This is a genomic window from Streptomyces sp. NPDC111628 (assembly GCF_055635195.1).
In genome coordinates, this window is the sequence record NZ_JBVKBZ010000002.1 from 346,029 (window position 1) to 403,699 (window position 57,671).

General features: G+C 73.9%; 44 protein-coding genes and 1 pseudogene (2 of these 45 cut by a window edge). 19 read left to right on the forward strand and 26 right to left on the reverse strand.

The genetic code is table 11. From position 1 onward, the window contains the following. The 5 genes from ACZ7MF_RS09420 to ACZ7MF_RS09440 form a co-directional block, all read left to right on the forward strand. On the forward strand, positions 1 to 584 hold the 3' portion of the coding sequence (locus ACZ7MF_RS09420; protein ID WP_471475522.1) for a zinc-dependent alcohol dehydrogenase. The gene continues 409 nt to the left of window position 1, outside the view; 584 of the gene's 993 nt are visible here — the last part of the coding sequence; the start codon falls outside the window, past its left edge; the stop codon is at positions 582 to 584. A gap of 114 nt (positions 585 to 698) precedes the next feature. Next, a complete protein-coding gene (locus tag ACZ7MF_RS09425; RefSeq protein WP_356861895.1) occupies positions 699 to 1,097 on the forward strand; it encodes a 6-pyruvoyl trahydropterin synthase family protein in 399 nt (132 codons plus the stop codon). Next, entirely contained in the window at positions 1,094 to 2,311 is a 1,218-nt protein-coding gene (locus tag ACZ7MF_RS09430; RefSeq protein WP_471475524.1) for a glycosyltransferase family 4 protein, read from the forward strand. The genes ACZ7MF_RS09425 and ACZ7MF_RS09430 overlap by 4 nt, the downstream gene beginning before the upstream one ends. Then, the gene (locus tag ACZ7MF_RS09435; protein WP_471475525.1) at positions 2,308 to 3,444 is read left to right on the forward strand and encodes a hypothetical protein; all 1,137 of its coding nucleotides are present in this window, start codon (positions 2,308 to 2,310) and stop codon (positions 3,442 to 3,444) included. Before ACZ7MF_RS09430 ends, ACZ7MF_RS09435 begins: the two co-directional genes overlap by 4 nt. Next, positions 3,441 to 4,670: a lysylphosphatidylglycerol synthase transmembrane domain-containing protein gene (locus ACZ7MF_RS09440; RefSeq protein WP_471475526.1), complete on the forward strand. Its 1,230-nt coding sequence runs from the start codon at positions 3,441 to 3,443 to the stop codon at positions 4,668 to 4,670. Before ACZ7MF_RS09435 ends, ACZ7MF_RS09440 begins: the two co-directional genes overlap by 4 nt. Here ACZ7MF_RS09440 and ACZ7MF_RS09445 read toward each other — a convergent pair. After that, positions 4,553 to 5,278, reverse strand: a pseudogene (locus tag ACZ7MF_RS09445) (creatininase family protein); the annotation flags it as partial. The gene ACZ7MF_RS09440 and the pseudogene ACZ7MF_RS09445 overlap by 118 nt on opposite strands. 53 nt (positions 5,279 to 5,331) lie before the next feature. On the opposite strand from ACZ7MF_RS09445, the gene ribA reads away from it, so the two are divergent. Further along, on the forward strand, positions 5,332 to 5,994 hold the full coding sequence (gene ribA / locus ACZ7MF_RS09450) for a GTP cyclohydrolase II (protein ID WP_471475527.1): 663 nt from the start codon (positions 5,332 to 5,334) through the stop codon (positions 5,992 to 5,994). Between the two features lie 30 nt (positions 5,995 to 6,024). On the opposite strand, the gene ACZ7MF_RS09455 is transcribed toward ribA, so the two are convergent. The 8 genes from ACZ7MF_RS09455 to tkt all read right to left on the reverse strand — a co-directional run bounded on the left by ACZ7MF_RS09455 (position 6,025) and on the right by tkt (position 17,427). Further along, complete coding sequence (locus ACZ7MF_RS09455; protein WP_471477205.1) at positions 6,025 to 7,254, reverse strand: serine hydrolase domain-containing protein; 1,230 nt, start codon at positions 7,252 to 7,254, stop codon at positions 6,025 to 6,027. Positions 7,255 to 7,345: 91 nt separating this feature from the next. After that, positions 7,346 to 8,851: a membrane-associated oxidoreductase gene (locus ACZ7MF_RS09460; protein ID WP_471475529.1), complete on the reverse strand. Its 1,506-nt coding sequence runs from the start codon at positions 8,849 to 8,851 to the stop codon at positions 7,346 to 7,348. Positions 8,852 to 8,922: 71 nt separating this feature from the next. Then, the gene (gene gnd, locus ACZ7MF_RS09465; protein WP_471475530.1) at positions 8,923 to 9,804 is read right to left on the reverse strand and encodes a phosphogluconate dehydrogenase (NAD(+)-dependent, decarboxylating); all 882 of its coding nucleotides are present in this window, start codon (positions 9,802 to 9,804) and stop codon (positions 8,923 to 8,925) included. A 1-nt stretch (position 9,805) separates the two neighbouring features. Next, positions 9,806 to 11,455: a glucose-6-phosphate isomerase gene (gene pgi / locus ACZ7MF_RS09470; RefSeq protein WP_471475532.1), complete on the reverse strand. Its 1,650-nt coding sequence runs from the start codon at positions 11,453 to 11,455 to the stop codon at positions 9,806 to 9,808. Continuing rightward, complete coding sequence (gene opcA / locus ACZ7MF_RS09475; protein WP_471475533.1) at positions 11,448 to 12,383, reverse strand: glucose-6-phosphate dehydrogenase assembly protein OpcA; 936 nt, start codon at positions 12,381 to 12,383, stop codon at positions 11,448 to 11,450. Before opcA ends, pgi begins: the two co-directional genes overlap by 8 nt. Continuing rightward, on the reverse strand, positions 12,380 to 14,158 hold the full coding sequence (zwf, locus tag ACZ7MF_RS09480) for a glucose-6-phosphate dehydrogenase (protein ID WP_471475534.1): 1,779 nt from the start codon (positions 14,156 to 14,158) through the stop codon (positions 12,380 to 12,382). Before zwf ends, opcA begins: the two co-directional genes overlap by 4 nt. Beyond that, on the reverse strand, positions 14,155 to 15,300 hold the full coding sequence (gene tal, locus ACZ7MF_RS09485; RefSeq protein ID WP_471475536.1) for a transaldolase: 1,146 nt from the start codon (positions 15,298 to 15,300) through the stop codon (positions 14,155 to 14,157). Before tal ends, zwf begins: the two co-directional genes overlap by 4 nt. Positions 15,301 to 15,330: 30 nt before the next feature. Beyond that, entirely contained in the window at positions 15,331 to 17,427 is a 2,097-nt protein-coding gene (gene tkt, locus ACZ7MF_RS09490; protein ID WP_471475538.1) for a transketolase, read from the reverse strand. Between the two features lie 157 nt (positions 17,428 to 17,584). Between tkt and ACZ7MF_RS09495 the strand changes: the two genes are divergently transcribed. Continuing rightward, positions 17,585 to 18,493, forward strand: coding sequence for a helix-turn-helix transcriptional regulator (locus ACZ7MF_RS09495; RefSeq protein ID WP_471475540.1), 909 nt, complete (start codon positions 17,585 to 17,587; stop codon positions 18,491 to 18,493). 75 nt (positions 18,494 to 18,568) lie between these two features. On the opposite strand, the gene ACZ7MF_RS09500 is transcribed toward ACZ7MF_RS09495, so the two are convergent. The 5 genes from ACZ7MF_RS09500 to ACZ7MF_RS09520 form a co-directional block, all read right to left on the reverse strand. Continuing rightward, positions 18,569 to 19,969, reverse strand: a complete 1,401-nt coding sequence (locus tag ACZ7MF_RS09500; RefSeq protein WP_471475542.1) for a glycoside hydrolase family 16 protein — start codon at positions 19,967 to 19,969, stop codon at positions 18,569 to 18,571. Between the two features lie 304 nt (positions 19,970 to 20,273). Next, positions 20,274 to 22,388 (reverse strand): MMPL family transporter, encoded by a 2,115-nt coding sequence (locus ACZ7MF_RS09505; protein WP_471475544.1) that lies wholly within the window; start codon positions 22,386 to 22,388, stop codon positions 20,274 to 20,276. Positions 22,389 to 22,534: 146 nt separating this feature from the next. Further along, positions 22,535 to 23,203 (reverse strand): response regulator, encoded by a 669-nt coding sequence (locus tag ACZ7MF_RS09510; RefSeq protein ID WP_011031090.1) that lies wholly within the window; start codon positions 23,201 to 23,203, stop codon positions 22,535 to 22,537. Continuing rightward, positions 23,200 to 24,420, reverse strand: coding sequence for a sensor histidine kinase (locus ACZ7MF_RS09515; protein WP_471475546.1), 1,221 nt, complete (start codon positions 24,418 to 24,420; stop codon positions 23,200 to 23,202). Before ACZ7MF_RS09515 ends, ACZ7MF_RS09510 begins: the two co-directional genes overlap by 4 nt. 31 nt (positions 24,421 to 24,451) lie before the next feature. Continuing rightward, entirely contained in the window at positions 24,452 to 25,246 is a 795-nt protein-coding gene (locus tag ACZ7MF_RS09520; protein ID WP_471475548.1) for an IclR family transcriptional regulator, read from the reverse strand. Between the two features lie 126 nt (positions 25,247 to 25,372). Between ACZ7MF_RS09520 and ACZ7MF_RS09525 the strand changes: the two genes are divergently transcribed. Continuing rightward, the gene (locus ACZ7MF_RS09525) at positions 25,373 to 26,710 is read left to right on the forward strand and encodes a 6-phospho-beta-glucosidase (RefSeq protein ID WP_471475549.1); all 1,338 of its coding nucleotides are present in this window, start codon (positions 25,373 to 25,375) and stop codon (positions 26,708 to 26,710) included. On the opposite strand, the gene ACZ7MF_RS09530 is transcribed toward ACZ7MF_RS09525, so the two are convergent. Then, on the reverse strand, positions 26,703 to 27,857 hold the full coding sequence (locus ACZ7MF_RS09530) for an ATP-grasp domain-containing protein (RefSeq protein ID WP_471475550.1): 1,155 nt from the start codon (positions 27,855 to 27,857) through the stop codon (positions 26,703 to 26,705). The two genes, ACZ7MF_RS09525 and ACZ7MF_RS09530, sit on opposite strands and share 8 nt — an antisense overlap. A 282-nt stretch (positions 27,858 to 28,139) precedes the next feature. Between ACZ7MF_RS09530 and ACZ7MF_RS09535 the strand changes: the two genes are divergently transcribed. Both ACZ7MF_RS09535 and ACZ7MF_RS09540 read left to right on the forward strand, forming a co-directional pair. Next, positions 28,140 to 29,027, forward strand: a complete 888-nt coding sequence (locus ACZ7MF_RS09535) for a metallophosphoesterase family protein (protein WP_356861931.1) — start codon at positions 28,140 to 28,142, stop codon at positions 29,025 to 29,027. Beyond that, positions 29,024 to 29,704 carry a 4'-phosphopantetheinyl transferase family protein gene (locus ACZ7MF_RS09540; protein WP_471475552.1) on the forward strand — a complete coding sequence of 227 codons (681 nt, stop codon included), beginning with the start codon at positions 29,024 to 29,026 and terminating at the stop codon, positions 29,702 to 29,704. The genes ACZ7MF_RS09535 and ACZ7MF_RS09540 overlap by 4 nt, the downstream gene beginning before the upstream one ends. Before the next feature lie 27 nt (positions 29,705 to 29,731). Here ACZ7MF_RS09540 and ACZ7MF_RS09545 read toward each other — a convergent pair whose 3' ends face one another. Both ACZ7MF_RS09545 and ACZ7MF_RS09550 read right to left on the reverse strand, forming a co-directional pair. After that, a complete protein-coding gene (locus ACZ7MF_RS09545) occupies positions 29,732 to 29,968 on the reverse strand; it encodes a hypothetical protein (protein ID WP_356861935.1) in 237 nt (78 codons plus the stop codon). Between the two features lie 95 nt (positions 29,969 to 30,063). Then, positions 30,064 to 30,720, reverse strand: a complete 657-nt coding sequence (locus ACZ7MF_RS09550; RefSeq protein ID WP_471475553.1) for a helix-turn-helix domain-containing protein — start codon at positions 30,718 to 30,720, stop codon at positions 30,064 to 30,066. Between the two features lie 232 nt (positions 30,721 to 30,952). Between ACZ7MF_RS09550 and ACZ7MF_RS09555 the strand changes: the two genes are divergently transcribed. Next, positions 30,953 to 31,612: an MmyB family transcriptional regulator gene (locus ACZ7MF_RS09555; RefSeq protein ID WP_471475555.1), complete on the forward strand. Its 660-nt coding sequence runs from the start codon at positions 30,953 to 30,955 to the stop codon at positions 31,610 to 31,612. A 7-nt stretch (positions 31,613 to 31,619) separates the two neighbouring features. Here ACZ7MF_RS09555 and ACZ7MF_RS09560 read toward each other — a convergent pair whose 3' ends face one another. The 7 genes from ACZ7MF_RS09560 to ACZ7MF_RS09590 form a co-directional block, all read right to left on the reverse strand. Then, positions 31,620 to 32,411: an ABC transporter ATP-binding protein gene (locus ACZ7MF_RS09560; RefSeq protein ID WP_471475556.1), complete on the reverse strand. Its 792-nt coding sequence runs from the start codon at positions 32,409 to 32,411 to the stop codon at positions 31,620 to 31,622. A 69-nt stretch (positions 32,412 to 32,480) separates the two neighbouring features. Then, entirely contained in the window at positions 32,481 to 33,260 is a 780-nt protein-coding gene (locus ACZ7MF_RS09565) for an ABC transporter permease (RefSeq protein ID WP_356861941.1), read from the reverse strand. Beyond that, a complete protein-coding gene (locus tag ACZ7MF_RS09570) occupies positions 33,257 to 34,030 on the reverse strand; it encodes an ABC transporter permease (RefSeq protein WP_471475557.1) in 774 nt (257 codons plus the stop codon). The genes ACZ7MF_RS09565 and ACZ7MF_RS09570 overlap by 4 nt, the downstream gene beginning before the upstream one ends. After that, positions 34,027 to 34,998: an ABC transporter substrate-binding protein gene (locus tag ACZ7MF_RS09575; RefSeq protein WP_471475559.1), complete on the reverse strand. Its 972-nt coding sequence runs from the start codon at positions 34,996 to 34,998 to the stop codon at positions 34,027 to 34,029. Before ACZ7MF_RS09575 ends, ACZ7MF_RS09570 begins: the two co-directional genes overlap by 4 nt. A gap of 144 nt (positions 34,999 to 35,142) precedes the next feature. Next, positions 35,143 to 36,096, reverse strand: a complete 954-nt coding sequence (locus ACZ7MF_RS09580) for a PDR/VanB family oxidoreductase (protein ID WP_471475560.1) — start codon at positions 36,094 to 36,096, stop codon at positions 35,143 to 35,145. After that, positions 36,093 to 36,263, reverse strand: a complete 171-nt coding sequence (locus tag ACZ7MF_RS09585) for a hypothetical protein (RefSeq protein WP_356861949.1) — start codon at positions 36,261 to 36,263, stop codon at positions 36,093 to 36,095. The genes ACZ7MF_RS09580 and ACZ7MF_RS09585 overlap by 4 nt, the downstream gene beginning before the upstream one ends. Next, complete coding sequence (locus ACZ7MF_RS09590; protein ID WP_471475561.1) at positions 36,260 to 37,333, reverse strand: aromatic ring-hydroxylating dioxygenase subunit alpha; 1,074 nt, start codon at positions 37,331 to 37,333, stop codon at positions 36,260 to 36,262. The genes ACZ7MF_RS09585 and ACZ7MF_RS09590 overlap by 4 nt, the downstream gene beginning before the upstream one ends. A 224-nt stretch (positions 37,334 to 37,557) precedes the next feature. On the opposite strand from ACZ7MF_RS09590, the gene lanKC reads away from it, so the two are divergent. The 4 genes from lanKC to ACZ7MF_RS09610 are packed head-to-tail and all read left to right on the forward strand — an operon-like array spanning position 37,558 to position 44,027. Continuing rightward, a complete protein-coding gene (lanKC, locus tag ACZ7MF_RS09595; protein ID WP_471475563.1) occupies positions 37,558 to 40,215 on the forward strand; it encodes a class III lanthionine synthetase LanKC in 2,658 nt (885 codons plus the stop codon). A 37-nt stretch (positions 40,216 to 40,252) separates the two neighbouring features. After that, the gene (gene ramS / locus ACZ7MF_RS09600; protein ID WP_003972313.1) at positions 40,253 to 40,381 is read left to right on the forward strand and encodes a mycelium formation morphogenetic lantipeptide SapB; all 129 of its coding nucleotides are present in this window, start codon (positions 40,253 to 40,255) and stop codon (positions 40,379 to 40,381) included. 35 nt (positions 40,382 to 40,416) lie between these two features. Then, a complete protein-coding gene (locus tag ACZ7MF_RS09605) occupies positions 40,417 to 42,237 on the forward strand; it encodes an ABC transporter ATP-binding protein (RefSeq protein ID WP_471475564.1) in 1,821 nt (606 codons plus the stop codon). Then, a complete protein-coding gene (locus ACZ7MF_RS09610) occupies positions 42,234 to 44,027 on the forward strand; it encodes an ATP-binding cassette domain-containing protein (RefSeq protein WP_471475565.1) in 1,794 nt (597 codons plus the stop codon). Before ACZ7MF_RS09605 ends, ACZ7MF_RS09610 begins: the two co-directional genes overlap by 4 nt. A 4-nt stretch (positions 44,028 to 44,031) precedes the next feature. On the opposite strand, the gene ramR is transcribed toward ACZ7MF_RS09610, so the two are convergent. Beyond that, positions 44,032 to 44,640: a two-component system response regulator RamR gene (gene ramR, locus ACZ7MF_RS09615; RefSeq protein WP_471475567.1), complete on the reverse strand. Its 609-nt coding sequence runs from the start codon at positions 44,638 to 44,640 to the stop codon at positions 44,032 to 44,034. Between the two features lie 528 nt (positions 44,641 to 45,168). Here ramR and ACZ7MF_RS09620 point away from each other — a divergent pair. From ACZ7MF_RS09620 to ACZ7MF_RS09635, 4 genes are all read left to right on the forward strand, one after another. Further along, positions 45,169 to 46,047, forward strand: a complete 879-nt coding sequence (locus tag ACZ7MF_RS09620) for a DUF4132 domain-containing protein (RefSeq protein WP_471475568.1) — start codon at positions 45,169 to 45,171, stop codon at positions 46,045 to 46,047. 46 nt (positions 46,048 to 46,093) lie between these two features. Further along, entirely contained in the window at positions 46,094 to 51,139 is a 5,046-nt protein-coding gene (locus ACZ7MF_RS09625; RefSeq protein WP_471475570.1) for a DNA-binding protein, read from the forward strand. Between the two features lie 83 nt (positions 51,140 to 51,222). After that, positions 51,223 to 54,741, forward strand: coding sequence for a DUF5682 family protein (locus ACZ7MF_RS09630; RefSeq protein ID WP_471475571.1), 3,519 nt, complete (start codon positions 51,223 to 51,225; stop codon positions 54,739 to 54,741). Continuing rightward, positions 54,738 to 56,537, forward strand: coding sequence for a hypothetical protein (locus ACZ7MF_RS09635; protein WP_471475573.1), 1,800 nt, complete (start codon positions 54,738 to 54,740; stop codon positions 56,535 to 56,537). Before ACZ7MF_RS09630 ends, ACZ7MF_RS09635 begins: the two co-directional genes overlap by 4 nt. A 40-nt stretch (positions 56,538 to 56,577) precedes the next feature. Here the strand turns inward: ACZ7MF_RS09635 and ACZ7MF_RS09640 are convergent, their stop codons facing one another. Then, on the reverse strand, positions 56,578 to 57,671 hold the 3' portion of the coding sequence (locus ACZ7MF_RS09640; protein WP_471475574.1) for an MFS transporter. 208 nt of this gene lie beyond the right edge of the window; 1,094 of the gene's 1,302 nt are visible here — the last part of the coding sequence; the start codon falls outside the window, past its right edge — the gene reads right to left on this strand; the stop codon is at positions 56,578 to 56,580.

Sequence of the window (57,671 nt, forward strand, 5' to 3'; positions counted from 1 at the left end):
CCCTGTGGGACGCGGCGCCGCTGATCGGCGACCGGGTCAGCGTGGTCGGCGGCGGTATGGTCGGCTGCTCGGTCGCCGCCCTGCTGGCCCGGTTCCCGGGCGTACGCGTGGAGTTGGTCGACGCCGACCCGGCCCGTGCGGAAGTCGCCGAGGCGCTCGGTGCCGGTTTCGCGTCCCCGCAGGACGCCGCCGGTGGCCGCGACCTCGTCGTGCACGCCAGCGCGACGGAAGCCGGGCTCGCCCGGTCGCTGGAACTGCTGCGGCCCGAGGGCACCGTCGTCGAACTGAGCTGGTACGGCGACCGGCGCGTCTCCCTGCCGCTGGGCGAGGCCTTCCACTCCCGGCGTCTGACCCTGCGCGGCAGCCAGGTCGGCACCGTCTCCCCGGCCCGCGCCGCCACCCGCACCTACACCGACCGGCTCGCCCTCGCCCTCGAACTGCTCGCCGACCCGGCGCTCGACGCGCTCGTCACCGGTGAATCCGCCTTCGCCGAACTGCCGGAGCTGATGCCGCGGCTGGCCTCGGGAGAGACACCCGCACTGTGCCACCGGGTCCGCTACGACGGGGCGGACACCGGCGCCTGACCTTGAGGAAAGACGTACGGCCCACTGAACAGGGGAAGGCATCCAGCCGTAATAGACGGCACCCGCGCAGCGATCGGCGGGGGACCAGACGCACCACACCTGGAGGGTCGTCCGTTGTTCAGCATCACCGTCCGCGATCACATCATGATCGCCCACAGCTTCCGCGGCGACGTCTTCGGGCCCGCGCAACGCCTGCACGGAGCGACGTTCCTGGTGGACGCCACCTTCCGGCGCGAGCAGCTGGACGAGGACAACATCGTCGTCGACATCGGCCTGGCCACCCAGGAGCTCGGTGCCGTCGTGGGCGCACTGAACTACCGCAACCTCGACAACGAACCCGACTTCGCCGGCGTCAACACCTCCACCGAGTTCCTGGCCAAGGTCATCGCCGACCGGCTCGCCGAGCGCGTGCACAAGGGCGCGCTCGGCGAGGGCGCCAAGGGGCTGGCCGGGCTCACGGTCACCCTGCACGAGTCGCACGTCGCCTGGGCGAGTTACGAGCGCGCGCTGTGACCGGCACGACCGCCGCCGGGCGGACCCGGCTCGCCTACGTCCCCGCCCAGACGTCCGCGACCCAGCAGTCCGGGCCGCCCCTGGCCACCGGCCCGAGGAACGGCGGGATCGTCCCCATGTCCCTGCGATCCGTGCACTTCGTCATGCCGGGCGGCGTCGACGACCCGGCCGCCCCGAGTGGCGGCAACGCCTACGACCGGCGGGTCCGGCTCGACCTGCCCGGCTTCGGCTGGCGGGTACGGGGGCTGCCCGTGCCCGGCGACTGGCCCCGGCCGGACGACGCGGCCCGCGCGGAACTCGCCCGCGTCCTGCGGCGGTTGCCGGACGGCGCGGTCGTCCTCCTCGACGGCCTGGTGGCCTGCGGGGTGCCGGAGGTCGTCGTCCCGGAGGCCGAACGGCTGCGCATGGCCGTCCTCGTCCACCTCCCGCTCGGCGACGAGACCGGCCTCGACCCCGCCGTGGCGGCCGACCTGGACGCCCGCGAGCGGACGGTGCTGCGTGCCGTCCCGGCCGTCGTCGCCACCAGCGACTGGGCGGTGCGCCGCCTCGTCTCCCACCACGGCCTCGACCCGGGCCGGGTCCACGTCGCCGCTCCCGGCGCCGACATCGCGCCCCTCGCGCCCGGCACCGACGGCGTCTCCCGGCTGGTCTGCGTCGCCGCGGTCACCCCGCGCAAGGGCCAGCACCGGCTGGTGGAGGCACTGGCGGCCGTGGCCGACCTGCCGTGGAGCTGCGTGTGCGTCGGCGGGATCGCACAGGAACCGGAGTACGTCGGCCGGCTGCGGTCGCTGATCGCGCGGCACGGCCTGGAGGACCGGCTGGTGCTCGCCGGGCCCCGGGCCGGCGCCGACCTGGACGCCACCTACGCCGCCGCCGACCTGATGGTCCTCACCTCGTACGCCGAGACGTACGGCATGGCGGTGACCGAGGCCCTCGCGCGCGGCATCCCCGTACTGGCCACGGACGTCGGCGGCCTGCCGGAGGCGGTCGGACGCGCACCCGACGGAGGCGTGCCCGGCATCCTCGTCCCGCCGGAGGACCCCGTCGCCCTCGCCGCGGAGTTGCGGGGCTGGTTCGGCGAGCCGGACGTACGACGGCGGCTCAAGGCCGCCGCCCGTGGCCGCCGCGCCGCCCTGAACGGCTGGGCGAGCACGGCCCAGAGCCTGGCCGGCGTACTGCACCGGCTGCCGGGCGAACCGAGGAGGGCCGCATGAGCACGAGCAAGCCCGCCGCACCGATCGGCGGCACCGTCCCGGTACCGATCGGCGGCACCGTTCCGGCCCGGCCGGGCCCGCCGGACGCCGGACACCCCGTGGAGCGGCCGGTCTCCGGCCTCGGGGACGGTTCCGGCGAGGACTGGACGGTTCCGTCCGTCGACCGGTCCGAAGGCGGCCCCGCCCGCCCCGCGACGCAGCGGCCCTCCGCCGGGCCGGTCGCCGACGGCCACGGGCGGTCCGCCGCCGAGCGTGCCACCGTCCGGCTGCGCGGGGCGCCGGTGCGCGAGCACCCCGAGGAGCCCCCGCGCTACGCCCCCGAGTGGCTGCGGCTGCGCGAGCCCGCCGATGCCGCCGCGCGGGCGCACGACCTGCTCGACCCGTTGCGGATCAGGCTCGCCAACCTGCCCGGGCGGGCCAACGGGATGGTGGTGCACGACCTGGGCTGCGGCACCGGGTCGATGGGACGCTGGCTGGCCCCGCTGCTCGACGGCGCCCAGCACTGGGTGCTGCACGACCGGGACCCCTACCTCCTGCACTTCGCCGCCGTCGCCGCCCCGCGCACCGCCGCCGACGGCAGCCGCGTCACCGTCGAGACGCGGCGCGGGGACCTCGCCCGCCTCACCCCGGACGCCCTGTCCGGCGCCGCGCTGGTGACGGCGTCCGCGCTGCTCGACGTCCTCACCACCGAGGAGGTCGGCAAGCTCGCCGCCGCCTGTACCGCGGCAGGCTGCCCGGCGCTGCTGACCCTCTCCGTCGCCGGACGCGTCGACCTCACCCCTGCCCACTCGCTGGACGCCGAGATCACCGAGGCCTTCAACGACCACCAGCGGCGCACCGGCATGCTCGGTCCGGACGCGGTCACCGCCGCCGCCGAGGCCTTCGCCGGGCACGGCGCCACCGTACGGGAGCACCCCAGTGACTGGCGGCTGGGACCCGACGAGGCCCAGCTCACCGCCCAGTGGCTGCGGGGCTGGGTCGGTGCGGCCGTCGAACAGCGCCCGGAGCTGCGGGCGCGGGCGGACCGGTACCTGGAGGAACGCCTCGCGGCCTGCGCGGCCGGGGAGTTGCGTGTCGTCGTCCACCACACCGACCTGCTGGCGCTGTGCCGGCCGACGGGCGGGGCCCCGTGAGCGCACCGACACTGCCGACGGTATCGACCGTACCGGCGCGGAAACTGCCGACGGCCCTGCGCCCGTACGCCCCCACCGGCATTGCGGTTCCCCGCCGCCGCGCCCTGCGCGCCCACCTCGGCACGCTCGCCGGCACCGCCGTCCTCGCCGTGCTCCTGTGGCGGCTGGGGACCGGCGCGTTCGTGGACGGGCTGCGCCGGATCGACGGGCCCACCGTGCTGGCGGCCCTCGGGATCGGGCTGGTCACCACGGTGTTCAGTGCCTGGCGTTGGGCCCTGGTCGCCCGGGGGCTGCGCATCCGGCTGCCGCTCGCGGCGGCCGTCGCCGACTACTACCGCGCCCTGTTCCTCAACGCAGCCCTGCCCGGCGGCGTCCTCGGCGACGTGCACCGCGCGGTGCGGCACGGGCGGAGCACCGGAGACCTGGGGCGGGGCGTGCGGGCCGTCATGCTCGAACGGGTCGCCGGGCAGCTCGCGTTGATCGGCGTCGGGGTCGGGGTACTGCTCACGATGCCCTCCCCGGTGCTCGACGAGGTGCGGCAGCTCGCACCCCTCGTGGCGCTGGCCCTGGCCGGCGCGCTCGCCGTCGTCCTCGCCCTGCGCATGAACCGGGCCCCCGCACGCCGGGGCCGGGCCGTGCGGACGGCGCTCGGTGAGGCACGGGACGGGCTGCTGTCCCGGCGGAACCTGCCCGGCATCGCCCTCTCCTCCGTCGTCGTGCTCGCCGGACACCTCACGATGTTCGTGCTCGCCGCCCGGGTCGCCGGCAGCGCGGCCTCCGTCGCCGCGCTCACGCCGCTGGCCGTGCTGGCGCTGCTCGCCATGGGGCTGCCCCTGAACGTGGGCGGCTGGGGACCCCGGGAGGGCGTCACCGCGTGGGCGTTCGGCGCGGCGGGGCTCGGCGCGGGCACCGGACTGGGCGTCGCGGTGGTGTACGGCGTGCTCAGCCTCGTGGCGAGCCTGCCCGGCGCCGTCGTCCTCGTCGTACGTCGGCACGCCGTGCGCTATCCGCGCTCGCCGTCGGAGTCGTCGGAGCCGTCGGAGTCCACGGAGCCGCCACGATCGCCGGAGCCGTCGGCGCCGTCGGACGCGGTCACCGTCCTCGCCGTCTCGGCCGTCAGCAGTGCGAAATATTCCCCGAAGGAATCCGCCAGGCTTGCCAGCAGTTCCTTCCCCTTTTCCGCCGAGCCCAGTGAAGGACGCCCGATGACACCGGAATCGGTGTAGGCGGACATACCGAGGGAGAGCAGATGACGCCGGTCGTCCGCGACGAAATCGGCGGCCTCGTAACCGGGCCTGACCAATTCGGGATGCTTGTGCAGAAGAATGGAGGTCTCGATTTCCCCCGCGTGCATGTCGGTGAGCAGCGAGGTGACCACCCCCGCCCGCCGACGCGCCGTCTCCCAGTCCTCCGCGGCCGGGAACAGCGCCATCCGCTCACCGCGTGCCGAGGACTCCTGGACGACGTTGCCCAGTACGTAGTTGCCGCCGTGCCCGTTGACCACGACCAGGGCCGTGACGCCCGAGCGGCGAAGGGAGTCCGCTATGTCGCGCACCACCGCGTGCAGGGTCACGGCGGAGATGCTGACGGTCCCCGGCCAGCCCGCGTGCTCGTGCGAGCAGCCGATCGTCACCGGCGGCAGCAGGTGCACCGGATACGCCTCGGCCACCGCCCGGGCGACGGCGCACGCGACGAGCGTGTCGGTCGCCAGCGGCAGATACGGGCCGTGCTGCTCGAAACTCCCGACCGGCAGCACCGCGACCTGTCGCGGAAGTCCCGAGCCCCGTTCGCGCACGTCTTCGCTCGTGTCCGCCGGCACCAGTGAAACATCCATTCCCGCACGGCCTTTCATCTCGGTTGAGCAAACTGTTGAGGAACGCGAGAATCATGACAGAAAAAGTCGGTGTACTCGGCAAGAAGGCAGCACAGCGCACGGACGTGGAGCGGGTCGTGGTGACACCGCTTCCCACCGTGTACGGGGAATTCCGGGCGTTCGGCTATTTCGACCACGAACGCGGCGACGAGCAAGTGGCCCTCGTGCACGGCGACCTCGGCGCCGAAGACGTGCTCACCCGGCTCCACTCGGAGTGCCTGACCGGCGACGCCTTCGGCTCCCAGCACTGCGAGTGCGGCGCCCAACTCGCCTCCGCGCTCCGCCAGGTGGCGGACGCGGGCAGCGGCGTGGTGGTCTACCTGCGCGGGCACGAGGGGCGCGGCATCGGCCTGCTCGCCAAACTGCGCGCGATGGCGTTGCAGGCCGAGGGCCTGGACACGGTCGAGGCGAACCTCGCCCTCGGCCTGCCCGTGGACGCCCGGGACTACGGCGTCGCCGCCCGGATCCTCGACGACCTCGGGGTGCGGTCGGTGCGGCTGATGTCCAACAACCCGCGCAAGCGCGAGGCGTTGGTGCGGCACGGCATCCAGGTCGCCGAGCAGGTGCCGTTGCTGATACCGCCGTGCGCGTCGAACATCACCTACCTGCGTACCAAGCGGGAGCGGCTGGACCACCACCTGCCGCACCTGGACGCGATGGCGCACGTCTCGTCCTGACCGCGGGGCGCCGGATTCCGCCGGGCCGGATCAGTCCGTGAGGGCCTCGTGCACGAGCCGCTTCAGGTCCGGGTAGACCGTGTGCGAGGACCTCGGCCGCACCTGGGTCATGAACTGCACCGTCAGATCACGGCCCGGGTCGACCCAGAAGGTGGTCGTCGCCACTCCGCTCCAGCCGTACGTGCCGAGCCCGGAGGGCGACCGCGTGCGGCCCGGGTCGGTCACCACGGAGACGCCGAGACCGAAACCGACGCCGTCGTTGCCGGGTTCGTCGTGCGCCGGGCGGCTGCCGAAGGACCGCAGGTCGGCGCCGCCCGGGAGATGGTTGCGGGTCATCAGGTCCACCGTCGCCGGGGCGAGCAGCCGTACCCCGTCGAGTTCGCCGCGACGCCGCAGCAGTTCCGCGAACCGGTGCACGTCGTGGGCGGACGAGGCCAGGCCGCCGCTGCCCGACAGGAACCGCGGCCGGCCCCGCAGCGGCAGCCCGGGGACCGGCGCGATGCCGCCGTCCTCCGTCTCGCCGTACAGCTCGGCCAAGCGGCCCGCCTGGGCGTCGGTGACGTGGAAGCCGGTGTCCGCCATACCCAGCGGTCCGAAGATCCGCTCGGCGCAGAACACGTCGAGGGGCTGCCCGGACACCACTTCCACCAGCCGCCCCAGTACGTTGCTGGCCACCGAGTAGTTCCACTCGGTGCCCGGTTCGAACTGCAGAGGCAGGCTCGCGTACACGTCGACCGTCTCGGCCAGATCGGCACCCGGCCGTACCGAGGACTCCACACCGGCCGCCCGGTACAGCGCGTCGACGGGGTGGGTGCGGTAGAAGCCGAAGGTCAGCCCCGCGGTGTGGGTCATCAGGTGCCGGACCCGCACCGGACCGGCGGCCGGGCGGGTGACGACGTCCTCCCCGGTTCCCCCGACGTACACCCGCGGTTCGGCGAAGGCCGGCAGGTACCTCTCGACGGGGTCGTCCAGCGCCAGCCGGCCCTCCTCCACCAGGGTCAGCACGGCCACGGACGTGACCGGCTTGGTCATGGAGTAGATCCGCCACAGCGTGTCGGCCGTCACCGGGAGTCCGGCCGCGACGTCCCGCAGTCCGTGCACGGTCAGATGGGCGACGCGGCCGCCGCGCGCGACGGCCACCAGGAACCCGGGCAGCCGGCCCTCGTCGACCTGCCGGGCGAAGTGCAGGTCGAGCCGGGCCAGCGCCCCGGGGTCCAGCCCGGCCGCTCCCGCGTCGGCCTCCTGACGCAGGGGTGGCATCGCCATCGCCCTCCTTGATCGTTCGTTCGGGACGCGTCCGGCATACCCCGTACACGCCTGCTCGGAACTCCTGGCCCCCTCACGGAGATCCTCACTGGCGGCTGACGGTGCGGGTCAGGCCGGTGATCACCGTCGTGGCCAGGATCCAGCCGGTGATGATCAGGACGTAGGAGAGCGTCTGGTACCCGCCCTCGGGCGAGAACGCGTTCTCCTGGCCGAAGGAGATCACCGGCAGCAGCAGGTCCAGCGTGTAGAAGACCGGGTTGAAGCCGGGGGCCTCCTCCGGCTTGAGCGGCGGCGGGTGGTGCAGCCCGTAGGCGACCGAACCGACCGCCAGCAGGGAGAGCAGCCAGCCGCCCGCGCGCAGCGGACGGAAGCCGTACCCGACCGCGATGTCCTGGAGGTGTCCCCACAGACGGCCGTACCAGGGCAGGGTGCGCCGGCGCCGCCGCTGCTTGGCGAGCTGTACGAGGCGGGCCGCGTCGTCGTCACCGATCCGCCGGTAGGCCGCGGTGAGCTGCTCGTAGGTGAAGGGGAGGTAGCTGTCGCCCTTCTCCAGCATCGGCAGCCGACGCTCGGCGGGCTCGTGCGGGATGAGCGAGGTGTACGTGAGGTCGTTGAGCTGGACCCAGGCCGGTACCACCTCCGGTTGCAGGAACAGCACGTCCACCTGGGCGCGGCGCAGATTGAGCGCCCCCTCCACCGGCGGGCCCTCCCGCAGCCAGAGTTCGCCGATCACGCAGCTGCTGGCGCGCAGCGCGGTCTCCCCGGCGTTGGCCAGCCGGGCGTCCGACAGGTCAAGCCGGCCGGGTATCCGGGCGCCGCGCAGCTCCAGCCGGCCCCGGACGTCCGCGCGCCGCATCAGCACGTCTGCCTCGGCGGCGAGCGTCTCGGCCTGGACGGCGGTGCCGCCCGGCCGGTCCAGCACCGCGTCGTTGAGGTTGACGGTGCCGGCCACCCGCGCGCCGTTGAGCCGGACTTCGCCGACCGCGCGCAGCCCCGGCGCCCACAGGTCGGCGCCCAGCACCGCCTGGTTCAGCTGGAGCACCGGCCCGTCGGTGTCCGGCGCGTCGATGCGGGTGCTCTCCAGGTACAGGCTGCCGGTGACCTCCGCACCCGCCAGCCGCACCATCCCGCCGAACCGGGCCCGGGTCAGCCGCAGTACGCCCTCCACCCGGACCGCGTGCGAGATCAGGCCGGGCAGCACGGACTCGCTCAGGTTCAGCTCGCGCAGCCTGGCCCCGTAGAACCTCGGTGCCTCGTCGAAGTGGCAGTGCCGCAGCCGCACGGGGTGGTCGACCGTCGCGTACTGCAGGTCCAACTGGCCGGTGACGCGGGCTCCGGCCAGGCTGAGCGCCGCGACCCGGCCCTCCTCGCGGGGGCCGTCCAGGAGGAGGGACCGCAGCACGCTCGCGCGCACGGTCCGTTCGGGCCCCCAGGTGCCGCCGTGGGCCGGGTCGTCGGAGTCCGCGGGGGAAGGGGCCGCGCTGGAAGGGTCCGCGGCGGAAGGGCCCGCGGCACGGAAGTCCACGTCGGTGCCCGAGGCGAACGCCCGCCAAAGACGCGACTCGGCCGGTGTCAGGTCGTTGATCTCCATCAGGGAGGGACTCTGACCCGAACCGGCCGATCACGTCAACGCGCTTTCCGGACCGCCCACTTCCCGGGCGGTTACTTCTTGGCCGACTCCACGGCGTGCCCGCCGAACTGGTTGCGCAGCGCGGCGACCATCTTCATCTGCGGCGAGTCCTCCTGGCGGGACGCGAACCGCGCGAAGAGGGAGGCCGTGATCGCGGGCAGCGGCACGGCGTTGTCGATCGCCGCCTCCACGGTCCAGCGGCCCTCGCCGGAGTCGTCGGCGTAGCCGCGCAGCTTCTCCAGGTGGTGGTCGTCGTCGAGGGCGTTGACGGCCAGGTCCAGGAGCCAGGACCGGATGACGGTGCCCTGCTGCCAGGAGCGGAAGACCTCGCGGACGTTGTCCACGGAGTCGACCTTCTCCAGCAGCTCCCAGCCCTCGGCGTAGGCCTGCATCATGGCGTACTCGATGCCGTTGTGGACCATCTTGGAGAAGTGCCCGGCGCCGACCTTGCCCGCGTGGACGTAGCCGTAGGGGCCGTCCGGCTTGAGGGCGTCGAAGATCGGCTTGAGGTCGTCGACGGTCTCCTTGTCGCCGCCCACCATCAGGGCGTAGCCGTTCTCCAGCCCCCACACGCCGCCCGACACCCCGGCGTCGACGAAGTTGATGCCGCGCTTGCCCAGGTCCTCGGCGTGCCGCTCGTCGTCCGTCCAGCGGGAGTTGCCGCCGTCGATGACGGTGTCACCGGGCTTGAGCAGCGTCGCCAGCTGGTCGACGACGTGCTGGGTGGCGCCGCCGGCCGGGACCATCACCCAGACCGCGCGCGGCCGCTCCAGCCGGTCCACCAGCTCGACCAGGCTGTCGACGTCGGCCCGATCGGGATTGGTGTCGTATCCGACGACGGTGTGGCCGGCGTTGCGCAGACGCTCGCGCATGTTGCCGCCCATCTTGCCGAGACCAACGAGACCGATCTCCATGTCAGTGCACTTCCTTCAGTTCACGGTAGGCGGCCACCAGCGCGGCCGTGGACGGATCGAGGCCGGGCACGTTCGCGCCCTCGGTCAGCGCGGGCTCGATCCGCTTGGCGAGCACCTTGCCGAGTTCGACACCCCACTGGTCGAAGGAGTCGATGTTCCAGATCGCACCCTGGACGAAGACCTTGTGCTCGTACAGCGCGACGAGCTGGCCGAGGACGGAGGGGGTCAGCTCGGCGGCCAGGACGGTCGTGGTGGGGTGGTTGCCGCGGAAGGTCTTGTGCGGGACCAGTTCCTCGGGCACGCCCTCCGCGCGTACCTCGTCCGGGGTCTTGCCGAAGGCGAGGGCCTGGGTCTGCGCGAAGAAGTTGGCCATCAGCAGGTCGTGCTGGGCCTTGAGTTCGTCGCTCAGCTCGGCCACGGGCCGCGCGAAGCCGATGAAGTCCGCCGGGATCAGCTTCGTACCCTGGTGGATCAGCTGGTAGTAGGCGTGCTGCCCGTTGGTGCCCGGCGTGCCCCACACCACCGGCCCGGTCTGCCACTGAACCGGATTCCCGTCCCGGTCCACGGACTTGCCGTTGGACTCCATGTCGAGCTGCTGGAGGTACGCGGTGAACTTCGACAGGTAGTGCGAGTACGGCAGCACCGCGTGCGACTGCGCGCCCAGGAAGTCGCCGTACCAGACGCCCAGCAGGCCGAGGAGCAGCGGCGCGTTGGCCGGGGCCTCGGCGTTGCGGAAGTGCTCGTCGACGATGCGGAAGCCGTCGAGCATCTCCCGGAAGCGGTCCGCGCCGACGGCGATCATCAGGGACAGCCCGATGGCCGAGTCGAAGGAGTACCGGCCGCCGACCCAGTCCCAGAACTCGAACATGTTGGCCGTGTCGATGCCGAATCCGGAGACCTTCTCGGCGTTGGTCGACAGGGCCACGAAGTGCTTCGCCACCGCGGCCTCGTCACCGAGCGCGGCCAGCAGCCACGAGCGCGCCGAGGTGGCGTTGGTGATCGTCTCGATGGTGGTGAAGGTCTTGGAGGCGATGATGAACAGCGTCTCGGCCGGGTCCAGGTCCCGGACCGCCTCGTGCAGGTCCGCGCCGTCCACGTTGGACACGAAGCGCAGGGTCAGCGAGCGGTCGGTGAAGGCCCGCAGCGCCTCGTAGGCCATCGCCGGACCGAGGTCGGAGCCGCCGATGCCGATGTTGACGACGTTCTTGATGCGCTTGCCGGTGTGCCCGGTCCACTCGCCGGAGCGGACCCGGTCGGCGAAGCCGGCCATCTTGTCGAGCACGGCGTGGACCTTGGGGACGACGTTCTCGCCGTCGACCTCGACCACCGCGTCCCGCGGGGCGCGCAGCGCCGTGTGCAGCACCGCCCGGTCCTCGGTGATGTTGATGCGCTCACCGCGGAACATCGCGTCGCGCAGCCCGGACACGCCGGTCGCGGCGGCCAGCTCCTGGAGCAGCGCCAGCGTCTCGTCGGTGACGAGGTTCTTCGAGTAGTCGATGCGCAGGTCGCCGACGCGCACGACGTACCGCTCCGCCCGCCCGGGGTCCTGGGCGAACAGCTCGCGCAGGTCCGGGTGGGGCAGCGTGCCCTTGGCGTGGTCCGCGAGCGCGGTCCACTCGGGCCGCTGGTTGAGCTTCGGGGTGTCAGACATGGACAGAGGTCTCCTTGCCGGCCTCGCCGCGCAGGGCGACGGCGTACATCTCGTCGGCGTCGAGGCGCCTGAGCTCCTCGGCGATGAGTTCGGAGGTGGGGCGCACCTTCAGGGCCACCGAGCGCGAGGGCTGACCGGGCAGGGTCATCGTGGCGAGCGGGCCCTCCGGCCGGTCGACGACGATCTCGCCGTTCGCCGTGCCCAGGCGGACGGCCGTGACGACCGGGCCGTCGGTGACCACGCGGTCCACGCGGACGCCGAGGCGGGCCTCCATCCAGCGGGCCAGCAGCTCGGCGGCCGGGTTGTCGGCCTCGGCCTCCACGACCGCGGACGTCACCGGTACCCGGGCCTGGTCCAGGGCCGCGGCGAGCATCGAGCGCCACAGCGTCAGCCGGGTCCAGGCCAGGTCGGTGTCGCCGGGGGCGTAGGCGCGGACCCGGCGCTCCAGGACCTCCATCGGCCGCTCGACCGTGTAGAGGTCGGTGATCCGGCGCTGGGCCAGCGCGCCCAGCGGGTCCTTCGCCGGGTTGTCCGGCGCCTCCACCGGCCACCACACGACGACCGGGGCGTCCGGCAGCAGCAGCGGCAGGACCACCGAGTCGGCGTGCTCGGACACCTCGCCGTACATGCGCAGGACGACGGTCTCGCCGGTGCCGGCCTCGGAGCCGACCCGGACCTCGGCGTCGAGGTGCGAGCGGGTGCGGTCGCGCAGGTTGCGGGGGTGGCGCTTGATGACGACCAGGGTGCGCGAGGGGTGCTCGTGCGAGGCCTCCTCGGCGGCCTTGATCGCGTCGTAGGCGTTCTCCTCGTCCGTGACGATGACCAGCGTGAGCACCATGCCCACGGCCGGGGTGCCGATGGCCCGGCGGCCCTGCACCAGCGCCTTGTTGATCTTGCTTGCCGTGGTGTCGGTCAGGTCGATCCTCATGGCCTGCGCCAGCTCCGTCCGTCTCGTGCGAGCATCTCGTCCGCTTCCCGCGGTCCCCAGCCGCCCGACGCGTACTGCGCGGGCTTGTCGTGCGAGGCCCAGTACTCCTCGATCGGGTCGAGGATCCGCCAGGACTCTTCCACCTCCTGGTGGCGCGGGAACAGGTTGGCGTCCCCCAGAAGGACGTCCAGGATCAGCCGTTCGTACGCCTCGGGGCTGGACTCGGTGAAGGACTCGCCGTAGGCGAAGTCCATCGACACGTCCCGGATCTCCATCGACGTGCCCGGCACCTTGGAACCGAAGCGCACCGTCATGCCCTCGTCGGGCTGGACGCGGATCACGATGGCGTTCTCGCCCAGCTCCTCCGTCGCGGTGGAGTCGAAGGGGGAGTGCGGGGCCCGCTGGAAGACGACCGCGATCTCCGTGACCCGGCGGCCAAGGCGCTTGCCGGTGCGCAGGTAGAAGGGCACCCCGGCCCAGCGGCGGTTGTCGATGCCCAGCTTGATCGCCGCGTAGGTGTCGGTGGTGGAGGCCGGGTCGATGCCCTCCTCCTCCAGGTAGCCGGGCACCTGCGCGCCGCCCTGCCAGCCGCCCGCGTACTGCCCGCGCACCGTGTGCTCGCCCAGGTCGTCCGGCAGCCGCACGGCCCGCAGCACCTTCAGCTTCTCGGTGAGCAGCGACCGCGCGTCGAAGGCGGCCGGCTCCTCCATGGCGGTCAGCGCCATCAGCTGGAGCAGGTGGTTCTGGATGACGTCACGGGCGGCGCCGATGCCGTCGTAGTAGCCGGCCCGTCCGCCGATGCCGATGTCCTCGGCCATCGTGATCTGCACGTGGTCCACGTAGGACCGGTTCCAGATCGGTTCGTACATCTGGTTGGCGAAGCGCAGTGCCAGGATGTTCTGGACCGTCTCCTTGCCCAGGTAGTGGTCGATGCGGAAGACCTGCTCCGGGTCGAAGACCTCGTGCACCAGCGCGTTCAGGTCGCGGGCGCTGTCCAGGTCGTGGCCGAACGGCTTCTCGATGACCGCGCGGCGCCAGGAACCCTCCGGTGCGTCGGTCAGCCCGTGCTTCTTGAGCTGCTGGACGACCTTCGGGAAGAACTTCGGCGGCACGGAGAGGTAGAAGGCGTAGTTGCCGCTGGTGCCGCGGGACGCGTCCAGCTCCTCGACGGCCTTGCGCAGCTGTTCGAACGCGTTGTCGTCGTCGAAGTCGCCGGGGATGAAGCGCATGCCCTCGGAGAGCTGCTGCCAGACCTCCTCGCGGAACGGCGTGCGCGCGTGCTCCCTGACCGCGTCGTGCACGACCTCGGCGAAGTCCTGGTCCTCCCAGTCCCGGCGGGCGAAGCCGACCAGCGAGAAGCCGGGCGGCAGCAGGCCGCGGTTGGCCAGGTCGTACACGGCGGGCATCAGCTTCTTGCGGGACAGGTCGCCGGTGACGCCGAAGATGACCAGCCCGGACGGGCCCGCGATGCGGGGCAGACGGCGGTCCTGGGGATCGCGCAGCGGGTTGCTCCAGTCGAGCGGTGCCACCGGCTCCACGGCCCGGTCGGCCAAACCCTTGCCCTTCGCCGCCTTGGCGGCGCGGGCCGTCCCGGTCTTCTTCGCGCGCCGGGAGGACCCGGACGCGCCGGCGGTCTTCGCCGTCCCGGCGGCGCGGGCCTCCTCGGCCTCCTCGGCGAGCGGCGGTCCTGCCGCCTCCTGCGCCGTCCGGGCCTCCTTGGCTTCCTTCGTCGCCTTGGTCTCCCGGACCGTCGTAGCGGGAAGCTCCTCGCTCATTCCCCGTCAACTCCCTTGCTGTCGAGGGACTTCGTCACGGCGGCGAGCAGGTCCTGCCAGGCCGCCTCGAACTTCGCCACGCCCTCCTGCTCCAACTGCTCCACCACCTCGTCGTACGACACGCCGAGCCGCTCCACGGCCGCGAGGTCGGCCCGGGCCTGGGCGTACCCGCCGGTGACCGTGTCGCCCCGTACGTCGCCGTGATCGGCGGCGGCGTCCAGGGTGGCCTCCGGCATCGTGTTCACGGTGCCGGGGGCGACCAGCTCCTCCACGTACAGGGTGTCCCGGAATGCCGGGTCCTTCACACCGGTGGACGCCCACAGGGGGCGCTGCGGGTTGGCCCGGGCCCCCGTGAGGGCGGTGAAGCGGTCGCCCGCGAAGACGTTCTCGTACGCCTCGTAGGCCAGTCGCGCGTTGGCCAGTGCCGCCCGCCCGCGCAGGCCGAGCGCCTCGTCGGTGCCCAGCAGCGTCAGGCGCTTGTCGATCTCGCTGTCGACGCGGGAGACGAAGAACGACGCGACCGAGTGGATGCCGGCCAGGTCGATCCCGGCCGCCTGCGCCTTCTCCAGGCCGGCGAGGTAGGCGTCCATGACCTCGCGGTAGCGCTCCAGGGAGAAGATCAGCGTGACGTTCACGCTGATGCCCGCGCCGATGACCTCGGTGATCGCCGGGAGACCGGCCTTGGTCGCCGGGATCTTGATCATCACGTTGGGGCGGTCGACCAGCCAGGCCAGCTGCCGCGCCTCGGCGACGGTGGCCCGGGTGTCGTGGGCGAGCCGGGGGTCGACCTCGATGGAGACCCGGCCGTCGCGCCCGCCGGTGGCGTCGTACACCCCGCGCAGCACGTCGGCGGCGGCGCGGACGTCGGCGGTGGTCATCATGCGGACCGCCTCGTCGACGGTGACGCCGCGGGTCGCCAGGTCGGCGAGCTGCTCCTCGTAGCCTTCGCCGGAGCCTATGGCGGCCTGGAAGATGGACGGGTTGGTGGTGACTCCGACGACGTTCTTCGTTTTGATCAGCTCGGCGAGGTTGCCGGACTCGATCCGCCGCCGCGACAGGTCGTCGAGCCAGACGGACACGCCCTGGTCGGCCAGGCGCTGCAGCGCTCCCGCGGTGGCGGTTGCTTCGGTCACAGTGATCATCTTCTCTTTCCGCTTGTCTGTGCGTTCGGCTCAGCCGCGGGCGGCGGCCAGGGATTCCCGGGCGGCGGCGGCCACGTGCCCGGCGGTGAAGCCGAACTCGGTGAACAGGGTCTTCGCGTCGGCGGAGGCGCCGAAGTGCTCCAGGGAGACGATGCGGCCCGCGTCCCCGACGTACCGGTGCCAGGTCAGGCCGATCCCGGCCTCCACGGCCACCCGGGCCCGCACGGCCGGCGGCAGCACGCTCTCGCGGTACGCGCGGGGCTGCTCCTCGAACCACTCCACGGACGGCATCGACACCACCCGCGTGGCGGTGCCCTCGGCCTCCAGCGCCTCCCGCGCAGCCATCGCGAGCTGCACCTCGGAGCCGGTGGCGATCAGGACGACGTCCGGGGCGCCGGTGGAGGCGTCGGCGAGGACGTACCCGCCACGCGCCGCGTCCGGGTTCGGGGCGTAGGTCGGTACGCCCTGGCGGGTGAGGGCGAGGCCGTGCGGCGCCGGGTGGGTGGCGTGGCGCCGGAGGATCTCGGCCCACACGGTCGCGGTCTCGTTGGCGTCGGCGGGGCGGACGACGTTGAGGCCGGGGATCGCGCGCAGCGAGGCCAGGTGCTCGACCGGCTGGTGGGTGGGGCCGTCCTCGCCGAGGCCGATGGAGTCGTGCGTCCACACGTACGTCACCGGCAGCTGCATCAGCGCGGACATGCGCACCGCGTTGCGCATGTAGTCGGAGAAGACCAGGAAGGTGCCGCCGTAGATGCGGGTGTTGCCGTGCAGGGCGATGCCGTTCATCTCCGCGGCCATGGAGAACTCGCGGATGCCGAAGTGCACGGTGCGGCCGTACGGGTCGGCGCCGGGGAGCGGGTTGCCGACCGGGAGGAAGGACGACGTCTTGTCGATGGTGGTGTTGTTCGAGCCGGCCAGGTCGGCGGAGCCGCCCCACAGTTCGGGCAGCACCGGGCCGAGCGCCTGGAGGACCTTGCCGGAGGCGGCCCGGGTGGCGACCGCCTTGCCGGTCTCGAACACCGGCAGGGAGTCCTCCCAGCCCTCGGGCAGCCGGCCCGCGACCACGCGGTCGAAGAGCGCCGCGCGCTCGGGAGCGGCGTCGCGCCAGGCGGCGATCCGCTTGTCCCAGGCGGCGTGCGCCTCGGCGCCCCGGTCCAGGGCCCGGCGGGTGTGGGCGAGGACCTCGCCGGCGACCTCGAAGGACTGCTCCGGGTCGAGGCCGAGGACGCGCTTGGTGGCGGCGACCTCGTCCGCGCCGAGGGCGGAGCCGTGGGAGGCCTCGGTGTTCCGGGCGTTCGGGGCGGGCCAGGCGATGATGGTGCGCATCGCGATGATGGACGGGCGCCCCGTCTCGGCCTTCGCCGCCGTCAGCGCCGTGTGCAGCGCGTGCACGTCCACGTCGCCGCTCCCGGCGGGCTCGACGCGCTGCGTGTGCCAGCCGTACGCCTCGTAGCGCTTCAGCACGTCCTCGGAGAACGCGGTCACGGTGTCGCCCTCGATCGAGATGTGGTTGTCGTCGTAGAGGAAGACCAGATTGCCGAGCCTTTGGTGACCGGCGAGCGACGACGCCTCGGCGGAGACGCCCTCCTGGAGGTCGCCGTCGCTGACGATCGCCCAGACGGTGTGGTCGAAGGGCGACTCGCCCTCCGGGGCCCCGGGGTCGAACAGGCCGCGCTCGTAGCGGGCGGCCATCGCCATGCCCACCGCGTTGGCCACACCCTGGCCCAGCGGTCCCGTGGTGGTCTCCACGCCCGCCGTGTGCCCGTACTCGGGGTGGCCCGGCGTCCTGGAGCCGTGTGTGCGGAAGGCCTTGAGATCGTCCAGCTCCACCTCGTACCCGGCGAGGAAGAGCTGGGTGTAGAGGGTCAGCGAGGTGTGGCCGGGGGAGAGGACGAAGCGGTCACGGCCGGTCCACTCGGGATCGGCGGGGTCGTGCCGCATCACCTTCTGAAAGATCGTGTACGCGGCCGGGGCGAGGGCCATCGCCGTGCCCGGGTGACCGTTGCCCACCTTCTGCACGGCGTCGGCCGCCAGGATCCGGGCGGTGTCGACGGCACGCCGGTCGAGTTCGGTCCATTCGAAGCGGTCCGCGCCGTCCACTGTCTGCTTGCTCGACTGCGTGCTCATCTTCAAGAAATCCTCGATCGGAGCGAAGTAGCTGGTCTGACGCGTTCAAACTTAAAAGTCTGACTTTTGGGAGTGAAGGTCGTGGTGTGCCAGCCTGTGGTGAAACTGGGACACGCCCCGGCCGCGGGGCACACGGGCGGGATGGTATGAGACGGACATGGCGGACGAAAGAAGCCAAGGCGGCGGCGACGGGATCAGAACGTTCCCCTTCCCGGTCGATCTCAGCCTCCTCGGAGTGGGCATGCAGGTCGGTCCCATGGGCGCCGGCCGCACCTGGCACGCGCAGGCCCCGCTGCACCGCGTGCACCGCATCGACTTCCACATCGTCATGCTCTTCACCGGCGGACCGGTCCGTCACATGATCGACTTCGCCGAGTACGAGGCGTCGGCCGGCGATCTGCTGTGGATCCGTCCCGGCCAGGTCCACCGCTTCGCGCCCGAGGGCGAGTACCGCGGAACGGTGCTCACCATGCAGCCCGGCTTCCTGCCCCGCGCCACCGTGGAGGCCACCGGCCTCTACCGCTACGACCTGCCGCCCCTGCTCCACCCCGACGAGGCGCGGCTCGCCGGACTGACGGCGGCGCTCGACCAGTTGCGGCGCGAGTACGAGGACGCGACCACGCTTCCGCTGAGCCTGCACACCGCCGTACTGCGCCACACGCTCTCCGCGTTCCTGCTGCGCCTCGCCCATCTCGCGGCCGGTTCCGCGAGGGCGGCGCGGCAGGGGCGGGCGGAGGCGCCGGGGGACACCACCTTCGTCCTCTTCCGGGACGCGGTCGAGCGCGGCTTCGCCACCAACCACAGCGTCAGCGCCTACGCCGACGCGCTCGGTTACTCCCGCCGCACGCTGGTGCGCGCGGTGCGCGCCGCCACCGGTGAGACGCCCAAGGGTTTCATCGACAAACGCGTCGTCCTGGAGGCCAAGCGGCTGCTCGCCCACACCGGGATGCCGATCGGGCGGGTCGGCGCGGCGGTCGGTTTCCCGGACGCGGCGAACTTCTCCAAGTTCTTCCAGCAGCACACCGACCAGACGCCGGCGGCCTTCCGGGCGGAGCTGCGCCGATGAACGCCGCGCGGCACGACGAAGGGGCCCCACGGTGTGTGGAGCCCCTTCGCCCTCCTGCGGGGGGCCGGTTGCCGCTCAGTGGCCGAAGCTGAACCAGTTCACGTTCACGAAGTCGGCGGGCTGCCCACTGGTGAAGGTCAGGTACACGTCGTGCGTGCCGGTCACCGAGGCGATGTTCGCCGGAATGGTCCGCCACGACTGCCAGCCGCCCGTGTTGCCCACGGCGAAGCTGCCGATCGGCGTGCTGCTACGGCTGTCCAGGCGCACCTCGACCAGACCGCTGACCCCGGCGGCCGCACCGCTGGCCACCCGGGCCTTGAACTGGGTCGCCGCGCTCGAACCGAACTTCACGCCCTTGTACTGGACCCAGTCGCCGTTGGCCAGGGCGCCGAGGTTGCTGCCGCCGCCCGAGTCCGAGCTGCCCTCGGTCATCGTGCCGGACTGGGCGTCGTACGACTCGGCCTCGACGGCGCTGTACGCGTCGCGGTCACCGCCGGTCGGCGGGGGCGTGGTACCGCTCCCACCGGCCGACAGCACCTGGACGTAGTCCACGAGCATGGAGTGGCCGGGCTGGGTGCCGCCGTCCGGGCCGCCGCCGAAGGCGTCCGGGAAGCCGCCGCCCATCGCGACGTTCAGGATGATGAAGTAGCCGTGGTTGGTGGCGTTCGCCCATGTCGTCGCGTCGACCTGGTTGGCGCGGACGGTGTGGAAGTTGTTGCCGTCGACGTAGAAACGGATCTCCTCGACGCTCGTCGAGCGGTCCCACTCCACCCGGTAGGTGTGGAAACCCGCCTGGCAGGTGGCGCCGGGACACGGGGTGTTGCCGCCGATGCCGCTGGTCTCGTTGCAGGGGCCACCTGGCGAGGTGCCGCAGTGCAGCGTGGACCAGACCGTGTTGAGGCCCTGCGTGTTCTCCATGATGTCGATCTCGCCGACACCGGGCCAGTTCCAGTAGTTGCCGCGGTAGGGCGAGCCCAGCATCCAGAACGCCGGCCAGTAGCCCTTGGCGGCGGCCCCGGTGACGTTCGGGACCTGGATACGGGCCTCCACGCGCAGCTTGCCGCCGGCCGGGGGCTCGAAGTCGGCGCGCCTGGTCTCGATGCGGCCCGAGGTCCAGTTGCCGGCGCCGTCGCGCTGCGGGGTGATGCGGAGGTTTCCGCCGCCGTCCAGCGAGACGTTGCTCGGGGACGACGTCATCGTCTCGATCTCGCCGGTGCCCCAGTTGGCGGGGCCGCCGGGGTACGACGTGCCGGTGTCGTACTGCCAGTTGGTCGTGTTCACGCCGGAACCGGCCGCGCCGTCGAAGTCGTCGGCGAAGACCTGCGTCCAGCCGGACGGGGGCGGCGGAACGGCCGCGCCCGCCGACGGGCCCGTGACGGTCGTCGCCGCAGCGGCGAGGCCGAGCGTGCCGACGACGGCCACCAGCGCCCGGCGCAGCGGCCGGCGTCTGGGCGGGTTGCCGGATGTCTCTCTCATGGGGGGGTCGCCTCTCGAAACGCGGGAGTGGGAAGCGGTACGCCCCGAGCGCGCTCCGCGGGGAGACGTTTGAGAGCGCTCTCAGAGTGCGGCCAATGTGCTCCGGGTCGCCGCCGCCGTCAAGAGGTGAAGCCGAGAAAGTCCTTGCGGGGCCGGGGAGTTCAGCCCGTGAACGTCGTGAACGTCGCGAAAGTGCCGCGCGGGACGGGCGTGCCCCGGCCGCGGTTCCTCCCCACCCCCGTCGGGGAGGAACCGCGGGCCGGCCGGGCCGCGCGCCCGGCGTCTCAGCGGCGCGCCCGGCGTCTCAGCGCGCCGCGGGCTGCGGCGGAGCCGGAGCGGGATCGGGGGCCTCCTCGCGCACCCCGAACCGCTCGTGCGCCCGGCGCAGCGGCTTCGGGGCCCACCAGGCGCGACGGCCCAGCAGCGCCATCGTGGCCGGCACCAGGAGCATCCGGACGACCGTGGCGTCGATCAGCACCGCCAGGGTCAGGCCGAGGCCGATCTGCAGGATCGGCGAGAAGCCGCCCGTCATGAAGGCGCCGAACACCACCGCGAGGAGCAGCGCGGCACAGGTCACCACCCGGCCGGACCGGCGCAGTCCGGTCACCACGGCCTCCCGGTCGTCGCCGGTCCGCTCCCGGGCCTCGCGCATCCGGGCCAGGATGAACAACTCGTAGTCCATGGCCAGTCCGAAGGCGATGGCGATGATCAGCGGTGGCGCCGTCAGGCTCAGCGCGCCCAGCCCCTCGGCACCGATCAGTCCGGCCAGATGACCGTCCTGGAACACCCAGACCACCGCGCCGAGTGCGGCCCCGAGGCTGAGCAGCGTGGTCGCGACGGTGCGCAGCGGCAGCAGCACCGACCCGGTGAACGCGAACAGCAGCACGAAGATCCCCGCCAGCACGGTCAGCGCCGCCCAGGGCGCCCGGTCGGCGAGCATCTGCCGGAAGTCGACCAGTTGGGCCGCGCTGCCGGTGACCTGGACGGGCGCGTCACCGCGCAGGTCCCGCACCCGTTCGACCAGTTCGGTGGCCGCCGGGCCGTCGGCGGCTCCGCCCGGGGGCAGTTCGAGCACGGTGGTGCCGCCGGGCAGGTCGCGCGTGACCGTGCCCGGAGCGAGTGCGCCGATCCGTTCGGCCGTCGCGGCGTCGGTGCCGGGCCGCAGGACCACCGTGACCGGTGAGACGCCGGTGCCCGGCGGGAAGTGCGCCTCGATCGCGTCGTACAACTGCCGTGCCTCGGTGCTCTTCGGAAGCTGCCGCGCGTCCCCGAGGTTGATGGTCATGCCGGTGACGGGCAGGGCCAGCACCAGCAGGGCCGGGACGGCCACCGCCAGGACGGCCACCCGCCGCCGGGCGGCGAAGCGGGCGAGGCGGGCGAAGAGCCGGCCCTCCTCCTCCGGCCGCGCCTTCGCCGGGGGAATCCGGCCGCCGAACCGGGTCAGCAGCGCGGGCAGCAGCGTCAGCGCCGCGAGCATGTCGACGACGACCACCGCGGCCACCGCGAGCCCCATGCTGCGCAGGAACGTGCTCGGGAAGACCAGCAGCCCGGCCAGGCTCACGGCCACCGTCAGCCCGGAGAACAGCACGGTCCGCCCGGCCGCCGCGACCGTGCGGTGCACGGCCTCCACCACGTCCGGGGTGTGCCGCCGCTCCTCGCGGAAGCGGACCAGCATCAGCAGGGCGTAGTCCACGGCCAGGCCGAGCCCCAGCATCGTCGTGACCTGGATCGCGTACACGGAGATGTCGGTGAACTGGCTGAAGCCGAACAGCGCCAGGAACGCGCCCGCGATCCCCGCGACCGCCACCAGCAGCGGCAGCCCGGCCGCACGCAGCCCCCCGAACACGACGAGCAGCAGGACCAGTACGACCGGCAGTGAGATCAACTCCGCGTTCTTCACGTCCTCCTGGGCGCGCTCGCCGAGCTGCTGTCCCAGCAGCGGCCCGCCGCTGACGTGGACCCCGGACACCTCGCTCCCGTCGATCCCGTGCAGCCGGTCGGCCGCGTCCTGAACCGCAGCCTCCTCGGCGTCGTCGTCGAGACCGCCCGCCAGGACGACGGAGACGACCAGGGCCCGTCCGTCCTCGGCGACCAGCCCGGGCGTGGCGTAGGGGTCGGGCACCCCGGCGACGCCCGCGACCTCCCGCAGGTCGGTCACGGCCCGCCGCACCTCGGCCCGCACTGCGGGGTCCGCGACGGCGGCCTCGACCACGCCGGTGATCGAGTCGCCCGCCGGGTCGAGGCCGTCCAGGTGTTCGGCGGCGACCTGCGACTCGGTGCCCGGGACGTCGGGCACGTCGTCGGAGAGCTTCCCGAAGACGCCCGTGCCGAGGCCGAAGCCGAGCAGCAGGAACAGGCCCCACAGGAGCATCACGGTCAAAGGGCGGCGGGTCGCCGCCCGGGCGAGTGTGGACAGCACGGTCCCTCCCGGCGATCGGACTCGGTCTGGTGTCATCGCCACCAGAGTCGGGGCCGCCGGGGGTCCGCCGGATCGCCGGAGAGAGCGGTTCGTCCACTCGCCCGCACGGGGGAGAGCGGCCGTCGCCTCACCCGGCAGGGGGAGCGTCACGGGGAACCCGGAGCCACCAGACCGGTCTCGTACGCGCAGATCACCGCCTGCACCCGGTCCCTGAGACCGAGCTTGCCCAGCACGTTGCTGACATGCGTCTTGACGGTGTGCTCGCTCACGAACAGGGTCGTGGCGATCTCGGAGTTGGACAGCCCCCGCGCCAGCAGCCGCAGCGTCTCCACCTCGCGCGCGGTCAGCACCTCCAGGCGCTGAGGGGTGACGTCGGCCGCCGCCTCCTCGCGCCGGCGCCGCACGATGTCCGCGACCAGCCGGCGCGTCACCGCCGGGGCCAGCAGCGAGTCACCGGCCGCGACCACCCGCACCGCGTGCACCAGGTCGTCCCGGCGCACGTCCTTGAGCAGAAAGCCGCTGGCACCCGCGTACAGCGCCTCGTACACGTACTCGTCCAGGTCGAAGGTGGTCAGCATCACGACCTTGCAGGCGGAGCGCGCGCACACCCGCCGGGCCGCGTCCAGGCCGTCCATGACCGGCATGCGGATGTCCAGGAGCAGGACGTCCGGCGCGTACCGCTCGACCGCGGCGACCGCCTCCGCGCCGTCCCCGGCCTCCGCGACCACCTCGATGTCCGGCTGCGCCTCCAGGATCATGCTGAACCCGCTGCGCACCAGCTCCTGGTCGTCGGCGACCACCACCCGGACGCTCACCCGAGGGCCGTCCGCCGGACGGCCGCGACGGGCAGGCGTACGACCACCCGGAAACCGCCGTCCGGTCCGGCGCCGGTGCATGCCTCGCCCCCGCAGGCGGCGGCCCGCTCCCGGATGCCGATCAGCCCGTGCCCGCCGCCACCCGCCCCGTCACCCGGGGCCGCCGGTCCACGCCCGTCGTCCGTCACCGTCAGGGTCACCGCGTCCTCCGCCCAGTCGAGTCCGACCGCCGCGCAGGAAGCGTACGCGTGCTTGACCGTGTTGGTGAGGGCCTCCTGCACGATGCGGTAGGCGGCCACCTCGGTGTCCCGGGGCAGCGCACACGGTTCGCCCGTCGTCCTCAACTCCACCCGCAGGCCCGCCGATTCACCGACCCGCCGGACCAGCCCCGGCAGCGCGGTCAGGCCCGGCTGGGGCTGCCGCCGCGGCCCCTGCTGCCGTTCCTCCTCCTTCAGCACCCCGAGGATGCGCCGCAGTTGGGTCATCGCGTCCCGTCCGGCCGTCGCGATCGCGTCGAACGCGGCCTCCGCGCGCGCCGGATCACTGCGCACGACGACCGGTCCGGCCTCGGCCTGCACCACCATCAGGCTGACCGCGTGCGCCAGGATGTCGTGCATGTCGCGGGCGATGCGGGCGCGCTCCTGCGCCGTGGCCCGCGCGGTGTCGGCCGCCCGCTCGCGCTCCAGCCGCCGCGCCCGGCCCTCCAGTTCGGCGGTGTAGGCGCGCTGGGTCCGGGTGAGCGAGCCGAGCGCGTACGCGCACACGATGCTCAGCAGCTGGAAGGCGTACTCGAAGGGCTCGGCGTCCTCCTTGTGGCTGATGGTGGCGGCGACACCGATCAGCCAGCCCGCCAGCATCACCCGCCGCTGCCAGGGCCGGGCGAGGGCGGCCAGCGTGTAGAGGACGACGAAGCCGCCGTACATCAGGTCGGGCGGCGGCGCGTGGTGCACCGCCTGGGCCGGGGTGGCCACCGACACGGCACAGGCGGTCGCGAACGGCGCCGCCCGCCGCCACACCAACGGCACGGCGGTCGCGGCCCCGAGCAGCCAGCCCCGCCAGGACAGCGGATCGTCCCCCTCGTCGGGGAACAGCCACTGCAGCGAGACGGCGAACAGCACCAGCGCGGCGACGGCGGCGTCCACCGCGTACGGGCTGGTCGTACGCAGCCGGGCGAGGACGGGGGCGAGCGGGGAGGACAGCGGGGACCGGGCGGACATGGCGGCTCCTGGGGCACGGGCCGTCCCAGTATCAGGAGGAGTACGCGGGCCCGTCCTCACCGGTGCGAGGGATATTCGGGTGCCAGCCCAGGGCGCGGGAGATGCCGCGGGCCGCCAGCCGGACCGCCGGGACCAGCGCCGGCACCTGCGCGTCGGCGTGCGGCACGACGACCGACACGGCCGCGGTCACGGTGCCGTCCGGGCCGTGCACCGGGGCGGCCACCGAGAGGGCGTCGTCGGTGATCTGCCGGTCGCTCACCGCCGCTCCGGTGCGCCGCACCTCGGCCAGCACCCGGCGCAGCCGTGCCGGGTCGGTGATCGTGTACGCGGTGAAGGCGGCGAGCGGACCGGTGCGGTACGCCTCCTGGAACTCGGGTTCGCCGTGCGCGAGCAGGGCGAGCCCGACCCCGGTGGCGTGCAGCGGCCAGCGGGCGCCGACGCGGATGTGCACGCCGACCGACGAACGCGCCGCCAGCCACTCGATGTAGACGACCTCGCCGCCGTCCCGCACCGCCAGCTGCACGTTCTCGTGGGTCGCCTCGTACAGGTCCTCCAGGTACGGCAGCGCGACCTGGCGCAGCGCGAGACCGCGCGGGGCGAGCGCGGCGATCTCCCACAGCCGCAGGCCCACGTGGTAGACGCCCGCACCGTCCCGCTCCAGGGCACCCCACCGGGTCAGGGCGCCCACCAGCCGGTGCGCCGTGGTCAGGCTCAGCCCGGCCCGGCGGCTGATGTCCGTCAGGGACAGGGCCGGGTGCGCGTGGTCGAACGCGGCGAGCACGGCGAGCAGCCGGTCGGGGGCCGTGCGGGTGGCAGGCGCGGTCACCGGGCCGAGGGTAGGGGCCCGCCCGGCCCCTGGACAGAGGGAAGGGGAGGTGCACACGCGGGGGCACCGGCCGTGCCATGATCGGCGCCGGACACAGGTGCGGCCGGGCGACGGAAGGGTGCGGACGTGAGGCTGACGATGCTGGGCGGCGGCGGATTCCGCGTACCGCTCGTGTACGGGGCGCTCCTCGGAGACCGCGGCGAGGGGCGCGTGACCGACGTCGTCCTGCACGACCTGGACCCGGCCCGGCTGACGGCGGTGACCCGGGTGCTGGCCGAACAGGCGGCCGGGGTGCCCGACGCACCGGCGGTGACCGCGACGACCGACCTCGACGAGGCGCTGCGCGGCGCCGACTTCGTGTTCTCGGCGATCCGCGTCGGCGGACTCCAGGGACGCGCCGACGACGAACGGGTGGCGCTCGCCGAGGGCGTCCTCGGCCAGGAGACGGTCGGCGCCGGCGGCATCGCCTACGGGCTGCGGACCGTCCCGGTCGCCGTCGACATCGCCCGCCGGGTGGCCCGGCTGGCACCGGACGCCTGGGTCATCAACTTCACCAACCCGGCGGGCCTGGTCACCGAGGCCATGTCCCGGCACCTCGGCGACCGGGTCATCGGCATCTGCGACTCGCCGGTCGGCCTCGGCCGCCGCGTCGCCCGCGTGCTGGGCGCCGACCCGGACCGCGCCTTCGTCGACTACGTCGGCCTCAACCACCTCGGCTGGCTGCGCGGCCTGCGCGTCGACGGACGCGACGAGCTGCCGCGGCTGCTGGCCGACCCGGCGCTGCTCGGCTCCTTCGAGGAGGGCCGGCTCTTCGGCGCCGAGTGGCTGCGCTCCCTCGGCGCCGTCCCCAACGAGTACCTGCACTACTACTACTTCAACCGGGAGACCGTCCGCGCCTACCAGGAGGCCGACCTCACCCGGGGCGCGTTCCTGCGCGACCAGCAGGCCCGCTTCTACGACGAGATGCGACGCCCCGACGCCCCGCCCCTGGCCACCTGGGACCGCACCCGCGCCGAACGCGAGGCCACCTACATGGCCGAGAACCGCGAGACGGCGGGAGCGGGCGAACGCGAGGCCGAGGACCTGTCCGGCGGCTACGAGAAGGTGGCGCTGGCGCTGATGCGCGCCGTCGCCCGTGACGAACGCGCCACCCTGATCCTCAACGTCCGCAACCGCGGCACGCTCTCCGTCCTCGACCCCGACGCGGTGATCGAGGTCCCCTGCCTGGTCGACGCGAACGGCGCCCACCCGATGGCGGCCGATCCGCTGCCGGACCACGCCACCGGTCTGGTCCGCGCGGTCAAGGGCGTCGAGCGCGACGTCCTGGCCGCGGCCGGGACCGGCTCCCGCGCGGCCGCGGTCCGCGCCTTCGCGCTGCACCCCCTCGTCGACTCGGTCGACGTCGCCCGCCGCCTCGTCGACGGCTACCGGGCGGTGCACCCGGGACTGGCCTACCTCAGGTGAGCCCCACGGGGGCGGACCTCGCCGGTGCCGCCGCCGTCGCCGCCGGCTGTGCGGCCGAGGGCTGTGCGGCCGCGGGCGCGGGCGTCGCGGGGGCCGGGAGGTCGGCGCGCTGGTGCGGCAGGGTCACCGGGCGCAGCGGACGCGGTCCCGCCACCACCGCGTAGTCCTGCCCCAGGAACGGCGGCTCCAGCTCCCCCGGGTCGTCGCCGAGGGCCAGCCGGACCGCCGCCCACGGCACGTTGACGCCGCACAGCGCCAGCTGGTGCAGTCCGCCCGCCGGGCGGGTGTTGACGTCCATCAGGACGGGCCGGTCGCCGTACATCCGGAACTGCACGTTGGACAGGTGGTGCAGTCCGAACGTCTCGGCGATCCGCCGTGCCGGTGCCAGCCACTGCTCGTGCAGGGTGAACCCGCGGCGGCGCCCGTTCTTGGTGCGGCCCACGGCCAGCCGGACCCGGTTGTCGGGCCCGGTGAGGCAGTCCACCGAGACCTCCGGCTGCTCCAGGCGCGGCATCACCAGCCAGTCCACGGGCTCCTCGGCCGCCCGCAGCGCCTCGACGACCAGGGGCAGCGGCACGGACGGGCTCGGGAAGCCGTTCAGGTGGGCGAGGGAGAAGGGGTCCCGGGTGACCGTCCGGAAGCCCACGCCGCCCGCGCCGGAGGCCGGCTTGAAGCACGCCCGGTGCCCGCCCGCCTCCAGCTCCTCCACCGCGAGGACCAGTTCGTCGGCCGTGCGCACCCGCCACCACGGCGGCACCGGCACGCCGATCGCCCGGACCGCCTCGTAGGCGATCACCTTGTCCCGGAAGACGGCCACCGCCTCCGGCGGCGGCGCGAGCAGCGCCGTACCCACCGCCTCGAACTCGGCGCGGTGGGCCACGATCGCCGACTGGTGCAGCCGCGGCACGAACACGTCGATGCCGCGCCGCGCGCACTGGGCCAGCGCGTACTCGACGTAACCGGCCGGGGAGAGCCCCTCGGGCTCCAGCTCCGCGGTGTCCGCGGCGGCCAGCACGGGGGAGTCCGGGTCGCCGTGCGTGGCATGGATCTCGACGGCCCGGTCGGCGGGGTTTCTCCGCAGCTGATCCATGAAGAAGACGTTCTCCGCGTACGTGCGGTTGAGCCAGACGCGTACGGGAGAAGCCATGCAAGCCGCCTTCCAGGGTTCGCGGGCAGGGCGAAGCGGGCCGTGCCCGGCCAGGGGTTTGGAGGGACACCGAGCCGCTCTGCGCGAAAGGAGAGTCGTGGCGGTGGTGTTGGGGCGATCATAGGGGTACGCGCGGCCCCGAGCGCAACGAGCGTCACACGGATGCCTCGGCCCGGCCGGACGGCGGCCCCCGGGGACTGCCGCGGCGGGGACGGATCGCCTTGTGACCCGGGCGGGGATGTGATCTCGTGGCGTCGAACGCGTGTCTGGAAGGGGTGGGGGATGACCACGAGGGCCGGTGCTCCGGGGAAGCTGTGGGCCATCAGCGATCTGCACATCGGGTACGAGGAGAACCGGGCCCTGGTCGAGCGGATGCATCCCGAGTCCGACGACGACTGGCTCCTGGTGGCCGGCGACGTGGCGGAGACCGTCGCCGACATCCGCTGGGCCCTCGGCGTCCTCGCGGACCGCTTCCGCCGGGTCGTCTGGGTCCCCGGCAACCACGAACTGTGGACGCACCCCAAGGACGCGGTCGACCTGCGCGGCGTCGCCCGCTACGAGCACCTCGTCGAGATGTGCCGGGAACTGGGCGTGACCACCCCCGAGGACCCGTACCCGGTGTGGGAGGGCGCGGGCGGCCCGGCGGTCGTCGCGCCGCTCTTCCTGCTCTACGACTACTCGTTCCTGCCCGCGGGGTGCGCGACCAAGGCCGCGGGACTGGAGTACGCCCAGGGCACCGGCGTCGTGTGCAGCGACGAGTACCTGCTGCACCCCGACCCCTATCCCAGCCGCGAGGCCTGGTGCCGGGCGCGGGTCGCCGAGACCGAGCGCAGGCTCGCCGAGATCCCCGCGGACCTGCCCACGATCCCCGTCAACCACTACCCGCTGCACCGGCACCCCACCGACGTCCTGTGGTACCCGGAGTTCGCCATGTGGTGCGGCACCTCGCTGACCGCCGACTGGCACCGCAGGTTCCGGGTGGAGACCATGGTCTACGGGCATCTGCACATCCCGCGCACGACCTGGCACGAGGGAGTCCGCTTCGAGGAGGTCTCGGTGGGCTATCCCCGCGAGTGGCGCAAGCGGCCCGGGCCGCCGGGGCAACTGCGCCGCATCCTGCCGTCGACGCAGGCTTCCACCGCGCCGTCGCGCCAGGAGGTGACCCGTTGATCGAGGAACTGCTGCCCGGCACGGTCGTGTCCGTGGAGGCCTTCGGTCAGGACGACGCCGGTCACCTGCCCCTCTACCCGGAGGAGGAGGAGATCGTCGCGCGGGCGGTCGCCAAGCGGCGCCGTGAGTTCACCGTGGTGCGGTCCTGCGCCCGCCGGGCCATGGAGAAACTCGGCGTACCGCCGCAGCCCGTGCCGACCGGCGAGCGCGGGGCCCCGCGGTGGCCGGACGGCCTCGCCGGCAGCATGACCCACTGCGACGGCTACTGCGCCGCCGCCCTGGTCCGCCTGACCGACCTGGCCTCCCTCGGCATCGACGCCGAACCCGACGGGCCGCTCCCGGACGGCGTCCTGGAGACCATCGCCCTGTCCGCCGAGATGGCCCGGCTGCGACGTCTGGGCGGGGCGCGGCCCGGCGTCCACTGGGACCGGTTGCTGTTCAGCGCCAAGGAGTCGGTCTACAAGGCGTGGTACCCCCTCACCGGGCAGTGGCTGGACTTCACGGAGGCGGACATCGAGATCCGCGTGGACCCCGTCGACCCGCGCCGCGGCACCCTGCACGCCGCCCTTCTGGTGCCGGGACCGACCGTGGACGGCAGGCGCCTGAGCCGCTTCGACGGCCGCTGGAGCGCCCGGGACGGCCTGGTCACCACGGCGGTCACGGTCCCGCGCACCTGAACGGAGTTCCGCCCGCCCGCCCGCCGGTCAGGTGGGCGGGCACCAGTCCCGCAGCAGCCGGAAGAACGCCTCCTCGTTCCCCGTCAGTCCCGCGGCCCGCAGGGCCTGCTCCGCCTCGGCCAGCACGGAGGGCGGGACGACGGGCGGGCGGGGAGAGTCGCCCGGGCCCGTCCCGGTGTCGAAACCGGCCCGCACGGTGTGCAGGAGCCGCAGGTAGGCCTGGACGGCGGTGCGTTCGTGGTCGGTCAGTACGGCGGTGGTCATCGGTCGGCTCTCCCCACAACGACGTCAGCGGTCACGCGCCCCCGCACGGCGGCGGCACCCTCCCAGCTTGCCGTCCACCACTGACAATCCCGTCCTCACGACTCCGGCCGCTTGACGCTTTCCAGCAGCATGTCCAGCCACTCGGCGACCTTGTCGCGGTGCTGGTCGGTGGGCAGTTGCGCGGCCCGCCAGGCGATGCCGCGCACGCCGTGGTCCTGGAGCAGCCGCTCCAACGGGTCGTCCGCGGGATCCGCCGCCTCCCGCTCCCGGTCGGCGAGTTGCTGGAGCAGCTCCTGCTCGGTGCGCTGGAGGGCGCTCGAGAGCGCCTCGGGGTCCTCGGCGGTGAGGAAACCGGCGTGCACCCGGAAGAAGCGCTGGATGGCGTCGCAGTGCTCCATGGTGGGGCGCCGGTCGCCGTTGATGAGCGCGCCGGCCTGCTGCCGCGACATCCCGGCACCGTCGGCTATCTCCTGCTGGGTGTACTTGCGGCCGTTCGGCTTCAGCCGGGTGCGGCGCAGCAGGTCCAGGCGCTGTACGAACCTGGTCTGCACGTCGGGCTCGCCCGCCGGCCGGCCCCCGAGCAGGGCCCCGACGACGGACTCGGGAACGCCGGAGGCGGCGGACAGCCGGCCCACGTCGAAGACCTCGGCATGCGGCACGTCGAGCCGGTCCGCGAGGGCGCCGACCCGGGCGACGACGGCGGCCGGCGTGGTGGTCGGCTTGGCGCCCGGATCTTCGAAGCCACCCGTCACCGACAGCTCTCCTACGTCTCTCACAGGCCTCACAGGCTTCTCACAAGCAGTTGCCGTGAACTTCCCGGAGAGTAGCCTGCCGCTCGAACTCACATCCAGGCATCGCCACAACTGTGGCCTATTTCAGCCGTCAACAGGCACGAAATGCCACGATAGTTGACACGCCTCGCGTCGGGGCGACAGGATGCGGACGCCGCGAGAAGGCCGCATAGGCAAGAGGGGTGACCTCCCGATGGCATTTCAGGCAGGAGGGCAGCGGCCGGCGCCGCGGCCCGCCCCTACGACGCCCGAGGCCCAGGCCTATCTCCAGGACTACACCACGCTCCTGGAGGCCGTCCCTTTCCCCTCTCTCGTCGTCGACCACCGCTGGGACGTGGTACTGGCCAACGGCGCCTTCCGGACACTCTTCCAGGGCGCCGGACCGCATCCGACGGCCATGCCGGACGACAACTTCCTCCGGTTCGTCCTCTTCCACCCGGACGCCGCCACGGTCCTCGGCGAACACGAGTCGAGCTGGTGCCTGCCCATGCTGGCGCACTTCGCCGCCACCCTGGAGCGGTACGGCCACGACCCCGGGCTGCAGTCCGTCCGCCGGGACATCGCCCAGGACCCGATCATGGAGGCGGCCTACCGCCAGGGCCTGCCGCACTGGATCCGTGCCGTCGGAGCACGGGCCGTCGAACACGACGGTGCCGTACGCCCGCTGCACCACCCCGACCCGCGCCGGGGCACCACCGAGTGCCGGGTCGTGGTCGAAACGCCCACGTCGCTCCAGGAGCTGGGCTACACGCGGTTGACGCTGGTCCTGCGGGAGCCCCGCCGCGCCGCCCACCGGTCACCACGTGCCCGGCACGCGCCCTCCCACCTGAGAGTCGTCCCCGCCGCCGAGTGACGGGTGGTCAGTGCGGTGGCGGGGCGGCGGACACCGCGCGCTTCGCCGCCTGGATCTGCTCGTACACGTGCGTGCGCAGCTCCGCGAAGCGGGGAGCCACCCGGGTGTGCACCTGGTCCCGCCCGTCCGGCAGGTCGACCCGGAGCTGCTCCCGTACGACGGTGGGGGAGGCGGACAGCACGATCACCCGTTCGCCCAGGTAGACGGCCTCGTCGATGTCATGGGTGACGAACAGGACCGTGATGCCCCGCTCCCGCCACAGCGCCCGTACCAGGTCCTCGAGGTCGGCGCGGGTCTGCGCGTCGACCGCCGCGAAGGGTTCGTCCATCAGCAGCACCTCGGGTTCGTACGCCAGCGCCCGCGCGATGGCCACCCGCTGCTGCATGCCGCCGGACAACTGCCACGGGTAGGCTCCGGCGGCGTCCGCGAGCCCGACCGACGCGAGCGCGTCCACGACCAGCTCCCTGCGCCGCGCCCTGCTCAAGCTCTTCCGCTTCAGGGGCAGTTCGACGTTCTGGCCGACCCGCAGCCACGGGAACAGGCTGCGCCCGTACTCCTGGAAGACGAACGCCATCCCGGGCGGCGGACCGGTCACCCTGCGGCCGGCCAGGAACACCTCGCCCGCCGTCGGTTCGAGCAGTCCGCCCACGCACTTCAGCAGGGTCGTCTTGCCGCAGCCCGACGGGCCGACCAGGCAGACCAGTTCACCCGCCGCCACGGTGAAGGTCAGATCGCGCACCGCCTCGACGCGCCGCCCCGCACCCTCGTACACCTTCTTCAGGCCACGTACGTCGAGCATGGACCGCCCTTTCACGAGTCACGAGTCACTGGTCACGCGTCTCTGGTCACGCGTCACGGGGCGCGGGTCTCACCGGGACCGCCGGGCGGCGGCGCGCAGGCCGTGGTACCAGCCGAGCGCCCGCCGCTCGACCAGCTGGAAGAGGACCGACAGCACGAAGCCGAGCAGACCGAGCAGCAGGATGCCGGTCCACATGTCGGGGATCGCGAAGGAACGCTGGAACTGCACGACGGTGAAGCCCAGCCCGTTGCTGGCCGCGAACATCTCGCTGATCACCATCAGGATGATCCCGACGGACAGCGCCTGGCGCAGCCCCGCGAAGATCTGCGGGCTCGCCGAGCGCAGCACCACGTGCCGCAGCCGTGCCGCGCCCGTGATCCCGTAGGAGCGGGCGGTCTCGGCCGTCACCGCGTCCACCGCCCGCACGCCCTCGACCGTGTTGAGCAGCACCGGCCAGACACACCCGGTGGCGATGACGACGATCTTCATCGTGTCGCCGATGCCCGCGAACAGCATGATCACCGGCACCAGCACCGGCGGCGGCACGGCGCGCAGGAACTCCAGCACCGGCTCGCACACCGCCCGCACCCACCGGTAGGAGCCGATCAGCGTGCCGAGCGCGACACCGACGACGCCCGCCAGCGCGTAGCCGGCGGCGAGCCGCAGCACGCTGGGCAGCACGTCACCGCGCCACCGCTCGCCGGTCCACACGTCCGGGAACGTCTCGACGATCGTCCGCAGCGGCGGCCAGTACACGTCCTCGCTGCCCGACGAGGTCACCCACCAGACGGCCACGAGGACCACCGGCAGCGCGAGCACGAACACCAGCCGCAGCAGCAGGCGCCTCACACCGCCACCTCCCCGCGCACCGACTGGTGCCAGGCCAGCGCCCGCCGCTCCACCGACCGCGCGCCGACGTTGATCAGCAGGCCCAGCAGACCGGTGACGACGATCAGCGCGTACATCTCGGGCACGGCCTGCGAAGTCTGCGCCACGGCGATCCGGGCACCAAGGCCGGGCGCCCCGATGACCAACTCGGCGGTGACCGCCAGGATCAGCGCGACGGCCGCCGCCAGCCGCACCCCGGTCATGACGTAGGGCAGCGCGGTCGGCCACAGCACGTACCGGACCCGCGCCCAGGTGCCCAGGCCGTACGAGCGTGCCGTCTCCTCGGCGACCGGGTCGACGTCCTGGACGCCGTACAGCACCTGGATCAGCACCTGCCAGAAGGCGGCGTACACGACCAGGAGCAGCACCGACCGCAGCTCGGTGCCGTACAGCAGCACCGCCAGCGGGATCAGCGCGACCGATGGGATCGGGCGCAGGAACTCGATCGTGGACGCCGTCGCCGCACGCAGGTACGGCACCACGGACAGCAGCACCCCCACGACGATCCCCGCGCCGACCGCGACGGCCAGGCCCAGCGCCCAGCCGGTGAGGGTGTCGCCGAGCGCCGTCCAGAAGGCGCCGTCCGCGACCTCCGTGCCGAGCGCGTCGGCGATCCGGCTGGTGGGCGGGAAGTAGTCCTCCTCGACCAGGCCCAGCCGCGGCACCGCCTCGCCCAGGGCGAGGAAGGCCGCGAGCCCGGCCGCACCCAGTGCGGCGTTCGCTCCCCTCACGGCAGCAGCTTGTCCAGGTCCGGCGTCCGCTTGAACAGCCCGTCCGCCTCGCCGAGCTTCGCCAGCTCCTCGATGGCGGCGCGATCGGGCTCGGCCGGCCACTTCGGCAGGGTCACCTTCGCCAGCACGTCGGCCGGGATCTTCGTGTAGGTGGTGACGACCTCGCGGACCTCGTCGGGGTGCGTGTCCGCGTAGGCGAGGGACTCGGCGGTGGCCGCCTGGAACTTCTCCACCACCTCCGGGTGCTCCTGCGCGTACTCGGTGGAGGTGAAGTACATGGCGACCGTCAGCTTCGGGGCGACGTCGATCATGGGGGAGGCGATCTCCCGGCCGCCCTGGCTCTTGATCGTGGCCAGCGCCGGTTCCACCACCATCGCCGCGTCGATCCGCCCGGCGTCCAGCGCGGCCGGCATCTGGTCGAAGGCCAGCTCGACCAGCTCCACCTCGTCCGGGTCGCCGCCCGCCTTGCGCACCGAGGCCCGCACCGCGGTCTCGTTGATGTTCTTCAGCGTGTTGATGGCGACCTTCTTGCCCTCCAGCTCCTTCGGCGACTTGAGCGGGCTGTCCCCCTTCACGGTGAGCGCCTCGAAGTCCTTGCCCACCTCACCGGTCGAGGCGATGCCGTTGGCCACGGCCTTCACCGGCACGTTGTTCGACTGGGCGATCATCAGGGACGTCATGTTGCTGAAGCCGAACTGGAACTGGCCGCTGACCACGCCCGGCACGATCGCCGCGCCGCCCTGCGCGCTGGAGAAGGACAGCTTCAGCCCCTGCTTCTCGAAGAACCCCTTCTTCTGACCCAGATACAGGGGCGCGACGTCGACGATGGGGATGAGACCCACCTCGACCTCGGTGGTGCCGCCGGCGGAACCGGACCCGTCCGGCCCCCCGGAGTCGTCGGACGAGCCGCACGCCGTCGCGGCGGCCAGGACGGACACGGCCGTGAGGCCGACGAGCAGACGACGCATGACTCCCCCTGGAGGAACGTGCTCGTGGAACGTGCTCAGTGGGAACGTGCTCAGCGGGAACGTAGGGCCGGGGCGGAGCCGTGGTCAATGCCCGTGTCGAGATGGGCCGTTGAGGTTTCAACCGGCACGTCCGCCGCAGCGGAGTCACAGGTCCAGCACGAGCCGCCGGCCGCGGCACCGCGACACGCAGACGAGCATCGTCTCCCCGGCGGCCCGCTCCGCCTCGGTGAGCACCGAGTCCCGGTGGTCCGGTTCGCCCTCGACGACCTCGGTCTCACAGGTCCCGCAGGTGCCCTCCGTGCAGGAGTGGAGCACCTCCACGCCGGCCTCCCGGACCGCGTCCAGGACCGACACGCCCGGCGGGACGGCGACCGTACGGCCGCTGCGCGCGAGCACCACCTCGAACTCCGTCTCCGCCGGGGCCGGTGCGTCGGCCTCCTTCGGACGGAACCGCTCCACGCGCAGGCTCCCGGCCGGGCAGCGCGCCTCGACGGCGTCCAGCAGCCCGCCGGGCCCGCAGCAGTAGACGAGGGTGCCCGGCGGGACGTCGTCGAGCACGGGGGTCAGGTCCAGCCGTCCCGACTCGTCCTCGGGGACGAGCGCGACCCGGTCGCCGTACCGCCGCAGCTCCCCGGTGAACGCCATACCCGCGCGGGTCCGACCGCCGTACAGCAGGCTCCACTCGGCGCCCGACTCCTCGGCGGCCGCCAGCATCGGCAGGATCGGGGTGATGCCGATGCCGCCGGCGACGAAGCGGTAGCGGGGCGCCCGCTCCAGCCGGAAGGTGTTGCGCGGGCCGCGCACCCGGACCTTGTCCCCGGCCCGCAACGCGCCGTGCACGTAGGCCGAACCGCCCCGGCCGTCGGTCTCGCGCAGCACCGCGATCCGGTACGCCGCCCGGTCGGCCGGGTCGCCGCACAAGGAGTACTGCCGCTCCAGGCCCGGGCCGAGGACGACGTCGATGTGGGCGCCGGGCTCCCACGGCGGGAGCGGTTCGTCCAGCGGGTGGCGCAGGGTGAGGACGAGCACGCCGTCGGCCGCGGTCTCCCGGCGGCCGACGACGAGTCCGGCCTCGTACCGGCCTTCGTACCGGGTCATGCGCCGTGCCCCGCACGGTCGTGCCCCTGCGGGTGGGCGAGCATCCAGTCCCACATCGCGACCGGGTCCTCCGCGCTGTGCTCGGCACCGCAGTGGCAGGTGCCGTGCAGGACGTCGGTGCCGGGCAGCCAGTCGACGCGGTAGACCTCGCCGGTGCGCCCGCTCACCGGGCCACCCGCTGCCCCGTTCCGGCGCCCTCCTCGACCAGCCGGGCCAGGATGCGGCGGGCGGCCAGACCACCGGTGTCGATGTTGATGCTCAGCTCCTGGTATCCGGTGCGCTCGCCGCCGAGCGTGCGCTGGAGCAGGTTGAGCGCGTCGACGTCCTGCATGACGACCGTGCGGTTGTTCTTGTGCAGGAACTCGGTGACCTCGGCGTCGTCCGTCGCCCAGTCCCGCGAGACCGCCCAGAAGTCGTACACCTTCCCGTCGCCGGACGGCGTGATGGCGTAGGTGATCTCGGTGTGGAAGCCGTCCGGGTCGCCGCCGTCGGGCGCGGGCACGGCGCCGGTCGGCGCGACCCGGCTGTGCAGCACGTACAGACAGGGCGCCTGGTACTCGATGTCCTGCCAGCGGTCGATGCGCCCGCTGATGCCCGTCGACCTGGCGTAGAACGGCGGGCACTCGGCGTCGTCCATGTGCCGGCTCACCCGGACGATCCCGGCGCCCTCGTCGACCTCGGTGGTGATCGGCGTCTCGGCGACCTCGGGCGTACCGATGTAACCGCCGTGCAGATAGGTCTCGTGGGACAGGTCGAGGAGGTTGTCCACCAGCAGCCCGTAGTCCGCGTCGATCGGCTCCATGCCCCGGACCGTGACCCAGCCCGGCGCGTCCAGGTGCCGGGCCCGCGGCACCGACTCGGGGTCGGCCAGGGCCGGGTCGCCGATCCACACCCACACCAGGGAGTCCCGCTCGGCCACCGGGTAGGAGGCGACGCGGGCGGTGCGCGGGACGCGCTTCTGGCCCGGCACGTACACGCAGGTGCCGGTGGTGTCGTACGTGAACCCGTGGTACCCGCACACGATCCGGTCCCCGTCCAGCCGGGTGGGCGCCTCGGAGAGCGGATAGCGGCGGTGCACACAGCGGTCGTGCAGGACGACCGGGCTCCCGTCCTCCTCGGCGCGGTAGAGCACGAGCGGTTCGCCGAGGACCGTGCGCCCCAGCAACTCGCGCCCCACCTCATGACTGTAGGCGGCGACGTACCACTGGTTCCTGGCGAAGGCGGTCATGTGCGGCATGCGCGGCTCCCGTCGTCCTCGACGTCCTGTGGTCACACCATCGCCACGCCGCCCCGCCCCGGCAACAGCACTTCCGCCACGCGGAATTCTTCCGCTCCAGGAGTCTCGCCGGCGCGAAGTTACCTGTGCGTTCCGCACCTCGGAGTGGTGACAGCGGCAACTGTCCGGGGCGGTACGCCGCGTGACAGCGTCGTCTCCGTCAGCGACCGGTGGGAGGAGAAGGCGTGAACAAGGGCTACGCCGTGTACTGCGACGCGGACCCGTACTTCTACGACGCCCCGCACCGCACGGCCGACCGGACCGGAGGCACGCGCTCCCGGTACGCCGCCGCGTCCTCGCCCGTACCGGAGGGGTGGCAGCGCCACGAGAGCGGCGACTGGCTCGCGCTGCGCCCGGCCGACGCCGACCTGCCCGCCCAGGGATGGAAGATCCATGTGTCCGCCTGCCTCGACAACGCGGAGTCCGTGCTCGACCGGGTGTGGCGGTACTGCGTGAGCGGCGGCACGGCCTTCAAGTTCGTGCCCAGCCGCTACCTGCTGCACCAGCGCAACGCCAAGTACGCGGACCGGGCCGGCAGCGGCAAGTTCGTCACCGTGTACCCGGCCAACGAGGCGGAGTTCGAACGGCTCGTGGGAGAGCTGTCCGAGCTGCTGGCCGGCGAGCCCGGCCCGCACATCCTGAGCGACCTGCGGATCGGCGACGGGCCCGTGCACGTCCGCTACGGCGGCTTCACCCGGCGCGACTGCTACGACGCGGAGGGGGAACTGCGGCCGGCCGTGTCAGGACCCGACGGGGTGCTGGTGCCCGACCTGCGCGGTCCGGTCTTCCGCATCCCGGAGTGGGTCGACCCGCCCGCCTTCCTGCGGCCGCACCTCGACGCCCGCTCCGCGGTGACCGTGACCGGCCTGCCCTACACCGTCGAGTCGGCGCTGCACTTCTCCAACGGCGGCGGCGTCTACCTCGCCCGCGACACCCGCACCGGCGCGCGGGTCGTCCTCAAGGAGGCCCGTCCGCATGCCGGGCTGGCGGCCGACGGCGCCGACGCCGTGACCCGGCTCCACCGTGAACGCCGGGCGCTGGAGCGGCTGTCGGGCCTCGACTGCACGCCGGAGGTGCTCGACCACCTCACGGTCGGGGAACACCACTTCCTCGTCCTGGAGCACATCGACGGCAAGCCGCTCAACACGTTCTTCGCCCGCCGGCACCCGCTCATCGAGGCCGACCCGGGCGAGCGGAGACTGGCCGAGTACACCGACTGGGCCCTCGACGTGCACGCGCGGGTGGAACGCGCCGTCGCCGAGGTCCACGCCCGGGGTGTGGTCTTCAACGACCTGCATCTGTTCAACATCATGGTCCGGGACGACGACAGCGTCGCCCTGCTGGACTTCGAGGCCGCCCACCGCGTCGACGAGGCGGGACGGCAGACCGTGGCGAACCCGGGGTTCGTGGCGCCTCCCGGCCGGCGTGGGGTGGCGGTGGACCGGTACGCGCTGGCGTGTCTGCGGCTCGCGCTGTTCCTCCCGCTCACCAGTCTGCTGGCCGTCGACCGGCGCAAGGCGGCGCACCTCGCGGAGGTGGTGGCGGAGCAGTTCCCGGTGGACCGCGCATTCCTGGACGCGGCGGTCGACGAGATCACGCGCCTCGACGAAAACACGCGCCTAGACGGGAACACGCGCGTCCAGGGGGCCCCGGCGGCGCGGCGGCCCGCCGGGCCCGTGGCACCCGTCCGGCCGGACGACTGGCCGCGCAGCCGGGACTCCATGGCGGCGGCGATCCGCGCCTCCGCGACGCCCGCCCGCACGGACCGCCTCTTCCCCGGGGACATCGCGCAGTTCGCCACGGTCGGCGGCGGGCTGGCCTTCGCCCACGGTGCGGCGGGGGTGCTCTACGCCCTGGCCGAGAGCGGGGCCGGACGGGACGAGGACGGCGAGCAGTGGCTGCTGGAGCGGACCAAGCAGCCGCCGTCGGGCATGCCGCTCGGCTTCCACGACGGGCTCGCCGGACTCGCCTGGACGCTGGAGCGCCTCGGCCACCGCGACCGCGCCCTCGACCTCACCGAACTCCTCCTCGACCAGTCCCTCGACCACCTGGGCCCGGACCTGCACGGCGGCACCGCCGGTCTCGGCCTGGCCCTGGACTCGCTGGCCGCCACCACCGGTCGGGCCGCGCTCCACTCGGCGGCGCTGCACTGCGCCGAACTGACCGCCGACGGGCCGCCGGCCGACCGCGTGCCGGCCGACCGCATGAGCCGCGGCCGCGCCAGGGCGGGGCTGCTGTACGGCGGCGCGGGACGGGCACTGTTCTTCCTCCGGCTCTTCGAACGCACCCGGGACTCCGCCCTTCTCGACCTCGCCCGCGACGCGCTGCGCCAGGACCTCGCCCGCTGCGTCCGCGGCGCGGGCGGCGCGCTGCAGGTCGACGAGGGCTGGCGCACCATGCCCTATCTGGGCGCCGGCAGCGTGGGCATCGGCATGGTGCTGGACGACTACCTGGCGCACCGGGCGGACGAGGAGTTCGCACGGGCCAGGAACGAGATCGTGGCCGCGGCCCAGGCGATGTTCTACGCCCAGCCCGGGCTCTACCGGGGCGTGGCCGGAATGGTCCTGCACCTGGGCCGCACCACGGCCACGGCGCCCGGTACGGGGCCGCGGGCCGTACGGCGCCAACTGGACGCCCTGTCCTGGCACGCCATGTCCTACCGCGACCGGCTCGCCTTCCCCGGCGAGCAGATGATGCGCCTGTCCATGGACCTCTCCACCGGAACGGCCGGATGCCTGCTCGCCGTCGCCTCCGTCCTCGGCGACGCCCCCGCCGGACTGCCGTTCCTGCCGCCGCCGCGCCGAAGCGGCGGCCCTCTGACTCGGCCCCACCAGGAGCCGTGAGAAAAGCACACCCCTTGCCGAACGAAAGGAAGTCGTCATGAACCTGTTCGACCTGCAGTCGATGGAGACCCCCAAGGAAGAGGCCATGGGGGACGTCGAGACCGGCAGCCGCGCGAGCCTCCTGCTCTGCGGCGACAGCAGCCTGAGCATCACCACCTGTAACTGACGCACGAGTTGACGACCACGGCGACGTGGTGAGCCATGTCGCCGGGCGCGGGCGCCCCGGGTCTCGGCCCGGGGCGCCGACGCCTGCCCGCGCACGACGTACGGAGGTCTTCGCCGGTGCGAAAGAGCAGTCCCGTGACGCGGCAGGCGCCGGGGCGCGCGCTGGAGGCCCTGATCCTGCTGTGCTCCGTCGCGGCGGCACTGGCGGCGGTGGCCCAGCCCCTCGCCCTCGGCCGCACACTGGATCTGCTCCTGCGCGACGGCGACGCCGGATGGTGGCTCCCACTGAGCGCCGGGCTGCTCCTGGGCGAACTGCTGCTGGACAGCGCGACCTCCCTGTTCACCGGCCGGTGCAACGCCACCTGGACGGCGTCCGTCCGCACCCGCGCCCTGCGTGGACTGCTGCGCACCGCACCCGACCGGGCGCGGCCGTATCCACCGGGTGACATCGGGACCCGGCTGACCCTCAACGCCGCGGACGCGGGCGGCGCTCCGGCGGCCCGCGCGGCGCTGGCCGCCTCACTGATCACCCCGCTGGGCGCCCTCGTGGCGCTGGCGCTCGTCGACGTGTGGGTGGCGCTCTGCGTGCTGACCGGGCTGCCCGCCCTGGCCCTGCTGCTGCGGTCCTTCGCCCGCGACACCGGCGCCACGGTCGCCGCCTACCAGCGCACCCAGTCCCTGATCGCCTCCCGGCTGCTCGAAGCCCTGGAGGGCGCGGACACGATCGGCGCCGCGGGAACCGGCGAACGGGAGCGGGCCCGCGTCCTGGCACCGCTGACGGAACTGGCCGCCCAGGGCCGGCACATGTGGGCGCTGCACGGGCGGGCGCTCGGCCGGAGCGGTGTCCTGGTCCCGCTGCTGACGCTGGCCGCCACCGCCGTCGGCGGGCTGCGGCTGGCGGCCGGCGCACTGAGCGTGGGGGACCTGCTCGCCGTCGGCCGGTACGCGCAGCTCACGGCCGGTGTCGGCGCGGCGGCGTCCCTGCTCGGGGCGATCGTCCGGGCCCGCGAGGCACGGCGCCGGACCCGGGAGCTGGAACGGATGCCCGCGACGGCGTACGGCACACGGCGGCTGCCGCCGGACGGCCCGGGAGAGCTGCGACTGTGCGGGGTGCGCGTGCTGCGCGGCGGCAGGGAGGTGCTGCGCGCCGACCACGTGCGGGTGCCGGGCGGCAGCACGGTGGCGGTGGTCGGCCGCAGCGGGGCGGGAAAGTCCGTCCTGGCGGCCGTGGCGGGACGGCTGATCGACCCCGACGAGGGCCACGTACTGCTGGACGGCGTCCGGCTCGACCGCTTGACGCACGAGGCGCTGCGCACCGAGGTGGCGTACGCCTTCGAACGCCCCGTACTGGGGGAGGGCACGGTCGCGGAGGCGGTCGCCACCGGGGCGCGGCGGTCGTCGCCTGAGCGGGTACGCCAAGCCGCCCGCGCGGCGGGCGCCGACGGCTTCGTACGCCGCTTGCCGCACGGTTACGACACCCCGCTGGCGCAAGCACCCCTCTCGGGCGGGGAACACCAGCGGCTCGGACTGGCGCGGGCCTTCGCGCACGCCGGGCGGCTGCTGGTGCTGGACGACGCCACGTCCAGTCTGGACACCGCCACGGAGCACGAGGTGGACCTGGCGCTGCGTCGCTCGGTGCGGCCGGGGACCAGGCTCGTGGTCGCGCACCGCCCGTCGGTCGCGGACCGGGCCGACCTGGTGCTCTGGCTGGAGGAGGGGAAGGTGCGGGCCGTCGGGACCCATCGCGAGCTGTGGCACACGGCGGGGTACCGGGAGGTCTTCGGCGCCGACGCCGGTGCCGGTGGCAGTGGTACAGGGGCCGTACGCCGTCCTGAGCCCGAGGAGGCGCGCCCGTGACGTCCGCCGGGGCCGGGGCACTGCGCCGCCTCGCGCCGCCGGCCCGCCGCTTCCTCGCCCACCGCAAGGGCGTGCTGGTACGGCTCGCGCTCTGGTCGCTGGCCGAGTCGGGGCAGGCCTTCCTGGTGGGTCACGCGGTCGCACGCTCCGCCGACGAGGGGTTCCTCGCCGGTGATCCGCGCCGGGGACTGCTGTGGCTCGGGGTCGCGCTGGTCGCCGTACTGTCCGGCGCCCGGGTCGTCCGGGGCGTGTTCGCGCAGCTCGCCGGGGTGACGGAGCCGCTGCGCGACGGTCTGGTGCGGCGTGCGGTCGACCGGTCCATGGCCCGGGCGGCGCCGGGCGGACCCGGCGGGACGGACCGCGCGGCCGTCTCGCGGCTGACGAACCAGGTCGAGATCGCCCGGGACAGCTTCGCCGGTCTCGTCCTCACCCTGCGGTCCTTCGTCTTCACCGCCGCCGGCGCGCTGCTCGGCCTGCTGTCCCTGCACCCGGCCCTGCTCGTGGTGGTCCTGCCCCCGCTGGCGGCCGGGCTCGCGCTGTTCCTGGTCACCCTGCGGCCCATGGCGGCCGCCCAGCGCCGTGCCCTGGCGGCCGACGAGGCGTTGGGCGACCACGCGGCGAGCGCGCGTGCGGCGTTGCGGGACCTCGCCGCCTGCGGGACCGGGCCCGGGGTCGAGCGGCGCGGCGCGGAGCTGGTCGCCGACGCCGCCGCGGCGGCCCGGACGCTGGCCGGATGGGCGGCGGTGCGCACGGCGGCGCTCGGTGTCGCGGGCCACCTGCCCGTGCTCGCGCTGCTGGTGGCGGTGGAGTGGCTGCGCGGGCGCGGGGTGAGCGTGGGCGCGCTGCTGGGCGCGTTCACGTACCTCGTCCAGTCCCTGCTGCCCGCCCTGCACACCCTGATGACCGCGCTGGGCGCGGCCGGGTCCCGGCTGCTGGTCGTCCTCGACCGGATCCTCGGTCCGGAGCCGGAGCCGGAGCCGGAGCCGGGGCCGGAGCCGGAGCCGGGGCCGGAGTTGGAGTCGGGGCCGAGCACCACGAGCTCACCCGGGGCGGCGGCTTACGCGGCGGACACCGCCGCGGTCCCGGCGGTGGACCTGCGCGCCGTCACCCTGTCCTACGGCGTCCGCGCCGAGCCCGTGCTCGACGCGCTCGACCTGCGCGTCGCGCCGGGTGAACACCTCGCCGTCGTCGGACCGAGCGGCATCGGCAAGTCGACCCTCACCCGCCTCGTCGCGGGAACGCTCGCGCCGAGCCACGGCGAGGTACGTGTGGCCGGCCGCGTGGTGACGGGGCGCCCCGCCGCCGAGCTCGCCGCACTCCGGGTGCTGGTCCCGCAGGACGCCTACGTGTTCTCCGGCACCGTCGGCGACAACCTCGCGTACCTGAGGACGGACGCGCGCCGGGCCGAACTCGACGCGGCGGTCGGCGCGTTCGGTCTGGGGCCCCTGGTCGGGCGCCTGGGCGGGCTGGACGGCACGCTGCACCCCGCCGAACTCTCGCCGGGGGAGCGGCAACTGTTCGCGCTGGTCCGCGCGTACCTGTCGCCCGCCCCCCTGCTGCTGCTCGACGAGGCCACCTGCCATCTCGACCCGGCCTCCGAGGCCCGTGCGGAGGAGGCCCTCGCCGGGCGGCCCGGAACCCTGGTCGTGGTGGCGCACCGGCTGTCCTCGGCGGTCCGTGCGGACCGGACACTGGTGCTGGACGGCGTACGGGCGCAGTGCGGAACGCACGCCGAACTGCTGGGCCGTTCGTCTCTCTACCGGGACCTGACGGGGCACTGGCACGCATGACGCGTCAGGTCCAGCCGGCGCTCTGGACGATGCGGATCGCGTCGACCCGGTTGCGGGCGCCCACCTTCCGGACCGCCGTGGCCATGTAGTTGCGGACCGTTCCCCGGGACAGGTGCAGGCGCGCCGCGATCTCGGCGATCGGCGCCCCCTGGGAAGCCAGGGCCAGCACGCCCAGTTCCCTCGTGGTCAGCGGCATCTCCGCGCCCTTCAGCAGGGCCACGGTGAGCGTCTCGTCCAGGAAGCGTTCGCCCTGGGCGACCGTGTGCACGGCCGTGATCAGCCGGTGGGCCGGGGCGTTCTTGTCGACCAGCCCGAGGGCGCCCCCGTCGAACGCCCGGCGCAGCACTCCCGGCCGCTTGGCGGTCGCCAGGACGACGAGCCGGTCCCCGTACCGGGCCCGCAAGCGTCCGGCGCCTGTGTCTTCGGGCCCCGTCAGGCACTCTCCGTCCACGACACAGACGTCGGCAGGCAACGCCGCACTCTGCTCCGGACCGTCGGCGTCGAGGCAGTGCGAGGACACGTCCAGCGTGTCGTCTGATCTGAGCAGTTGCACCAGCGCCGACCGCAGCAGTGTCTCGTCGTGCACCACGGCAATACGAACCATCTCCCCCACCCCTTGTCAGCGGCGGCCCCGTTCGGGCCGCCGGGCTCCGCGCGCCCCCGCGCCATCGGGCCATGTGCCCCCATCCGGGACGGCGGAACACGACGCGTACGCACGTGCGAACCACATCGGAGGCAATTCGCCGTCGTCAGAGCCTTGTCGGGGGACGGCCGAGACGGGTGCGGCAGCGAAGAAGGGCGGATAACACACCAATCCGCGGACGGCTCCGGTCCGTGCGGGAACCGACGAGAGCCGGCCGTCTCCGTGCCGCGGTCCCTGGCGTCCTGGCCAGGGCGGGTTCCGCTGCCAAGGGCCCTCCGCGCCCGCCGACCGCGCCCGACCGGCCCGCGGTCCGGGCGATGCCGGGCCCGGCCGAAAACCGCCGCTGTCCAATCTGGCGCGAAAGGCACCGCGCGCTCGGCTCCCGTGGCTGTCGGTGGGTGCCCCTAGTCTTTGGCCAACGCCACAGCGGAGCGTGTCGATTCAGGGGGCCCGTGTGCTGTGACGTGTGTTCCTAGTAGTGGGAGAGGCGAAGAGCTGATGGGTTGGCTGGCAGCGGGCGACACGTACGAAGTCGCTCTGGTGGAGGGCCGGGTGGTGGCGCGGTCCGCGTCGGCGAAGTCCCCGGCGGAGGGGAAGCGGGAACGACCGCTGCCCGCGGAGATACGGGACCGCCCCGAGGTGGTCGAACTCCAGCGCTTCGCCGAGTGGCTGGACCGGCACGCCGCCGAGTGCGTGGCACAGGTCGACACCTGGATGGTGTCCTCGCTCCCGGTGCCGACCGGGCTGCTCGCGCAGGTCTGGCCCGACGAGGCGTGGCGGGCGGCCCTGCGGGACATCGTGGTGGTCGGCGAGGGCCCCGACGAGGTCGGCTTCCTGCGCGACGCGAACGAGTCGGACGGACTGCGGGTGGTGAACCTGGACGGCGAGACCGTCCGCCTGACCCCCGCCACGGTGACCATGCCCCACCCGGTCCTCCTCCCCGACCTGGAGGAACTGCGCACCTTCGCCGCCGAGTCGGGCGTGGTGCAGGGCGTGGAGCAGATCCACCGGGCCACCTGGCCGGCGCCCGGGGATTCCCACGGCGACGACACCGACCTGGTCACCGAGTTCGCGGGCGCCGAATACCGCTCGTGGTTCCATCTCTCCGCCCGTGCCACGTCCCTCGGCTACCAGGTCTCCGGGGGCCGCATCGTCGACCGCGTCCGGGACGCGGGACGCATCGTCACCGTCTCCGTCGGCATGAGCGACCCCTACGCCGAGGAGAAGGCCTGGACCGGCGCCCTGACCTGGAGCCACGAGGACGCGTACCGGAGTCTTCCGCTGCGCGAGGTCGGCCCCGTCGCCTGGTCCGAGGGCATGCGCATGGCGGCCGCCCTGCACGCCGGCCGCACCGTGCCCACGGACGGCGCCGAGTGAACGCCACGGCCGCGGCACGCACCACACCCACGAAAGGCACACGATCATGAGCGACGGCACGACCCGGGACGGGGCGGCGGCAGAGGTGGAGGAGCTGCTGCGCGCCGGTGCGGTACTGCCGCCGGGCACCACCGGGGGCGGCGAGCGCGCCGTGCCCGTGTTCACCCGGGCCTACCGGCATCCGGGCCTGGACGACCGGATCGTCGTCCGCCTGACGCCCGCCGACCCGTCCGGCACGGAACCCGCCGCGGCAGACCCGGCAGGCGGGGACGGCGGCGGATTCCTCGGGCTGCTGCCCGTGCGCGAGCCGGTCGAGGTCGGCGTCGGACAGCACCGGGCCATGGGCTTCCCCGAGTGGGTGCTGGCCCGCCACCCCACCGACGGCCACCTCGCCATGTCCCTGGTCGAGGAGATGAACAAGGTCGCCAGGACGGTGCGCTCCCGGGCGAAGCGGGCCCGCGCCACCTACGAGTCGATCGGAGCCCGCCTCGCGGGTTCCGTGCCGCACTTCCTGCCCACCTTCTACGAGGAGGCCGGCCGGGTGTTCCTGGCCGCCGGTGAGAAGGCGTACGCCTCGCAGATGTTCGTCAACGCGCGCAAGGCCGAGACGGCCCACGCCCTGCCGTTCGACGAGGCCCGCATGGACGCGGTGTTCCTGGAGTTCGCCCTCGCCGACGCCATGCCGACCAAGGTGCTGTCCAGTTACGCCAAGGGACTCTCCTCCCGGGTACCGGCCGCCACCGCCTTCCGCCACCTGCGCGGACTCTTCGTCCGGCTCGCCGCGCACGGCGTGGCCCCGTCGAGCCCCGGCGCGGGTGATCTGCGCAGGCTGGCGAAGGCCGTCGCGGGCAAGGAGGCCCTCGCCGAGGAGATGGCGTACCTGCGCCAGGTGCTGCCGCTGCCCGGCACCCTCAAGGCACCGCCCGGCTGGTGGAAGGCCCACCGGGCCGCCCTGGTGGAACTGACCCGGCGCGAACCCGCCGCCCGTGGCACCCTGCTCGGACTGCTCCCCTCGGAGTGGGAGCACGAGGAGCTGGGGCAGTGGCTCGACCTGCTGGAGAAGACCGGCGCCACCGAGGGACTGTGCGACGCCGCGCTGCCCGCCGAGGCCCGGTCCCCCGACGGCACCGCCGGCTGGACCCGCAGGTTCCTCGCCCTGTGCCGCACCCACGAGCGGCACATCGCACCGTCCGGGCTGTACCCCCTCGTCGACCGCATGGCCGGTGCCCTCCGCGCCGAACTGAACGACGAGAACGGTGCGTTGCGGCCGCCCGTCGGCGACGTCAACCTCCTCGACCAGCTCCTCGCCCTGGACATCCCGGTCGGGGACCCGGAGGACCGCCCGTGGCTCAACCTCCAGGAGTGGGCGGCCCGCGACGGACGGCGCGACCTCCTCGCCCTGGCGGCCGACATCCGCTTCCGGGAGGTCTTCCAAAGCGGCTGCCCCACCTACGAGCGCGAGGGCATCGACAAGCGCACCGTGACCCGGCTCGCCGAGTCGCCGGGCGGCCGTCCGATGCTCGCCGAGTGGGTGGCCGGGGTCAGCCGCGGATACCTCACCAGCGGGCTGGGCGACTTCGAGCGCAGGAGAGGTCCGTTCGAGACGCTGGGGTGGCTGCCGGGCGAGATCCTGGCGACCGCCGAGCAGGAGGTGCGGGACGCGCTGAGCACCGGCATGGCACCCGTGCTCGGCCGCGCCCTGCGCAACGGGATCGTCGACGAACTGGGCTGGCCCGCCTGGGACGAGGCGATCGGCTCGTCCGCCTCCCCGGAGCAGGCCCGCGCGACACGCGTGGCCGAGGCCTGGCCGTACCTCTTCGTCCTTCAGGGCACGCACGCCCGGGTGCTCGACGCGCAGGGCACGGTCCTCAGCCACGAGCTGCTTCTGCCGGACGATGCGGGCCGCCCCGACGTCCGGTACGTGGACGGCGCACTGCTCGTCTCCTGGTACGCCTCCGCCACGTCCACCTCGTACGGCTACTGGTACCACCCCGACACGGGCGTGTCGCCGACCACGGAACTCGACGGCGACGTCCGCGACTCCTACGCCTGCCACGTGGACGGCAGCGACGGGACGAACGGCATGCCGCCCGTCTCCCTCCCGGCTCCCGGGGGCGGCAGGACCACCGGCCACGGCCGGCTGCGGCCCGGGGACACCCACGTCCCCTGGCGGCAGCGGGTGATCAGCGACGGCACCTCGTACTGGGTCTGGGTCAACGACTGGTCCCGCGAGAAGAACAGCACCTGGCACGCCTACGACCCGGCCGACGACACGACGGGGGAGCGCGGCGGCCCGGACTGGTTCGCCGAAGGGCTGCGCACCGCACCGGAGGGCAGCACCCTCGGCGCCTCCTGGCTGCTGCCCGCCCCGTCCGCCGAACCGGGCCCGGTGTGCGCCCCGGTGGACGGGCTGCTCGGCTGGCGGGTGATCATCCGGCCCGACGGCTCGCGGCACGGAGAGGACCTGGCCGGCCACTCGGTCGTCGTACCGTGGCGCGTGGGCGGGAACCCGGAGAACGTGTTGGTCTTCCCCGGCACCGACCGGGCCGTCACCGTGATGGGATGGTCGGGCGACATCCAACTGCGGGACTCCGACCACGCGGTGCTCGCCCAGTTCCAGCGTGACCAGACGGCCGGCCCCTTCTCCGCGGGCACCCCCCTGCTGCCGCCCCTGCGCTACTGGCACCTGCTCCGGCCCCGCGACCCGCAGGGCTCCGCGGCGCTCCGCCGGGTCGGCGACGACGTCGCGGCGGCGCTGCTGGCGGCCGCCATGGCCGAGCCCACCGGGGACGAGGCGGGGGAGGCCGGGACGGCGGACCGGGAAGCGGTGCTCGCACCCGTCCGCGCCCTGTTCCCCGAGGTCGGTCACGAAGCGCTGCTCCGGGGCATCACCGGCGTGGCGCGCCACGCCGCCGAACAGCAGCGCTTCCTGGAGGAACTGCTCGCCCGGCTGGACTCGGCGGTGCGGGGCGTCACCCCGGAGGAACCGCGGCCCCCGCTGGGCGACCGCCTGCTCGCCTCCGCGCTGAACGGCGGCGGCCTGACCGAACGCGACGAGCGCTGGTTCTACGACTTCCAGCACTACCTCTTCGAGCTGCCGCAGCTCCTCGCCCGGTCGATGAAGAGCCTGGCGGAACCGTCCCCCGCGGGCATCTTCCACCTGTCGCTCGCCAAGCAGGGGCCGTTGGAGCACCTGAACGCGGTGGCCCTGCCCGAACTGCCCGCCGTGGTGGCGCTCAGGGCGGCCTCGGAGGCCACCGTGCAGGAGCACCGGGAGGCGCTGGACGCCTTCCTCGGTGAACTGGACGCGCAGGGGCTGACGGAGCTGGACCCCGGCCACTGGCGCCGGGTGCACCTGGCGTTCGACCCCGACACGTTCGTCGGGCCGGGCGCCACGCACGGGTACACGAGGGGGACCCTGCTCGACCTGGACGGCGGCGCGTTCCTCGTCTTTCCCGACGACTGGTACCAGTTCGTCCGCGAATACGGACACTACGAGATCAAGGGCAAGCACTACGGTGCGCTGTACCACGACCCGACCGGCCGCTTCGAGACACCGGCCCCCTACACCCCGGTGTCCGAGGAGCCGTTCGTGCCGGAGCCGACCCGGGCGCCCGGCTGGGTCGCCGCCTTCCGCACCGACCTGGCCGAGCGCGGCCCCGTGCCGTGGCGCCCCGAGGCCGCCGAGGAGTTCGCCCGGCTCACCGGCGTCACCCCGACCACGGCCCGGCTGGTGCTCGCCGGAGTGCCGCAGACCGACGACAAGCGCGCGAGCGTGCCCTCCGCGACCCTCAAGGTCATCGGGGTGAAGTCCGCCGACGCCCGCGTGTCCAAGGAGGAGCTGAGGTCCCTCGACAGCGGCGCCCTGCGGGCCGTCCTGGCGGCACTGCTGCCCACCGAACCCTCCCGGCTCTGGACGCACGGCCCCGACACCGCACGCGCTGCCGAGGTCTGGAACGAGCGTTTCGGCCGAAGGACCCCACTGCCCGAAGAGGTGCTGCACGACGCCGTCCGCACCGTCGAGTCCGTCGGCTGGGCGCCCGCCGACGCCCTGCGGGGCTTCGTGGACCTGGCCACCGAGCCCCGGCTGACGAAGGACCTGACCTGGAGCGTCGGCCGCTACTACCTGGAGACCGCCGAGAAGTCGCCCGGCTTCGACGGCTCGGTCCTCAAGGGCTCGGTGGCCCTGGCCGCATGGCTCGCCCACCGGCTCCCGTCCGGCGACCCGCTGCGCGCCGCCCTGCCCGGCGTCCTGACCGCGCTGCGCGAACGGCTGGCCCATCCCGGCCTGCTGCTCGCCCTCGACCGGCGGGGTGTCGACTGGGAGGCGTTCCGGCGGGCTGCCGGAGACCCCACGGAGACCGGCGACGACTTCGAACGCCACGGCGCGGTCGTCCTGGGCACCGAGCGGTCGGAACCGGTCCCCGCCGTCCGGCCCGCGCTCCTGGACGCGGCCGGTCACGACCCGCACCTGGCGGCGCTGTTCACCGGCGAGCGGCCGAACGCCCAGGAGACCGCACTGCGCCTGGTCCACGACCGGCCGTTCGCCGAACTGCTCGCCGACCCGGGCCACCCGATGGCCGGGGAGCGCGACGCCGGCGGGCTGTGGTGGCCCCAGGACCCCGCCCGCTCGGTGCCCGACCTGGTCGGTGAGGCGGCCAAGCGGTACGGCATCGGCGAGGACGCCGCCGCCCTCTACCTGATGCTGCTCGCCATGCCGGACCCCACCGACCGCAACACCGCCCGCTGGACCGGCTGGGGCGGGCAGCGCGGCGGAACGGCCAGGCTCCGCGCGGCCCGCGCCGAACTGGCCGCCACCGACCTCGTGGTCGAGGGCAGCCGTTCCAAGGCCGGACGCTCGCTGTTCCTGCCCGGCGGCTGGACCCAGCCGCCGAACCCGCACCTCCCTCTGGAGCGGTGGAAGCTGCCGATGTACGACCTGCTGGAGGGCGAGGCGCCCGTCCTGGGGGTCGTCGTGCCCACCCGGCCCGTCGCCGGGCTGTACCGCGAGGCCTGGCAGCGCGTCCAGGACGGGGACGGGCCGCGCCTGGAGGAACTGGAGGTGCCGCGGCCGCGCAAGCGCCGCCGCTGACGTCCGCCACCGGAGGGGACGGCCGTCGGGCGGCTGTCCCCTCCGCCTCCTGTCCACCCCCTGCACGCCACGCACCTGGACCCATGACCGCACGCAAAGAGACCGCCACCGAGGTGGCGGTGCCGACGGCTCGCACGCAGCCGTACCTGATCGGCATACGTCACCACAGTCCCGCCCTGGCCGTCGCCGTCCCCCGGTTGCTGGACGCGGCGGACGCCGAGGTCGTCTGCGTGGAACTGCCGGCCGACTTCCAGCCCTGGCTGCCGTACCTCGCCGATCCGCGGACCGTGGCGCCGGTGGCTCTGAGCGGTGCCCGGCAGGACGGCCGGCTGCACCTCTACCCGCTCGCCGACTTCTCGCCGGAACTGGCGGCGATCCGCTGGGCGCGGGACCGGGGCGCGGAGGTGGTCTGCTGCGATCTGCCACTGGCGGACCCGGCGTGGTTCCGCGGGCCGCCGGACGGAACCGGCGTCGACGTCGACGAGCTGTGGGACGGCACCGTCGAGGCACTGGCGCCGGGCAGCGCTCCCGAGGCCGTGCGCCGCGCCGCCCTCGCCTTCGGGCGGGCGCTGCGCGAGGACACCGCGGCCCGCGCCGGGATCGGTGCCGGTGACCTCGCCCGCGAGGCACACATGCGCCGGGTCCTCGCCGCCCGGGGACAGCGCCGGGTCGCGGCGGTGATCGGTGCCTTCCACGTGCCCGGACTGTCCGACGAGGGCGACCCGGGGGCGGTGGCGGAGACCGCGCCGGACGCGGGGCCGGGGCCGGGCTCCCCGGTCGTCACGTCCCTCGTGCCGTACGCCTTCGCCCTGCTGGACCCCGGCTCCGGGTACCCGGCCGGCATCCGCGCCCCGCGCTGGCGGCAGGCGGTGCTCGACGCCGGTGGCGACCCCGGCCGCGTCCGGGCCGCCGCCGCCCGGTTGCTCACCGAAGTGTGCCGTGAGATCCGCGCGTCCGGCGACACGGCGGGCACCGGTGAGGCCGTCGAGGCCCTGCGGCTGGCCTGCGACCTCGGCACCCTGCGCGGTCTGCCCGCACCGGGCCGCCGGGAACTGGTGGAGGCGGTGACGTCCGTACTCGGCCGGGGCCAAGCCCTCGAACGGGAGTTGGGGGCCGTCCTGGTCGGCACGGGACGCGGCCGCCTCGCGCCCGGCACCCCCCGCTCCGGCCTCGGACCCTGGGTGGAGGCCGAACTGGCCGCGCTGCGGCTGCCCGGACCGGCCGACCCGGGCGGCCGGGACCTTCGGCTCACGCCGCTGCGCTCCGCGCTCGACGCCCGGCGCGAGATCCTGCTCCAGCGTCTGAGGGAATGCGGGGTGGGCTACGCGGAGCCCGTCGAGGTGACCACGGCCGGGGAGGGCAGCGCGCTCACCACCCGGTGGCGGGTCGCGTGGACCCCGTCGGTCGCCGCCCGCCTCGACCTCGTCGGCGTCCGCGGGGTGACCGCCGCCCAGGCGGCCGACGGCACCCTGAGGGAGAACCACCGCAGGGCGGCCGAGGCCGGCCGGGTCACCCCGGCCCGGGTCGTCGCCCTCCTGGGGGCCGCGGCCCGGTGCGCGCTCACGGACCTGCTCCACGACGGCCTCACCGAGGCCGAGCGCGTCCTGCCGGGCGCCGCCGGACTGCCCGAACTCCTCGACGCCCTGGACCTGTTGGAGTCCATACGCCGACGGCATCTGCCCGGCACCACCGAACGCGTCCGGACCCGGGCGGCCCGGCTCGCCGGCCTCCTGCTGGACGCCGCCGTCCGCGTCCTGCCGGGCCTGGCGGGCAGCGACGAGCCCCGGGACGCCGTCGCGGTCGTCACCCTCGCCGTCCGCAGCGCCGCGGACCGGCTCGGGCTGCGGCTGGACGGCGAGTTGTCCGCGCTCTCCCGCACCGGTTCCCCGCTCCTCCAGGGCGCCGCCCAGGCGGCCCGGGTACTGCTGGACCTCGACGGCTCGGACGTGCTCGGGACGAGGCTCGCCGGCTGGGTGGACACGGCGACCGGGGCCGACGGACGGCGTCGGCTGGAACGCCGGCTCACCGGGGTGCTCGTCGCGGCCGGATTCCTGATCGAGTCCGCGTCCACCGCTCTCGGCCCGCTGTTCGAGCGGGTGGAGACCATGAGCGACCGCGGCTTCCTCGACCGGCTGTACGCCTTGCGCGGCGGCTTCCGGGCGCTCACACCGCAAGGACGGACCCGTGTGCTCGCGGCCGTCTCCGACCGCCTGGGCGACCGGCCCGACCTGCGGCTTCCCGCCCCGCCCGAGCTGGTCGGGCGGTGGGCCGCGGCCGACGGGGAGGGCTTCGCCCTGCTGCGGGAGCTTGGCCTGGCGGACCTGGTGAGGGCCCCGGCGGCAGAGGACGCCGGGGCGACGTCGGATCCGGCGCCGAGGGCGGAGCGTTCCGCCGCCGAGGCCCCGCACGGAGCCGGAGCCCCACGGCTCGGCCCCGCGGACCGCTGGCGGCTGCTGCTCGGCCGCGACACCGCGAGACTCCCCGCGGCCCTGCGGCCGTACGCCAGGGCACTCGACGAACTCTTCGACCGGGAGGGCGAGGAGACGGGCGAGGAGAGCGGGGAGACGAAGGAGGGCGGGGACGGCGAACCGGAACCCGGCGCGAACGGGACCTCCGGAGACGGCGACGACGACCGGACCGGCGGCGGAGCGCGGAGCTTTCCCAGCGTCCGGCACTGGGCCGAGGACCTCCGGACGCTGTTCGGCGCGCAGATCCGGGAGGAAGTCCTCGAACGTGCCGTCGCCGACGGCCGTACGGACGCCGTCCCGCTGCTCGACCCGGCCTCCGTACGGCCCTCCGTGGAACTGCTGTCCGCCGTGCTGACCCTGGCCAGGGGGATGCCCGAGCAGCGGGTGGCGAGCCTGCGGCCGCTCGTGAAGCGGCTGGTCGAGGACCTCACCAAGGAGCTCGCCACCCGCCTGCGCCCCACCCTGACGGGCCTGACCACCCCGCGCCCCACCCGCCGCCCCGGCGGCCCGCTCGACCTGCCCCGCACGCTGCGGGCCAACCTCGCGCACACCCGCCGCCGGGAGGACGGACGGGTCGAAGTCGTCCCCGAGCAGCCGGTGTTCAGGACCCGGACCGCACGGCAGAACGACTGGCGGCTGATCCTGGTCGTCGACGTCTCCGCCTCCATGGAGACCTCGGTCGTCTGGTCGGCGCTCACCGCCGCGATCCTGGGCGGCGCGCCCATGATCTCCACCCACTTCCTCACCTTCAGCACCCAGGTCGCCGACCTCACCGGCCTGGTCGCCGACCCCCTCTCGCTGCTCCTCGAGGTGGAGGTCGGCGGCGGGACACACATCGCGGCCGGTCTCGCCCACGCCCGCTCCCTGGTGAAGGTGCCCGACCGGACCCTGATGGTGGTCGTCAGCGACTTCGAGGAGGGTGGCGCGGTCGAGGGACTGCTGGCCGAGGCCAGGGCACTGGTGTCCTCCGGCGTCCGGCTGCTGGGCTGCGCCGCGCTGGACGGCGAGGGAACGCCCCGCTACTCCGTGCCCGTCACCCGCCAACTCGTGGCCGCCGGAATGCCGGTGGCCGCCCTCAGCCCGCTCTCGCTCGCCCGCTGGGTCGGCGGGCAGGTCCGTGGAGCCGCCCGATGACCCGTCCCCGCCCGGGCACTGCCCCCTCGCTCCCGCCGGTCGCGCCGGAGGTGTTCGCCGCCGCGGTGGAAGGCCTGTCCACCCGGTTGCGCCGCAGACTCGACGCGGCCGTCGAGTCGCTGGCCGCGACCCCCGTCGACGCCGCCGAGGACGGCACGTACGGCATCCGCTGCGGCGAGGACGCGCGGGTCACCCTGACGCCCGGCCCGTCCGGCACGATCACCTCACCGGACCAGGCCCGCTGCACCTGCCTCCTGTCCCCGCGCTGCCTGCACCGCACCGCCGCCCTGGGCGCCGCCCCGGTCGCGGACCACGCTCCGCCGGCCGAAACGACTCCGTCCACCGAAACGGCTCCGCCCACCGCACCGGCTCCGCCCACCGCACCGGCCGCCCCTCCCGCGCGCGGGCCCTCCGCCGGGCAGGTCCGCGCCGCCGAGGGGCTCTGGACGGCGGCCGCGGCCGTCCTGGCGGCCGGGATCACCGCGGCGGGCGCGGTTCTCCAGGCCGAGTTGCTCCGGGCCGCGCACACCGCACGCCTGGCCGGCCTGCACCGTGCGGAGGGCGCGGCCCTCGACGTCGTACGCCACCTGCGCGAGGCGCGCGACCCGCAGGGTGCCCACCGGGTCCAGCGGCCCGCCGAGTCGGTCGCCGCCCTGCGGGAAATCCTCCTCGTCACCCACCGTCTGAAGGCCGCCGACCCCGACCCCGAGCTGATCGGCGCCGTCCCCCACAACCACCACACCGACGGACCGCTGCGCCTCTACGGCGTCTGCCGGGAACCGGTGGTCGGACCCGGTGCCCTGGGCGGTGTCCTCACGCATCTCGTCGACGACGCCGGCCGCTGGTACACCCTCCGCGACGTCGCACCGGGGGGACCGGAGCGAGCCCGCCGCGCCGGGACCGCACATGTCGCCGTCCGGTCCTTCCTGAGCGATCACGAGCGGCTGTCGCGCGGCGGTCTGGTCGTCACCGGGGCCGTCGTCGCCCCGGACGGCCGCCTGCTCACGGAACCCGGCGTCCGGGCCACCTTCGCCGCCGGACGCCCCTGGGCCGGCCTCGTGCCCGCGGCCGCCGCCGACGGGGCCGCGCCTGCCCCGCCGCTGACCGGGTGCGACGTGGAGATCGTCGCCGCCGACGGCGAGGAGGTGCTGGCCCGGGTCCGCACCGACGACGCTCCGGGGCCGACGGTCCGGCTGGCACCGGCCCACCACCATCCCGCCCTAGCGCACACCGCCAACCTCCGGCGACTGGGCGCGTGTCCGGGGCTGCGGGTACGGCTGCTGGGCCGCGTCGACCCCGACCGGCTCACGACCCTGCGCCCACTGGCCGTCGGGCCGGTTCCCGGCGCAGGGGCGGCGACCCTCCGCTTCCCGCAGGAGTGGCGGGACCGCGCCGACCTCGGCTACGACCAGCTGTGCGACGCGCACTTCCCGGCAGCGGCTCCCGGTCCGGCCCCGTCGCCGCCCACCGTCGGCGACGCCCGTCCGGTCGACTCGCCGCTCCGGCGCGTGCGCGACCTGGTCGAACTGGCGGTCACGGGCGGACGGCGCGCCGCCGCGGAACCCGCGCGCGACAGCGACCGCGGCGCCCACGCCGCAGCGCTGCGCCGCGGCGGGTTCGCCACCGGCGCGGACCTGTTCGCCGCGCTCGGCGCGGTGGCCGCCCGCAGTCCCCGCGACGCCTTCGGCCGCCCGGCCGGGGACGACCGGGACCAGTACGCGGCCCAGTGGCTGGCCACGACCGTCTACCTCACCGCCACGGAAGCGGCCCTGCGGCGCGGCCTCTGGCGCCGGTGACCCGGAAGCCCGGCGGGACGGCCCGGCGGAAGGCCCGGCGTCAGCGCCGCAGTTCCTTGTGCGCCGTCTCCGGCAGCCGCAGGTACACCAGCGAGGACAGCAGACACAGCACGGCGACGTACCAGGGGAAGATCCCGGCGTGGCCCAGGTCCTTGAAGAGCGTGCCCACGTACGGTGCCGTGCCGCCGAACAGCGCCACCGTGAGCGAGTAGGGGAAGCCGATCCCGGCCGCCCGCACCCGGGGCGGAAAGACCTCGGCGTTGACGGCGGCGCTGATGGAGGTGAAGCCGGTCAGCAGGACCATCCCGGCGCACTGCACGAGCAGCAGGACGGCGAAGGAGTCGCGCAGGGAGTGCAGCAGCGGCACGCTCAGCAGCGCGAAGCCCACGCCGAAGAAGAGCAGCAGCGGACGCCGCCCGAAGCGGTCGGAGAGCATCCCGCCGACCGGCTGGAGCAGCCCGAAGAAGGCCAGCGAGATCGTCCCCGCGAGCAACGCGTCCGACTTGGCGACCCCCGCGTTGAGTTCGGCGTACGTCGGCAGGTACGACGTCCAGGTGTAGTAGGCGATCGTGCCGCCCGCCGTGATGCCGCAGATCAGCAGGGACTCGCGCGGATGACGGCGCAGTGCCTCGAACAGGGCCGGACGCGGCGCCCGTTGCTGCTCGGTGCTGCGGGTCTCCTGAGCGCCCTGCCGGATCCAGAAGCCGACCAGGCTGAGGACGGCGCCGAACACGAAGGGGAGCCGCCACCCCCAGCCGTTCATCCGGTCCTCGCTCAGCGTGTCCACCAGCAGCGTCGCGATCCCGGACGCCACCAGCTGCCCGGCCGTGGTCGAGACGTACTGGAAGCTGGAGAACAGGCCGCGCCGCCCCGGCCCCGCCGACTCCACCAGGAAGGTCGTCGAGGCCGCGAACTCGCCGCCCACCGAAAGCCCCTGGAGCAGCCGCGCGACCACGAGGAACACCGGGGCCAGCACACCCGCCGCCGCGTACGTCGGGGTCAGCCCGACCAGCAGACTGCTGCCGCCCATCAGCAGGATGGTGACGGTCAGCGCGGCGCGCCGCCCCCGCCGGTCCGCGATCGCGCCCATCAGCAGCCCGCCGACGGGCCGCATGAAGAAGCCCACCGCGAAGA

Coding starts and splice junctions, on each gene's coding strand:
- ACZ7MF_RS09435 (WP_471475525.1), top strand. CDS start 2,308: ATGAGCACGAGCAAGCCCGCCGCACCGATCGGCGGCACCGTCCCGGTA.
- ribA (WP_471475527.1), top strand. CDS start 5,332: ATGACAGAAAAAGTCGGTGTACTCGGCAAGAAGGCAGCACAGCGCACG.
- ACZ7MF_RS09455 (WP_471477205.1), bottom strand. CDS start 7,254: ATGCCACCCCTGCGTCAGGAGGCCGACGCGGGAGCGGCCGGGCTGGAC.
- ACZ7MF_RS09460 (WP_471475529.1), bottom strand. CDS start 8,851: ATGGAGATCAACGACCTGACACCGGCCGAGTCGCGTCTTTGGCGGGCG.
- gnd (WP_471475530.1), bottom strand. CDS start 9,804: ATGGAGATCGGTCTCGTTGGTCTCGGCAAGATGGGCGGCAACATGCGC.
- pgi (WP_471475532.1), bottom strand. CDS start 11,455: ATGTCTGACACCCCGAAGCTCAACCAGCGGCCCGAGTGGACCGCGCTC.
- opcA (WP_471475533.1), bottom strand. CDS start 12,383: ATGAGGATCGACCTGACCGACACCACGGCAAGCAAGATCAACAAGGCG.
- zwf (WP_471475534.1), bottom strand. CDS start 14,158: ATGAGCGAGGAGCTTCCCGCTACGACGGTCCGGGAGACCAAGGCGACG.
- tal (WP_471475536.1), bottom strand. CDS start 15,300: ATGATCACTGTGACCGAAGCAACCGCCACCGCGGGAGCGCTGCAGCGC.
- tkt (WP_471475538.1), bottom strand. CDS start 17,427: ATGAGCACGCAGTCGAGCAAGCAGACAGTGGACGGCGCGGACCGCTTC.
- ACZ7MF_RS09495 (WP_471475540.1), top strand. CDS start 17,585: ATGGCGGACGAAAGAAGCCAAGGCGGCGGCGACGGGATCAGAACGTTC.
- ACZ7MF_RS09500 (WP_471475542.1), bottom strand. CDS start 19,969: ATGAGAGAGACATCCGGCAACCCGCCCAGACGCCGGCCGCTGCGCCGG.
- ACZ7MF_RS09515 (WP_471475546.1), bottom strand. CDS start 24,420: ATGTCCGCCCGGTCCCCGCTGTCCTCCCCGCTCGCCCCCGTCCTCGCC.
- ACZ7MF_RS09530 (WP_471475550.1), bottom strand. CDS start 27,857: ATGGCTTCTCCCGTACGCGTCTGGCTCAACCGCACGTACGCGGAGAAC.
- ACZ7MF_RS09535 (WP_356861931.1), top strand. CDS start 28,140: ATGACCACGAGGGCCGGTGCTCCGGGGAAGCTGTGGGCCATCAGCGAT.
- ACZ7MF_RS09545 (WP_356861935.1), bottom strand. CDS start 29,968: ATGACCACCGCCGTACTGACCGACCACGAACGCACCGCCGTCCAGGCC.
- ACZ7MF_RS09555 (WP_471475555.1), top strand. CDS start 30,953: ATGGCATTTCAGGCAGGAGGGCAGCGGCCGGCGCCGCGGCCCGCCCCT.
- ACZ7MF_RS09560 (WP_471475556.1), bottom strand. CDS start 32,411: ATGCTCGACGTACGTGGCCTGAAGAAGGTGTACGAGGGTGCGGGGCGG.
- ACZ7MF_RS09575 (WP_471475559.1), bottom strand. CDS start 34,998: ATGCGTCGTCTGCTCGTCGGCCTCACGGCCGTGTCCGTCCTGGCCGCC.
- ACZ7MF_RS09580 (WP_471475560.1), bottom strand. CDS start 36,096: ATGACCCGGTACGAAGGCCGGTACGAGGCCGGACTCGTCGTCGGCCGC.
- ACZ7MF_RS09590 (WP_471475561.1), bottom strand. CDS start 37,333: ATGCCGCACATGACCGCCTTCGCCAGGAACCAGTGGTACGTCGCCGCC.
- ramS (WP_003972313.1), top strand. CDS start 40,253: ATGAACCTGTTCGACCTGCAGTCGATGGAGACCCCCAAGGAAGAGGCC.
- ACZ7MF_RS09605 (WP_471475564.1), top strand. CDS start 40,417: ATGTCGCCGGGCGCGGGCGCCCCGGGTCTCGGCCCGGGGCGCCGACGC.
- ACZ7MF_RS09620 (WP_471475568.1), top strand. CDS start 45,169: ATGGGTTGGCTGGCAGCGGGCGACACGTACGAAGTCGCTCTGGTGGAG.
- ACZ7MF_RS09625 (WP_471475570.1), top strand. CDS start 46,094: ATGAGCGACGGCACGACCCGGGACGGGGCGGCGGCAGAGGTGGAGGAG.
- ACZ7MF_RS09630 (WP_471475571.1), top strand. CDS start 51,223: ATGACCGCACGCAAAGAGACCGCCACCGAGGTGGCGGTGCCGACGGCT.
- ACZ7MF_RS09635 (WP_471475573.1), top strand. CDS start 54,738: ATGACCCGTCCCCGCCCGGGCACTGCCCCCTCGCTCCCGCCGGTCGCG.